50 protein-coding genes (1 of these 50 only partly in view) are annotated in these 55,914 nt (G+C 73.3%); 24 read left to right on the forward strand and 26 right to left on the reverse strand.

Annotated elements, in window-relative coordinates; translation table 11 throughout:
* Positions 1-114 precede the first annotated feature (114 nt).
* On the reverse strand, positions 115-315 hold the full coding sequence (locus MNZ29_RS00005) for a hypothetical protein (protein ID WP_242333179.1): 201 nt from the start codon (positions 313-315) through the stop codon (positions 115-117).
* Positions 316-536: 221 nt separating this feature from the next.
* On the opposite strand from MNZ29_RS00005, the gene MNZ29_RS00010 reads away from it, so the two are divergent.
* Both MNZ29_RS00010 and ettA read left to right on the forward strand, forming a co-directional pair.
* Positions 537-1,391, forward strand: a complete 855-nt coding sequence (locus MNZ29_RS00010) for an NmrA/HSCARG family protein (protein WP_242352038.1) — start codon at positions 537-539, stop codon at positions 1,389-1,391.
* Between the two features lie 105 nt (positions 1,392-1,496).
* On the forward strand, positions 1,497-3,161 hold the full coding sequence (gene ettA / locus MNZ29_RS00015; protein WP_242333184.1) for an energy-dependent translational throttle protein EttA: 1,665 nt from the start codon (positions 1,497-1,499) through the stop codon (positions 3,159-3,161).
* A gap of 69 nt (positions 3,162-3,230) precedes the next feature.
* Here the strand turns inward: ettA and MNZ29_RS00020 are convergent, their stop codons facing one another.
* Both MNZ29_RS00020 and MNZ29_RS00025 read right to left on the reverse strand, forming a co-directional pair.
* Positions 3,231-3,647, reverse strand: a complete 417-nt coding sequence (locus MNZ29_RS00020; RefSeq protein WP_242352039.1) for a hypothetical protein — start codon at positions 3,645-3,647, stop codon at positions 3,231-3,233.
* Positions 3,648-3,786: 139 nt separating this feature from the next.
* Positions 3,787-6,126, reverse strand: coding sequence for a malate synthase (locus MNZ29_RS00025; protein ID WP_242352040.1), 2,340 nt, complete (start codon positions 6,124-6,126; stop codon positions 3,787-3,789).
* Between the two features lie 266 nt (positions 6,127-6,392).
* Between MNZ29_RS00025 and MNZ29_RS00030 the strand changes: the two genes are divergently transcribed.
* Entirely contained in the window at positions 6,393-7,355 is a 963-nt protein-coding gene (locus MNZ29_RS00030) for a sigma-70 family RNA polymerase sigma factor (RefSeq protein WP_242352041.1), read from the forward strand.
* Here MNZ29_RS00030 and MNZ29_RS00035 read toward each other — a convergent pair.
* The gene (locus MNZ29_RS00035; protein WP_242352042.1) at positions 7,309-8,259 is read right to left on the reverse strand and encodes an NAD(P)-dependent oxidoreductase; all 951 of its coding nucleotides are present in this window, start codon (positions 8,257-8,259) and stop codon (positions 7,309-7,311) included. The genes MNZ29_RS00030 and MNZ29_RS00035 overlap by 47 nt on opposite strands.
* 258 nt (positions 8,260-8,517) lie before the next feature.
* Here MNZ29_RS00035 and MNZ29_RS00040 point away from each other — a divergent pair, with 258 nt between their 5' ends.
* On the forward strand, positions 8,518-9,234 hold the full coding sequence (locus MNZ29_RS00040) for a succinate dehydrogenase (protein WP_242352043.1): 717 nt from the start codon (positions 8,518-8,520) through the stop codon (positions 9,232-9,234).
* Positions 9,235-9,253: 19 nt separating this feature from the next.
* On the opposite strand, the gene MNZ29_RS24750 is transcribed toward MNZ29_RS00040, so the two are convergent.
* Positions 9,254-10,066 (reverse strand): SWIM zinc finger family protein, encoded by an 813-nt coding sequence (locus MNZ29_RS24750; RefSeq protein ID WP_242352044.1) that lies wholly within the window; start codon positions 10,064-10,066, stop codon positions 9,254-9,256.
* Positions 10,067-10,147: 81 nt separating this feature from the next.
* Positions 10,148-12,895 carry a DEAD/DEAH box helicase gene (locus MNZ29_RS00050; RefSeq protein ID WP_242352045.1) on the reverse strand — a complete coding sequence of 916 codons (2,748 nt, stop codon included), beginning with the start codon at positions 12,893-12,895 and terminating at the stop codon, positions 10,148-10,150.
* A gap of 93 nt (positions 12,896-12,988) precedes the next feature.
* Here MNZ29_RS00050 and MNZ29_RS00055 point away from each other — a divergent pair, with 93 nt between their 5' ends.
* The 3 genes from MNZ29_RS00055 (at position 12,989) to MNZ29_RS00065 (ending at position 16,675) form a co-directional block, all read left to right on the forward strand.
* The gene (locus tag MNZ29_RS00055) at positions 12,989-14,203 is read left to right on the forward strand and encodes a pectin acetylesterase-family hydrolase (RefSeq protein WP_242352046.1); all 1,215 of its coding nucleotides are present in this window, start codon (positions 12,989-12,991) and stop codon (positions 14,201-14,203) included.
* A gap of 142 nt (positions 14,204-14,345) precedes the next feature.
* Positions 14,346-16,196 carry a glycoside hydrolase family 15 protein gene (locus MNZ29_RS00060; RefSeq protein ID WP_242352047.1) on the forward strand — a complete coding sequence of 617 codons (1,851 nt, stop codon included), beginning with the start codon at positions 14,346-14,348 and terminating at the stop codon, positions 16,194-16,196.
* Positions 16,193-16,675: a hypothetical protein gene (locus MNZ29_RS00065; protein ID WP_242333204.1), complete on the forward strand. Its 483-nt coding sequence runs from the start codon at positions 16,193-16,195 to the stop codon at positions 16,673-16,675. The genes MNZ29_RS00060 and MNZ29_RS00065 overlap by 4 nt, the downstream gene beginning before the upstream one ends.
* Positions 16,676-16,700: 25 nt before the next feature.
* Here the strand turns inward: MNZ29_RS00065 and MNZ29_RS00070 are convergent, their stop codons facing one another.
* A complete protein-coding gene (locus MNZ29_RS00070) occupies positions 16,701-18,434 on the reverse strand; it encodes a cache domain-containing protein (protein ID WP_242352048.1) in 1,734 nt (577 codons plus the stop codon).
* Positions 18,435-18,637: 203 nt separating this feature from the next.
* Between MNZ29_RS00070 and MNZ29_RS00075 the strand changes: the two genes are divergently transcribed.
* A complete protein-coding gene (locus tag MNZ29_RS00075; RefSeq protein WP_242352049.1) occupies positions 18,638-20,563 on the forward strand; it encodes a DUF294 nucleotidyltransferase-like domain-containing protein in 1,926 nt (641 codons plus the stop codon).
* A gap of 11 nt (positions 20,564-20,574) precedes the next feature.
* Positions 20,575-21,291, forward strand: coding sequence for a PolC-type DNA polymerase III (locus tag MNZ29_RS00080; protein ID WP_242352050.1), 717 nt, complete (start codon positions 20,575-20,577; stop codon positions 21,289-21,291).
* Positions 21,292-21,361: 70 nt separating this feature from the next.
* Here the strand turns inward: MNZ29_RS00080 and ureG are convergent, their stop codons facing one another.
* The 6 genes from ureG to MNZ29_RS00110 all read right to left on the reverse strand — a co-directional run bounded on the left by ureG (position 21,362) and on the right by MNZ29_RS00110 (position 27,787).
* Entirely contained in the window at positions 21,362-22,066 is a 705-nt protein-coding gene (ureG, locus tag MNZ29_RS00085) for an urease accessory protein UreG (RefSeq protein ID WP_242352051.1), read from the reverse strand.
* A 2-nt stretch (positions 22,067-22,068) separates the two neighbouring features.
* Positions 22,069-22,725, reverse strand: a complete 657-nt coding sequence (locus tag MNZ29_RS00090) for an urease accessory protein UreF (RefSeq protein WP_242333214.1) — start codon at positions 22,723-22,725, stop codon at positions 22,069-22,071.
* Positions 22,725-24,440, reverse strand: coding sequence for an urease subunit alpha (gene ureC / locus MNZ29_RS00095; RefSeq protein ID WP_242352052.1), 1,716 nt, complete (start codon positions 24,438-24,440; stop codon positions 22,725-22,727). Before ureC ends, MNZ29_RS00090 begins: the two co-directional genes overlap by 1 nt.
* A 1-nt stretch (position 24,441) precedes the next feature.
* Complete coding sequence (locus tag MNZ29_RS00100; RefSeq protein ID WP_242333218.1) at positions 24,442-25,215, reverse strand: urease subunit gamma; 774 nt, start codon at positions 25,213-25,215, stop codon at positions 24,442-24,444.
* Positions 25,216-25,228: 13 nt separating this feature from the next.
* Positions 25,229-26,083 (reverse strand): urease accessory protein UreD, encoded by an 855-nt coding sequence (locus MNZ29_RS00105; RefSeq protein WP_242352053.1) that lies wholly within the window; start codon positions 26,081-26,083, stop codon positions 25,229-25,231.
* A 96-nt stretch (positions 26,084-26,179) separates the two neighbouring features.
* Positions 26,180-27,787, reverse strand: a complete 1,608-nt coding sequence (locus tag MNZ29_RS00110; RefSeq protein WP_242352054.1) for a PocR ligand-binding domain-containing protein — start codon at positions 27,785-27,787, stop codon at positions 26,180-26,182.
* Positions 27,788-28,084: 297 nt separating this feature from the next.
* Here MNZ29_RS00110 and MNZ29_RS00115 point away from each other — a divergent pair, with 297 nt between their 5' ends.
* Positions 28,085-29,386: a phosphatidylserine/phosphatidylglycerophosphate/cardiolipin synthase family protein gene (locus MNZ29_RS00115; RefSeq protein ID WP_242352055.1), complete on the forward strand. Its 1,302-nt coding sequence runs from the start codon at positions 28,085-28,087 to the stop codon at positions 29,384-29,386.
* Positions 29,374-29,856: a VOC family protein gene (locus tag MNZ29_RS00120; RefSeq protein WP_242333226.1), complete on the forward strand. Its 483-nt coding sequence runs from the start codon at positions 29,374-29,376 to the stop codon at positions 29,854-29,856. Before MNZ29_RS00115 ends, MNZ29_RS00120 begins: the two co-directional genes overlap by 13 nt.
* 54 nt (positions 29,857-29,910) lie before the next feature.
* On the opposite strand, the gene MNZ29_RS00125 is transcribed toward MNZ29_RS00120, so the two are convergent.
* Entirely contained in the window at positions 29,911-30,549 is a 639-nt protein-coding gene (locus MNZ29_RS00125) for a DNA-3-methyladenine glycosylase I (RefSeq protein ID WP_242333228.1), read from the reverse strand.
* Between the two features lie 102 nt (positions 30,550-30,651).
* Between MNZ29_RS00125 and MNZ29_RS00130 the strand changes: the two genes are divergently transcribed.
* The 3 genes from MNZ29_RS00130 (at position 30,652) to MNZ29_RS00140 (ending at position 31,735) form a co-directional block, all read left to right on the forward strand.
* The gene (locus tag MNZ29_RS00130; protein ID WP_242333229.1) at positions 30,652-30,909 is read left to right on the forward strand and encodes a hypothetical protein; all 258 of its coding nucleotides are present in this window, start codon (positions 30,652-30,654) and stop codon (positions 30,907-30,909) included.
* 104 nt (positions 30,910-31,013) lie between these two features.
* On the forward strand, positions 31,014-31,451 hold the full coding sequence (locus MNZ29_RS00135) for a co-chaperone YbbN (protein WP_242352056.1): 438 nt from the start codon (positions 31,014-31,016) through the stop codon (positions 31,449-31,451).
* A 68-nt stretch (positions 31,452-31,519) separates the two neighbouring features.
* On the forward strand, positions 31,520-31,735 hold the full coding sequence (locus tag MNZ29_RS00140; RefSeq protein ID WP_242352057.1) for a hypothetical protein: 216 nt from the start codon (positions 31,520-31,522) through the stop codon (positions 31,733-31,735).
* A 136-nt stretch (positions 31,736-31,871) separates the two neighbouring features.
* On the opposite strand, the gene MNZ29_RS00145 is transcribed toward MNZ29_RS00140, so the two are convergent.
* The 5 genes from MNZ29_RS00145 to MNZ29_RS00165 all read right to left on the reverse strand — a co-directional run bounded on the left by MNZ29_RS00145 (position 31,872) and on the right by MNZ29_RS00165 (position 36,478).
* Positions 31,872-33,425 (reverse strand): methyl-accepting chemotaxis protein, encoded by a 1,554-nt coding sequence (locus MNZ29_RS00145; protein WP_242352058.1) that lies wholly within the window; start codon positions 33,423-33,425, stop codon positions 31,872-31,874.
* A 13-nt stretch (positions 33,426-33,438) separates the two neighbouring features.
* On the reverse strand, positions 33,439-34,164 hold the full coding sequence (locus MNZ29_RS00150; RefSeq protein WP_242352059.1) for a rhodanese-like domain-containing protein: 726 nt from the start codon (positions 34,162-34,164) through the stop codon (positions 33,439-33,441).
* A 91-nt stretch (positions 34,165-34,255) separates the two neighbouring features.
* Entirely contained in the window at positions 34,256-34,804 is a 549-nt protein-coding gene (locus MNZ29_RS00155; RefSeq protein ID WP_242333239.1) for a rhodanese-like domain-containing protein, read from the reverse strand.
* A 267-nt stretch (positions 34,805-35,071) separates the two neighbouring features.
* A complete protein-coding gene (locus MNZ29_RS00160; RefSeq protein WP_242352060.1) occupies positions 35,072-35,278 on the reverse strand; it encodes a hypothetical protein in 207 nt (68 codons plus the stop codon).
* A 99-nt stretch (positions 35,279-35,377) separates the two neighbouring features.
* Complete coding sequence (locus MNZ29_RS00165) at positions 35,378-36,478, reverse strand: ATP-dependent DNA ligase (protein WP_242333243.1); 1,101 nt, start codon at positions 36,476-36,478, stop codon at positions 35,378-35,380.
* A 91-nt stretch (positions 36,479-36,569) separates the two neighbouring features.
* On the opposite strand from MNZ29_RS00165, the gene MNZ29_RS00170 reads away from it, so the two are divergent.
* Together MNZ29_RS00170 and ppk1 are read left to right on the forward strand one after the other, a co-directional pair.
* Entirely contained in the window at positions 36,570-37,820 is a 1,251-nt protein-coding gene (locus MNZ29_RS00170) for a DNA polymerase domain-containing protein (protein ID WP_242352061.1), read from the forward strand.
* Between the two features lie 286 nt (positions 37,821-38,106).
* Complete coding sequence (gene ppk1 / locus MNZ29_RS00175) at positions 38,107-40,341, forward strand: polyphosphate kinase 1 (RefSeq protein WP_242333246.1); 2,235 nt, start codon at positions 38,107-38,109, stop codon at positions 40,339-40,341.
* A 25-nt stretch (positions 40,342-40,366) separates the two neighbouring features.
* Here the strand turns inward: ppk1 and MNZ29_RS00180 are convergent, their stop codons facing one another.
* On the reverse strand, positions 40,367-40,555 hold the full coding sequence (locus tag MNZ29_RS00180) for a hypothetical protein (protein ID WP_242333248.1): 189 nt from the start codon (positions 40,553-40,555) through the stop codon (positions 40,367-40,369).
* 421 nt (positions 40,556-40,976) lie between these two features.
* Between MNZ29_RS00180 and MNZ29_RS00185 the strand changes: the two genes are divergently transcribed.
* From MNZ29_RS00185 to MNZ29_RS00215, 7 genes are all read left to right on the forward strand, one after another.
* Positions 40,977-41,177 carry a hypothetical protein gene (locus tag MNZ29_RS00185; RefSeq protein WP_242333250.1) on the forward strand — a complete coding sequence of 67 codons (201 nt, stop codon included), beginning with the start codon at positions 40,977-40,979 and terminating at the stop codon, positions 41,175-41,177.
* 63 nt (positions 41,178-41,240) lie between these two features.
* A complete protein-coding gene (locus MNZ29_RS00190) occupies positions 41,241-42,191 on the forward strand; it encodes a sigma-70 family RNA polymerase sigma factor (RefSeq protein ID WP_242333252.1) in 951 nt (316 codons plus the stop codon).
* Between the two features lie 217 nt (positions 42,192-42,408).
* Positions 42,409-42,825: a VOC family protein gene (locus MNZ29_RS00195; RefSeq protein ID WP_242333254.1), complete on the forward strand. Its 417-nt coding sequence runs from the start codon at positions 42,409-42,411 to the stop codon at positions 42,823-42,825.
* A 16-nt stretch (positions 42,826-42,841) separates the two neighbouring features.
* Positions 42,842-43,315 (forward strand): VOC family protein, encoded by a 474-nt coding sequence (locus tag MNZ29_RS00200; protein ID WP_242333256.1) that lies wholly within the window; start codon positions 42,842-42,844, stop codon positions 43,313-43,315.
* Positions 43,316-44,255: 940 nt separating this feature from the next.
* A complete protein-coding gene (locus MNZ29_RS00205) occupies positions 44,256-44,924 on the forward strand; it encodes an NADPH-dependent F420 reductase (RefSeq protein ID WP_242352062.1) in 669 nt (222 codons plus the stop codon).
* Positions 44,925-44,993: 69 nt separating this feature from the next.
* Complete coding sequence (locus tag MNZ29_RS00210) at positions 44,994-45,398, forward strand: VOC family protein (protein WP_242352063.1); 405 nt, start codon at positions 44,994-44,996, stop codon at positions 45,396-45,398.
* Positions 45,398-46,108, forward strand: coding sequence for an SDR family oxidoreductase (locus MNZ29_RS00215; protein ID WP_242352064.1), 711 nt, complete (start codon positions 45,398-45,400; stop codon positions 46,106-46,108). Before MNZ29_RS00210 ends, MNZ29_RS00215 begins: the two co-directional genes overlap by 1 nt.
* A 43-nt stretch (positions 46,109-46,151) precedes the next feature.
* Here MNZ29_RS00215 and MNZ29_RS00220 read toward each other — a convergent pair whose 3' ends face one another.
* On the reverse strand, positions 46,152-47,315 hold the full coding sequence (locus MNZ29_RS00220) for a triacylglycerol lipase (protein WP_242352065.1): 1,164 nt from the start codon (positions 47,313-47,315) through the stop codon (positions 46,152-46,154).
* Positions 47,316-47,463: 148 nt separating this feature from the next.
* Entirely contained in the window at positions 47,464-48,486 is a 1,023-nt protein-coding gene (locus MNZ29_RS00225; RefSeq protein WP_242352066.1) for an AraC family transcriptional regulator, read from the reverse strand.
* Positions 48,487-48,619: 133 nt separating this feature from the next.
* On the opposite strand from MNZ29_RS00225, the gene MNZ29_RS00230 reads away from it, so the two are divergent.
* Positions 48,620-50,128, forward strand: coding sequence for a nitrilase-related carbon-nitrogen hydrolase (locus MNZ29_RS00230; RefSeq protein ID WP_242352067.1), 1,509 nt, complete (start codon positions 48,620-48,622; stop codon positions 50,126-50,128).
* Positions 50,129-50,178: 50 nt separating this feature from the next.
* Here the strand turns inward: MNZ29_RS00230 and MNZ29_RS00235 are convergent, their stop codons facing one another.
* From MNZ29_RS00235 to MNZ29_RS00250, 4 genes are all read right to left on the reverse strand, one after another.
* Complete coding sequence (locus MNZ29_RS00235; RefSeq protein ID WP_242352068.1) at positions 50,179-50,583, reverse strand: DoxX family protein; 405 nt, start codon at positions 50,581-50,583, stop codon at positions 50,179-50,181.
* Positions 50,584-50,812: 229 nt separating this feature from the next.
* Positions 50,813-52,177 (reverse strand): TAXI family TRAP transporter solute-binding subunit, encoded by a 1,365-nt coding sequence (locus MNZ29_RS00240; RefSeq protein WP_242352069.1) that lies wholly within the window; start codon positions 52,175-52,177, stop codon positions 50,813-50,815.
* Between the two features lie 185 nt (positions 52,178-52,362).
* Positions 52,363-53,598: an anaerobic sulfatase maturase gene (locus tag MNZ29_RS00245; RefSeq protein WP_242352070.1), complete on the reverse strand. Its 1,236-nt coding sequence runs from the start codon at positions 53,596-53,598 to the stop codon at positions 52,363-52,365.
* Positions 53,598-55,914: the 3' portion of an arylsulfatase gene (locus tag MNZ29_RS00250; protein ID WP_242352071.1), read on the reverse strand. Its footprint extends 47 nt past the window's final position; 2,317 of the gene's 2,364 nt are visible here — the last part of the coding sequence; its start codon lies off the right edge, out of view — the gene reads right to left on this strand; it ends in the stop codon at positions 53,598-53,600. The genes MNZ29_RS00245 and MNZ29_RS00250 overlap by 1 nt, the downstream gene beginning before the upstream one ends.

The following is a 55,914-nucleotide window of genomic DNA, read 5'->3' on the forward strand; positions in this document are numbered from 1 at the left end:
CGACGCCGCGGAAGCGGCGAAGCCGCTCGCGGCGTCGCACGGGACCCGGCGAGCAGGGGTGGGCCCCCGACGAGCTTTGCTCGGCGGGGCGGGGGTGCAGCCCCCGTTCGACGTTCAGTGCAGCTTGTCGGCCTCGCTCTTCAGCTCGTTCCAGGCGGCGTCGAACTCCTTCTTCAGCGTCGGCTGGCGGTCGGCGCCCGCGTCGACGATCTCGTCGATGCGGTGATCGAGCTCGTCTCGGAGCGCCGCGAGGCGCGCGGCCCGGGGTTGCGACGAGGCGGACGGCGTTTGCTGCGGCTCTGCTGGGTTCGCCATGGGAGCTCCTCTTCGTTTCCTGGTCACTGCTCAATTGCGCCGTGCGGGCAGGCGACGCTCGAACAAGGTGGGCGTCGCGGGGGGAAGGATGGGATCGCCTGCACGGGCATGCCGCCGTCCGGGCGAGCGCCCGGTGGGTCCCGCGCGGTGCGTGGCGGCGCCGGCCTCGACAGGAAATGGAGTGGGCCTCGCCGCCGAGGCTCGTCGAGGAGGGACAGCGCATGGCCGAGGAGAGGATCGTGCTCGTCACGGGCGCCACCGGCAGGCAGGGCGGCGCCACGCTCCGTCACCTCGCGGAGCGCGGCGGCTTCGCGCTCCGGGCGATGACGCGCAAGCCGGAGGGGGACGCTGCGAAGGCGGTCGCGGCGCTCGGGGCGGAGGTGGTCCGGGGCGACCTCGACGACGCCGCGTCGCTCTCGCGCGCGCTCACAGGCGCGTGGGGCGTGTTCGCGGTGCAGAACACCTGGGAGGCGGGCGTCGAGCGGGAGGAGCAGCAGGGGAAGCGCCTCGCGGAGCTGGCGCGGCGCCAGGGCGTGCAGCACTTCGTCTACAGCTCGGTGGGCTCGGCGCACCTCGCGACCCGGATCCCGCACTTCGACAGCAAGGCGCGGGTGGAGGAGTCCGTGCGGTCGCTCAGGTTCCCGTCGCACGTGATCCTGCGGCCGGTCTTCTTCATGGATAACCTCGTCTCGCCCGGGTTCCTGCAGGGAGACGCGCTCGTGAGCGCGCTCAGCCCGGCGACGAAGCTGCAGATGATCGCCTCCGACGACATCGGGCGGTTCGCGGCGCAGGCGTTCGCCGAGGCGGAGAAGTGGAGCGGCTCCGAGACGGACCTCGCGGGCGACGCCGTGACCCTGCCGGAGGCGGCGGAGGCGGTGAGCGGGTTCGTCGGGCGGAAGGTCGCCTACCGGCAGATCCCGATGGAGGCCGTGCGGGCGAACAGCGAGGACTTCGCGCTCATGCTGGAGTGGTTCGAGCGGGTCGGCTACTCGGCCGACATCCCGGCCCTCGAGGCGCGCTGGGGCATCCGGCCCCTGACGCTGCGGGAGTGGGCAAGCCGGCAGCGCCGCCGCTGAGGCGAGAGGCCGCTCCCCGGAGCGTGGGGCCATCGCGCCCGGGCAACGGGGCGGGTTTTCGATTAGGCTCTCGCGCCTTCCACTCCACCTTCACCCCCGAGCGCCATGGCCCAGTACGTGATGTCGATGCTCCGCGTGAGCAAGGTCGTCCCGCCCAAGCGGCAGATCATCAAGGACATCTCCCTCTCCTTCTTCCACGGCGCCAAGATCGGCCTCCTCGGCCTCAACGGCGCCGGCAAGTCCACCGTGCTGCGGATCATGGCCGGCGTGGACGAGGAGTTCGACGGCGAGCTGCAGCGCCAGAACGGCATCAAGATCGGCTACCTGCCCCAGGAGCCGAGGCTCGACGGCGACCGGAGCGTGCGCGAGGAGGTCGAGTCCGCCCAGGGCGAGGTGGCGGAGGCGCAGAAGAGGCTCGAGGCGGTCTACGCCGCCTACAGCGAGCCCGACGCCGACATGGAGAAGCTCGCCGAGGAGCAGGCGCGGCTCGAGGCGATCATCGAGAGCGCGGGCGCCGACACCGGCAACGCGCTCGAGATCGCCGCCGACGCGCTGCGCCTGCCGCCCTGGGACGCGACCATCAAGCACCTCTCCGGCGGCGAGAAGCGGCGCGTGGCGCTCTGCAAGCTCCTGCTCTCGAAGCCGGACATGCTGCTCCTCGACGAGCCGACGAACCACCTCGACGCGGAGTCGGTCGAGTGGCTCGAGCAGTTCCTCACCCGCTTCCCGGGGACGGTCGTGGCGGTCACGCACGACCGCTACTTCCTCGACAACGCCGCCGAGTGGATCCTCGAGCTCGACCGCGGCCGCGGCATCCCGTGGAAGGGCAACTACTCCTCCTGGCTCGACCAGAAGGAGCAGCGGCTCGAGGTCGAGGCCAAGCAGGAGAGCGCGCGCATCAAGGCGATGAAGCTCGAGCTCGAGTGGGTGCGGCAGAACCCGAAGGCGCGGCAGGCGAAGAGCAAGGCGCGCCTCGCCCGCTTCGAGGAGCTCTCCAGCGTCGAGTACCAGAAGCGCAACGAGACGCAGGAGATCTTCATCCCGGTGGCCGAGCGGCTCGGCGACAAGGTCATCGAGTTCAAGGGCGTCACGAAGGGCTTCGGCGACCGGCTGCTCATGGACGACCTGTCGTTCATCGTCCCGCCGGGCGCGATCGTCGGGATCATCGGACCGAACGGCGCGGGCAAGTCCACGCTGTTCAAGATGATCACCGGCGCCGAGAAGCCCGACGCGGGCGAGGTCGCCCTCGGCCAGTCCGTGAAGCTCGCGTTCGTCGACCAGAGCCGCGAGAACCTCGCAAGCGACAAGACCGTCTTCGACGAGCTCTCCGGCGGGCGCGACGTCATCCAGGTCGGCCGCTTCGAGATGCCGAGCCGCGCCTACATCGGGCGCTTCAACTTCAAGGGCGCCGACCAGCAGAAGATCGTCGGCGCGCTCTCCGGCGGGGAGCGCGGCCGGCTCCACCTCGCGAAGACGCTCATGACCGGCGGCAACGTGCTGCTCCTCGACGAGCCGTCGAACGACCTCGACGTCGAGACCCTGCGCGCGCTCGAGGACGCCCTGCTCGAGTACGCGGGCAGCGTCATGGTCATCTCCCACGACCGCTGGTTCCTGGACCGGATCGCGACGCACATCCTCGCCGCCGAGGGCGAGTCGAGGTGGACGTTCTTCACCGGCAACTACCAGGAGTACGAGGCCGACAAGCGGCGGCGGCTCGGCGAGGAGGGGGCGAAGCCGCGGCGCATCCGGTACAAGCCGATCAGCCGGTAGGCGCGCGGCGCGGCGCGCCTCACCGCGCGGGCGGCCGCGCAGCGCCGGGCCGGCGGCCGGGGCGAGCCGCTACTGCTTCTGCGCCCGGAAGTTGATCGTCCCGGTGGTGTGCGTGAAGTCCACGACGATGGTCCAGTCGCCCGCGGCGCCGGCCACGGTCGACACCGAGCCGGTCGCGCCGTCGAGCGCGCCCTGGTAGACCTGCGCGCCGGCGGCGTCACGCAGCGTGAGCGTCACGCTGCCGGCGCTGATGGCGCTCGAGCGGTCGACGGAGGCAATCGTGCCGGTGTTGTGCCACGTGTACGAGAGCGTCCCGTCGCCGTTCGCCACGCCCGTGAGCTGGAAGCCGAAGCTGTCGGCGACGTTCGTGATCTGCGGCTGGTACTGAGGCTGGACCGGCGCCGAGCCGGAGTCCGACCCGCCGCAGGCCGCGAGCGAGACCGCGAGGATCGTGGCGAGGGCGACGGACGGCAGGCGCAGGCGCATGAGTGACCTCCAGTGGAGGTCCCACGCTAGCGGCTCGATTGACGGGCATCAAGGGAGCGGAGGTGCGCGGAGAGCGCACCTCGCCGGCGCCACCCGCGCCCCGTGACGTCGCGTCCCGCGGGGCGCCCCGCGCGGCCGCTCAGCTCCGCGCCGGACCGACCGGCTGCGACGCGGAGTCCCCTCCGAAGACGTCGTGCACGTAGTCGTGCGACGAGAGCGCGGCCGGAGCGAGCGCGCCCGTGCGGACGCCCTCGACGATCTCCGGGCGCTCGAGGTCGAAGATCGCGTCCAGGATCTGCCCGCGCTCCCGCGCGTTCGCCTGCCCGACCACGAACAGCACGCGCGCGCTGTGCTGGACGTAGCGGGGCGAGAGGAGCTGGCGCTTCAGGAGCTCCATGATCACGTCGGCCTTGGAGCGGTCGAAGCGCGGCGGGTCGCCCCGACGGTCCTGCTCCGCGAAGAACTCCCGCGTCCACTCGAAGTGGTAGTCCCAGACCTTCTGGAACAGGTCGCGGGTGAAGCGCGTCCCGGCCTTGATCGGCTCCGCGTTCGCGCCGATGACGACGCCGTCCTCGGTGAGGGTCTGCCGCTGCAGGTGGCCGTCCTTCGTGATCGGCGCCTGGTGCTGGACCAGCGTCCACAGCCACGACACGTAGATCCGGTACGTGGCGAGGTCGTTCATGAACCGCTGCCGGAGCTCGTAGTCGTCGATGGCCGCGGCGAAGTTGCCGTTCAGGATCTGGAAGCCGTAGTTCGCGGCCATGTAGAACGAGTGCTGCACGTGCTCGATCGTCACGTCGCCCCTGGGCGGCGCGTAGATCGCCTCCCAGCGCTCGGCCGAGAAGATCTTCTCCGGCGCGTCGAGCTGCTCCTTGCGGACGATCGACGGCGTGATCCTGCCCTGCGCGTCGAGGAGCCCGCGCGACTGGAAGAGCTGCCGCTCGGCCGCGTCGAGGCCGCTCGCCACCGTCGGCACCGCCTTCCCCTTCACGTCGATGGTCTCGAGCTTCGCCTCGACGAGCGCCTGGAGGCCGGACAGCTCGGCGCGGAGCGGGCCGTTGCCCGCGGCGACGTACTCCGCCTCCGGGCTCGCCACCCAGCTCTGCCGGAAGGCGTCGTGGAGCGTGCCCTTCACCTTGCCGGCGAGGATGTCGGCGAGCGTCGGCTGCGCGTCCGCCGCGAGCGGCGCCTCAGGCATGAACATGAGGCCCAGGATGCGCTCGCGGAGCTTGTCGATCGTGATGGCGCGCAGCGCCACCGGGTTGTAGCGGGAGCGCCCGTACGGATCGCCGCCCTGGTAGATCATGACGGCGGCCATCCCGCCGATGGGCGCCGCGTTCGTGAGCGCGCCGCCCTTCATCCCGGCCATGAGCATCATGAGCGCGGCGTAGCGCTGGTAGGCGATCATGATCGGCGTCGCCATCCCGATGCTCTGCGGGTCCGGGAAGATCCCGGCGGGATCGTCCTTCCAGAGCTCGATCATGCTGCCGAGGTAGTCCCAGCGGCCGACGTTCATGCCGAGCAGCCGGCGGCGCAGCACCCACGCGATGCCGGGGAGGTAGCGGCCCGCGTTCCCTTCCTCGTACAGCATCTTCACCTTGAGGGTGCCCGCGGGGACGCCGATGAGCCCCTCCAGGCGCGAGAGCAGCCGCTCGACGATGAGCGCCTCGCGCGGCGTCTGGAGCTTCGGGATGTAGTAGTAGACGCCGCTGCCGGCGCGGGTGAGGGCGTCGTAGTTGTTCACGGCCCACAGCGTCGTGATGACCACGAGCCCGGGCGCCGGCTCGCCGTCCACGAGGACGTGGTCGTAGCGCAGGTGCAGGCTCGGCGGCCGGGCGAGCCGCGTCGGCCACTGCGCCGGCGGCTTCGTGATCTGGTACGCGCGCTTCTTGCCCTTCTTCACCACCTCGTACGGGCGGCCGGTCCAGCGGCCCTCGTGGATCTCCTTCGCGTTCGCCATCGCGGCGAAGATGCCCACCGGCTGGTTCGTGGGGGTGCCGTCGGGCTGGAAGTGCGGCGGCGACGCGTCCTCGAAGTCCGGCATGTTCATCGGCGCCGGCGAGTTGAGCGCGTTGAACGCCATGTCGAGCGGGTGCCACGGCCCGGTGAGCTCGAGCCCCGGGTTCTTCGTCGGGTGGACGTGGTCGGGGATGGGCACCTCGTCGTTGAGGCGCCAGCGCCGCTCGCTCTCGCGGCCGAGGAAGTTGTCCACGAGGCCCTGGACGATCTCGCGGTACGTCCAGGCCTTGCCGCTCACCGGATCCTCGAACGTCTCGTCCCAGCGCGGCCACGCGTACTTCGTGCGGGCCGGCGCCGGGTCCTGCAGGAGGGTCCGGCGCGCGGTGAGCGCGGCGGCGATCGCGGGGCGCAGCTCGCGGGTCAGCGTCGCGATCGTCTGCTCGACGTCGATCTCGCGGCCGTTCACGCGCTGGGTCCCGAAGAGCTGCGGGAACTGCTGGAGGATGTCCGGACGGATCATGGGCTCTGGTCCTCTCTCCGCAGGCGCGCCTGCGCGATCAGGTGTAGTGGCACACACGCGCGCCATGGGCATGGACCAGGAAGGTTGGGTCCCTCGCGCCAGGCCGCGGCGGAGTCCGGCGAGACCCTTCCGGGCTCACCGGCCGGAGGCGCCGGGGCTCCCAACGAGCTGGACTCCGCCCGCCCGCCGCCCCATTGCGCGCTGCGCGCGGCGATGGCCTCGTTACCTTCTGCCACCGTCGGGCGTGATCGCCCCCCATGACCACCATGGCTGCGAAGGCCCCAGCTCTCGAACCGAAGAACCGCGCGCTCGGACAGGCGCTCGACGGGCACCGGCGTGCGGTGTGGGGCATCTGCTACCGCATGACCGGGGTCGCGGCGGACGCGGACGACCTCGTCCAGGAGACGTTCACGCGCGCGCTCACGGCGCGCCCCGATCGGTCGGGCGAGCCGCTGCGGCCCTGGCTCGCGCGGGTCGCCGTCCGGCTCGCGATCGATCACCTGCGCCGCCGCCGCGTCCGCGGGTACACGGGCCAGTGGCTGCCCGCCCCGGTCCCGACGGACACGCCGGACCTGGAGCCGACGCCGGACGCGCGCTACGACGCCGCGGAGTCGGCCTCCTACGCGTTCCTCGTCGCGCTCGAGCGGCTGACGCCGCTGCAGCGCGCGGTGCTCCTCCTCCGCGACGTGCTCGGCCACTCGGTGCGCGAGGCGGCGGCGGTGCTCTCCACCACGGAGGGGGCGGTGAAGGTCGCGCACCTCCGCGCGCGGCGCGCGATGGAGGGCTACGACGCGGCGCGCCTGCCCGCGTCTCCGGCGCTGGAGGCGCGCACGCGGGCGGCGCTGGAGGCGTTCGTCGGGGCGATCCTTGCGGGCGACGTGGCCCGCGCCGAGGCGCTCCTCGCCTCGGACGCGCGCGCGGTCTCGGACGGTGGCGGCGAGTACCTGGCGGCGCCGCGGGTGCTCGAGGGCGCGCGCAACGTCGCGCGGTTCTTCGTCGGGGTCACGCCGCGAGGCGGCGGCGAGCGGAGAGCGACCTGGGTCCGGCTCAACGGCCTCCCCGCGCTCGTCGTGGACCTGCCGGCGGGCGGGCCGCGGGTCGCGCCCCGCATCGTGCTGCGCGTCGATCTCGACGCCGAGGGCCGCATCGCGCGCATCCACGCCATCGCCGCGCCGCGCAAGCTCACGGCGCTGCCTCCAGCTCCGCCGGCGCAGCCGGCTGCTCGCTGAGCGCGCCGATCGTCGCCGCCCAGCCCTCGCGCACGCTCGGATACCGGGGCGCCCACCCCGCGGCCTCGCGCAGCTTCCAGTTGGAGATCCTGAGCGAGCGCGCCAGGAGCTCGCCGAGCGAGCCGGAGACGAGCTTCACCCAGGGCGGAAGCAGGCGCGGCGGCGGGACGCCCAGGGCGGCCGCGAGCAGGTCGAAGTACTCGCGGCGGCGGACGGGCTCGTCGTCGGCGACGTCGTAGACGCCGAGGGGGACCCTCAGCGCCGCCACGACCGCCGACGCCGCGTCGTCGTGGGAGATCGACGAGATGAAGGCGTCGCCGGCGCCCGGCAGGGCGGCGAAGCCCCGCCGCGCCGCGGCCAGGAGCGGCCGCAGGTGGGAGGCGTCCGGGCCGTAGAACGCGGCGAAGCGGAGCACCACGCCCGCTCCCCCATGGCTCGCGAAGCGGGCCGCGGCGCGCTCGGCGTCCAGGACCGAGCGGTTGTAGCGGACCGGCCGGATGCGGGAGCGTTCGGCCACCCACGCGTCCCCGGCGTCCTCGTAGACGAGCGCGAAGGACTCCTGGACGAAGCGAGACGCCCCGCCGGCGAGCGCCGCCTCGCAGAGGTTCGCGGAGGCCTCGCGGCGGAGGCGGTCGTTCTCGCGCCACGCGAAGGGCAGGAGCATCCGCCCCGGCGACGGGATGTGCGTCGCGAGGTTCACGACGATCTCGTGGCCCGCGACGGCGCGCCGGACGGCGGCTGGGTCGAGCAGATCGAGCGCGATGGCGTTGGCCCCGGCGCGGACGAGCCGCTCGCGCGCCTCCGGCGCGCGCGCCACCGCGGTGACCTCGTGGCCGGCCGCGAGCAGCGCGGGGACCACCCGCCGGCCGATGACTCCCGTGGAACCCGTGATGAAGATCCTCATCCTGCCTCCTTGCGCCACCTCACGAGCGAGGAGGCGCGAAGGTTACGCGGGGCCCCGGCCGAGCCCCCGATCCGACCGGCCTCGAGGCCGTGCGGGAAGAGAGCCCGGGTCGCGGGACCGACGCGTCCGCGTGCTCGACCTCCGGCGAGCGCGCCGCGAGGGCCGCGGGCGCGTACACGGAGGAAGGTGACGCGGGCGGGGCCGCGCGAGAGCCGCGGGCGGCCGTAACCTCCGGGGCCGCTCGCGCGTGGACACGGAATGGCGAGCACGATCGAGGCGGAGCGGCCGGCCGGAGCCGGCGAGCGGCACGGGCAGCGGTCCGCTGCCGCCGCGCGTCCGGCTCGCGCCGGCGCCGTGGCGGCCCCGTTCCTGGGCTCGAAGCTCGCGTCGCTCCTCGGGCTCCTGCCGGTGGGCGTCTGGACCGTGAACCACCTGTGGGACAACCTCGCCGCGCTGCGCGGGGGGGCGGCGTGGGAGCGCGCGGTCACCGAGCACTCGAGCCCGGCAACGCAGGCGGTGACGCTCGCGGTCGTGCTCGTGCCGCTCCTGCTCCACTCGGGCTGGGGCCTCGCGCGCCTCCCGCGGACGCGCGTGCCGCGCCACATGGGCCGGTTCGCGAGCCTGCGGCACGGCCTGCACCGCCTCTCCGCCCTGGGCCTCCTCCTGTTCCTGGGAGCTCACCTGTGGCTCGCGCTCATCCGGCCGCGCCTCCTCCAGGGCGGACCCGAGCCGTTCGAGCATCTGGCTCACCAGATGCGGTTCCACCTGCCGACACTCGTCGTGTACGTGCTCGGGGTGCTCGGGACGGCGTACCACCTCGCGAACGGCCTGCAGGCGGTCGGGGTCGGGTGGGGACTCCGCTTCGGGCGCGGGACGATGTCGCGCCTGAGCCTCACGTCGGGGGCGGCCTTCGTCGTGCTCCTCGCGATGGGGTGGACCGCAGTCTGGGCCCTGTGGCGGGCGGGGGGAGGGTGACGCTCCCGCCGTGCCCGCCTCACCGGCCTCGCCGCGAGCCCCTCGCACGCCGGCGCCGCGGGGCCGGCGCCGCGGGCCTCGCGCCTCGCCCGCGGGGGCGCGCGGGCCGGGAGAGCTCGAGCTCGATGCCGAAGATCTCCGCCAGCCGATCGTCCGCGACGAGCGCGGCGCCGGGCGGCGCCTCGGACGCGACCGTCCCGGCGGCGCCGGCTTCCTCGACGAGCTCGGCCATCTCCACGCCGCGCAGCGTGAAGAGCAGCTCCGGGGCCTGGTCGAGGCGCGCGCCGACGCCGTAGAGCACGGCCGCGAGGTGCTTGCAGAGCCGGGCCTCGTCGGGACACGAGCAGCGCAGGTCGAGCTCTGCGCTCGTCGGGAACAGCCCGCGCTCGCGGTCGCACAGCACCTCCATCACGGCGGAGGAGAGCCGCCCGGAGAGGAGCTCCACGACCGTGGCGATGCGGCCCGCGCAGGCCCGCCTCACGGCGCGCCAGCGCGCCGGCGACAGCGGGCGGATCCGCACCTCGGCCTCGTAGAGCTCGGTGCCGCTCACGAACGCGCTGACGAGCCCGCGCGAGATCGCGAGGTGCACGACCGAGCCGTTCCGCGCGTAGGCGCGGCCGCGCGGCAGGCGCGTCGCGAGATCGGCGAGAGACTCGAGCTGGTCGCACCAGGCCCTGCCCCAGAACGTGGTGGCGAGGTCGCGCCCCTCGATGGCGACGGGCTGCGGCACGATGCCCTTGCGCACGAGGCGCTTGCGCGCGAGCTCGGCGCGCAGCCGGCGCTCGGCCGCCGTCACGTACTCGGGGAACCGATCGCCGTCCTCGAACGCCACCGTGCGATCTTAAGCGGCGACCGGCGCGCGAGGCGAGTCCGCCGGGGCGGGGGGCGCAGCCCGGGGCGGCTCCCCTCACGATCAGAACTCCGCGCTGCGCAGATCGAGCGACACGAGGCGGAGGAGCTCCCGGTCGTCGAGCTCCGTCAGGCGGATCTCGTCCGTCCCCTCGAGGAGCTCCTGCGAGAGCCTCCGCTTGTCCTCGAGCATCGCGTCGATGCGCTCCTCGATCGTGCCCCGGCAGACGAGCTTGTGCACGAGCACGGCCTTCCTCTGGCCGATGCGGAACGCGCGGTCGGTCGCCTGGGTCTCGACGGCGGGGTTCCACCACCTGTCGAAGTGGACGACGTGCGAGGCCGCCGTGAGGTTCAGGCCCGTGCCGCCGGCCTTGAGCGAGAGGACGAAGAACGAGACGGTCTCGTCCTCCTGGAACCGCCGCACGAGCGCCGCGCGGTCCTTCACGGGCGTCTGCCCGTGCAGCACGAGCCCGGGGCGCCCGAAGGCGCTCGCGAGGAAGCGCGCGAGCGGAGCGGTCATCTCGCGGAACTGCGTGAAGACGAGCGCCTTCTCCTGGCGAGAAGCGACGGTCTCCGCGATCTCGGCGAGCCGCGCGAACTTCCCGCTCGCTCCGGGGGCGTACTCGCCGTCCCCGAGCCACTGCGAGGGGTGATTGCAGATCTGCTTCAGCCTGAGGAGGTACGCGAGGACGACGCCGCGCCGGCGCGCCCTGTCGCCGGAGGACACGGCCGCGAGCTCGCGCGCGAGCGCCTCGACCGACTCGGCGTAGAGCGCGGCCTGCGCCCGCGAGAGGGCGCAGAAGGCCTTCACCTCCGTCTTGGCGGGCAGGTCGGCGATGACCGCGCGGTCCGTCTTGAGGCGGCGCAGGAGGTACGGGCGGACGAGGGCCCTGACCGCGGCGTACGGCGAGGGCTGCGCGGCGCCGTCCAGGGCCGGCGCCGGAGGCGGGGGCGGGGGCGCGGCGGCGGCCGACGCGGTGCGCTTCAGGAACGTCGCGAACTCCTTCGCCGAGCCGAGGAGCCCCGGGTTCACGAAGTCGAAGATGGACCACAGGTCGCCCGGGCGGTTCTCGACGGGCGTGCCGGTCAGGGCGAAGCGGACGCGCGCGCGGATCGCCTTCACGGCGCGCGACTGCCGCGCCGCCGGGTTCTTCACCGCCTGCGCCTCGTCGAGCACCGCGAGGCCGAAGTCGGCCTGCGTCGCCCACGGCAGACGGGCGACCGCGCCGTACGTCACGACCACGAGGTCGTGCGCGGCGAGGGCGTCGGCGTCGAGGGCGGCGAGCGTCTCGCGCGGCGTGGCGGAGGGATGCGCGACGAGCACCCGGAGCGACGGGGCGAACCGCTCGGCCTCCGCCTTCCAGTTCGCGAGCAGCGACGCGGGCACGACGAGGAGGTGGGGCCCTTCGAGGAGGCGGCGCCGCTTCAGGAGCAGGAGCAGCGCCAGGATCTGGACGGTCTTGCCGAGCCCCATGTCGTCGGCGAGGCAACCGCCGAGGCCGAGCCGCGCGAGCGTCCAGAGCCAGCGGACGCCCTCGCGCTGGTAGGGGCGGAGCGTGGCGTGGAGCGCGGCGCCGGGGTCGGCCTCCTCGGTGCCGCGGGCGCCCCGGAGCGACGCGAGCGTCTCCTCGAGCCACGTGCCCGCGCGGACCCCCGTCCACTGCCGGTTCGGGTCGAGGAGGACCACCTCCGCGCCGAGCTCGGCGCCGGCCACGAGGCGCATCGCCTCCACGAAGGAGACGCCCTCGGCCGCGGTCCGCTGCGCGTCCTGGAAGCGCTGGAGGACCAGGTCGAGCTGCTCGCGATCGATCTCGACCCAGCGCCCCTTGAACAGGACGAGCCCGCTGCCGGCGGCCCGCAGCGCGCGCAGCTCCGCCTCCGTGAGCTCGGCCTCTCCGAGCGTCAGGCGGACGTCGAAGTCGAGGAGGGCGTCGAGCCCCAGCGCGGCGGGCTTCGTCTCGCCGACGCGCATCGTCACGCGAGGCCGCGGCGCGTGCCGTCCGCTCCACCACGCAGGGACGCGCACGAGGACGCCGCTCTCCTCCAGGGCGGGCACCTCGCGCAGGAAGAGGTGCGCCTCGGCGGGGGTCCAGGCGAGGGGCTGGAAGAGCGCGCCGGAGTCGGCGAGGGCCTTCACGAGCGGGCTCCGCTCGGACGCGCGGTGGACGGGCTGGAGCAGCGCGAGGAGACGGCGCCGGTCGGCGGCGGAGGACGCCTCGCGGACGGCGTCGCCGAGGCGGCGGTGACGGGGCCTGCCGCTCGGGGCGAGGCCGGTCGTGTACGTCGCGAGGAACGCGAAGGGACGCTCGGGGTCCTGGCGGTTCTCGGCGAGGTGCAGGTGCACGCGGCCGACGACGCTCCAGGCCGGGTCACGCTCCGCGAGCCAGGCCTGCACCGTCCCCGCCGCGCGGGCGATCTCCTCGCGCCAGGCGGCGAGCGTGTCCGCCCAGAGCGAGCGCAGCACGGCGGGGGAGAGGTACTCGCCCCCCAGCAGCGGGGGCGCGGACGCGGCGAGCTGCTCGAGCTCGCCCGGGCTCGGCTCCGGATCGGCGTCCTCCCGCCGCTCCTCGAGGTCCGGGACGGCGCAGAGCGCGGCGACGAACGCGCGCGCGAAGTCGCGCCAGAACGCGAGCGCCGGCGGCAGCGCGGTGCGCGCCTCGCGGGCGCCGAGGTGGAGGAGGCCGGGGCCGTGGCCCCGCTCGAGCGCGGCCCGGATGCGGCGGGCGACGGCCTCGCCCAGGGCGTCCACCGGCTCGCCCGGGCGCAGGACGAGATGACCTGACGGGGTCAGCGCGATGGTGAAGGGCTCCACGGCCGCGGAAGATAGCGCGCTCGGGGGCCGCTCGCGCCTTCGCCGCGCACGCGAGCGCTGCTCGCTCCCGAGCGCGGAGGTACGATGCAGCGCATGCGGATCCCGGACGCCGTGCGCCGCCTCCTCGCCGTCGCGCTCCTCACCGCGGCTGCCTGCGGAGGCGGAAACGACCCGGCTCCGGGCGGCGACGCCACGCCGCCGCCGCTGGGCGCGCCGATCTCGCGCACCGAGGGCGCTGCGATCGCGGGGGCCGCGGGGTGGACCTGGATCCCGTTCGAGGACGCGTTCTGCACCGACGCGGTGCTGCAGCCGTCGGGGGAGTACCAGTTCGGGACGAGCACGACCGGACTCGCGCTGAGCTGGGGCTCGCCGGCGAGCACCGACCTCGTCGTGTTCCTCCAGGGCGGCGGCGCGTGCTGGGACTTCTTCACCTGCGGGGGTGCGCCGGAGCTCGTGCCCAAGACCGCGAGCAGCGGTCCGTTCGGGCCGGACGAGTTCGCGCGCGACATCTACGCGAAGTACCCGCGCTCGTGGGTGAGACGGGAGAACCTCCCGGCCGCCCTGCGCGACGCGACGATCGTGTTCGTGCCGTACTGCACGGGCGACGTTCACAGCGGCGACGCGGTCGCGACGTACGCCTCACCCATCCAAGGCCGGCCCTCGGTCACGTGGCACCACGTCGGGCACGCGAACGTGCTCGCGTTCCTGAAGCGGCTCGGGGCCACGTTCCCGAGCCCCGCGAAGCTCGTCGTGTCCGGCTCCTCGGCGGGCGGCTTCGGCTCGCTGTCGAGCTACTCCGCCGCTCGACGCTACTGGCCGCACGCCAAGGGTTATCTCGTGGACGACTCCGGCCCGCCCCTCGCCGGCGACGCGATCCCCGCGAGCACGCGCGACACCTGGTACGCGCGCTGGGGCATGGGCGCGTCGCTCGACGGCTTCTGCCCGGGGTGCCGGACGGACCTGTCGCAGGGCCTGCGCGAGCTCGCCGAGCGCTACCCGGGGGACCGCATCGCGCTCCTCTCGCACCTCCAGGACCTCACCATCCGGGGCTTCTTCGGGACGTTCACGCTCCTGCCGAGCCCGGCGTTCACGCCGATGCCCGCGGACCGCTTCGAGGCGGAGCTCCGCCTGCTCGGCACGAGCGTCATGGATCCGGCGACCTCGAACGCGAAGTACTTCTTCACCACGGGAGACGCGCACCCCACGCTCGAGGATCCGACCGTCGTCACGACGCCGGCCCCGGGGCTCGAGGCCTGGCTCGAGCTCATGCTCGCGGACTCGGCGGCCTGGGAGAGCGAGACGGACTAGGGCTCAAAGGGGGGCGCGACGCCGTGCTGCGCAGCCGACGGCGTGCCGGTCCGGGGCCGCGTGCTCAAGCTCGCCTGGACCGGGCTCGCTCGCGCGTCACCCGACCCCGGCGCCGTGCGTCTCTCCGGAGGAGGGCGAGGCGGTGGAGCGGATCGGCGATCACGCGGTCGTGGGGAACGGCCGGGCGGCCGCGCTCGTGTCGCGCGGCGGCACGGTCGACTGGCTGTGCTGGCCGCGATTCGACAGCCCTTCGATCTTCGCCGCGCTCGTCGACGACGGCGCCGGGCGCTGGACGCTCGCCCCGGCCACGCCGTTCCGCTCGGAGCGCCACTACCTCCCGGAGACGAACGTCCTCGTGACGCGGTTCATCACGGCGACGGGCGCGCTGGCGGTGACGGACTTCATGCCGGTCGCCTCGCAGGAGGAGCAGCGGCGGCTGCTCCTCCCGGACCACGAGCTCGTGCGGATGGCCACGTGCGAGCGCGGCTCGGTGGAGCTCGAGACCGTGTTCGAGCCACGGCCCGACTACGGCCGCGTGCGGCCCCGGCTGCGCGACGCCGGCGGGCTCGGCCTCCGGGCCGAGACACGGGCGGGCCTCCTCACGCTCCGCGCGGATCTCCCGCTCGCGATCGAGCCCGCCGGGCGTGCGACCGGGAGAGCGGTCCTGCAGGCCGGCGAGACGCGGCACCTGTCGCTCTGCTACGCCGACGAGTGGCCCGCGATCCTGCCGCCGCTCGGAGCGCCCACGCGCGAGGCGCTCGCGCGCACCGTTCGCTGGTGGCGCGCCTGGGTCGGGCAGCTCCGCTACGACGGGCCCGGCCGCGACGCGGTGGTGCGCAGCGCGCTCGCGCTGAAGCTCCTCGTGTACGCGCCGTCGGGCGCGGTCGTCGCGGCGGCGACGACGTCGCTCCCCGAGCGCGTGGGCGGCGATCTCAACTGGGACTACCGCTTCTGCTGGCTGCGCGACGCGGCGCTCACCGTGCGCGCGCTCTTCGGGCTCGGCTTCCGCGACGAGGCCGACGCCTTCGTGAGCTGGCTCCTCCACTCGACGCGGCTCACCCAGCCCGAGCTGCGGGTCCTCTACGACGTGCACGGCAACGCGCCCCCGCGCGAGCGCACGCTCGAGCACCTCGCGGGCCACCGCGGGTCGCGACCGGTGCGGGTCGGGAACGGCGCCGCGGATCAGCTCCAGCTCGACGTCTACGGCGAGGTGATCGACGCGGTGACCCACTTCGTCCGGAGCGGCGGGACGCTCGACCGGGAGACGCAGCGGATGCTCTGCGCGCTCGGGGACGAGGTGTGCCGGAGCTGGCAGGGCGCCGACGAGGGGATCTGGGAGCCGCGCTCCGGGAAGGGGCACAACACCCACTCGCGCGTGCTGTGCTGGACCGCGCTCGACCGGCTCCTCGAGCTGCACGCGAAGGGGCACCTCTGCAGCGCGCCGGTCGAGCTGTTCGAGCGGAACCGCGCCGCCATCAGGCGCGACGTGGAGGAGCACGCCTGGAACGCGCGGCTCGGGAGCTACACCGCGCGGCTCGGCGGGGAGGAGCTCGACGCGGCGCTGCTGCTCCTCGCCTGGTACGGGTTCGAGGACGCGCGCTCGGCGCGCATGCGCGCGACGTTCGCGCGGATCCGCGAGCGGCTCGGCGCGCGCGACGGCCTCCTCTACCGCTACCGGAGCGGCGACTCTCCCGGCGAGGGCGCGTTCGGGATCTGCAGCTTCTGGGGCGCCGAGGTGCTGGCGCTCGGCGCGGGCAGCGCAGCGGAGGCGCGCGAGACCTTCGAGCGGCTCTGCCGGCTCTCGAACGACGTGGGGCTCTTCGCGGAGGAGCTCGACCCCGGGACGGGCGAGGCGCTCGGCAACTTCCCCCAGGCGTTCACGCACGTGGGGCTCATCAACGCGGCGCTCTCGCTCGAGCAGCGGCTCCGGGGCGAGGCGCCGCTCACGCACGCGGTCCCGCCGCGCGCGGCGCTCGAGGAGGCGGACGCATGAGCGTCGGGAGCTGGCTGTTGTGGGGCTTCGTCGCGACGATCGTGCTCACGACGATCCTGGCGGGCACCCAGGGGCTGCGCCTCACGCGCATGAACCTCCCCTACATGCTCGGCACCATGTTCACCCCGAGCCGCGATCGCGCGAAGCTCCTCGGGTTCGCCGTCCACCTCGTGAACGGCTGGCTCTTCTCGCTCCTGTACGTGGCCGCCTTCGAGGCCTGGGGCCGGGCCACCTGGTGGCTCGGCGCGGCCATCGGCGTCGTGCACGCCGCCTTCGTCCTCACCGCCGGCATGCGGATCCTGCCCGGCTTGCACCCCAGGATGGCGAGCGAGACGCACGGCCCCACGGTGACGCGGCAGCTCGAGCCGCCCGGCTTCCTCGCGCTCAACTACGGGGTCCGGACGCCGCTCGGCGCGCTCGCGGCGCACGCGGTGTTCGGCGCGATCCTCGGGGCGTTCTACCGGCTCGCCGGCGGGTGAGCGCCCGCTGAGCGCGCGGGGGCGCTCAGCGCGCGGGCGCCTCCGGCGGGAGCGCGACGAACACGCCGAGCACGCCGATGAGGTTCCCGGCCTGGTCGCGCAGCGGCACCCGGCTCGCCAGGCAGTCGATGTCCCCGCCCGACGCGTCGCGCAGGGTCTCGCGCGCGTCGAGCAGCGGCGCTCCGGCGTCCATGACGCCCCGGTCCCGCTCCAGGAGGCGCGCGCGCTGCTCGTCGCTCCAGCCGAGCTGCGCGTCGGTCTTCCCGACGATCGCCTCGGCGGAGGGGAGGCCGAACCGCTGCGCGAAGCGGTCGTTGCACCCGAGGTAAACGGAGCGCCGGTCCTTCCAGTAGATGGAGTGCGGGACGTTCGACAGGACGCTCTGGAGCAGCTCGCGCTGCTCGCGGACGTTGCGGAAGCTCGCCTCGACCCGCTCGGCCATGTGATCGAACTCGGTGGCGAGCTGACCGATCTCGTCCTTCGAGCGCAGGCCGATGCGGCGCGACAGGTGCTTCTCGTCGTCCGCGATGTCCCGGGACAGGCCGACCAGCGTGGCGAGGGGCCGCGTGAGGGTGGCGGCGAGGAAGCTCACCCCGGCCACCGCCAGGATCACCACCACGAGCGACGCCAGCATGATGCGCCGGACGAGGGCGCCGACCTGCGCCTCGGCGGCCGCGGTCTTCTCGGCGATGGCGACCTCGATGTCGTCCACGTACCGGCCCGTGCCGATGATCCAGTCGAGCGGCCGGTAGCGCTTCACGAACGAGAGCTTCGGCGCCGCGGCGCCCGGGGTCCCCTCCGCCGTCGGCTTCGGCCAGGAGTACTCCACGAAGCCCTCGCCGGTCTTCCAGGAGATGTCCCGGAACGCCGAGAACAGGTTCTGGGCGCGGCCGTTCACCGCGAGCTCGAACTCCTTCGCGTCCATCGTCCGGCCGTCGAGCTCGGGCCGGATCGGATGCATCACCATGCGCGGGACCGGCGTCTCGGCGGTGCTGATCCAGAAGTACTCCGAGCCGTAGCGGATCTTGCGGATGCCCGAGGTGATCTCGGCGAGCTTCTCCCGCACCGCCTCGTCCACGTAGATGCCGGTCCCCACCACCCAGCCCCACTCCTTGAACAGGCGGACATAGGAGAACTTGGGCATGCGCGGCAGGAGCGCGTTCCCGTCCGGCTCGGGCCAGCTGTAGCGGATGAAGCCCGCCCCGCGCGCGGCGGTGAGCTCGACGGCGAGCTGGAACAGGTTACGGTCGTCGTCGCCCGCGCAGTCGAACTCGGGCGCGTCGAGGACCGTCCCCTCGAGCCTCGGGACGAGCGGGTGCATGAGCATCGTCGGGTAGGGCCGGCCGACGGTGTTGATCCACAGGTACCCCTTGCCGCCGTCGAACCGCATCGCGCGGAGCGTCTCGAGCGCGTCCGCCTGCGCGCGCGCGACCGACACCTCGCCCCGGCGCGCCCGCGCGAGGTGCTCGCGGAGGGTCGCGCCCGCGACGTCGAGGATCGCCTCGAGCCGCTGCCCGTACTTCTGCTCGAGGTAGCGCTCGTCCGCGGCCTCCCGGTACTGCGCGTCGATGAGCGCGTAGACGGTGTTCACCTTGTCGGTGAGGTCCTGCTTCACCTGCGCGGTCTTCTCGGCCCGGATGCGCGCGATGTCCTCAGCGGCCCGCGAGCGGATGCTCCCGACGGCGTAGCCCGCGAGGACACCCGCGGTGACCAGCACCGCGACGGAGATGGCCAGCTGCAGCTTGAGCTTCAGGGTCAAGAGTGCTCCGGGACCGGCGGTGGCGGGATTCTGGCCGACCCGCGAAGGCGGATCAACGAGGGGTTGTGGAGGCGCGTCGTGGGCTGGGATAATCGCGGGCGCTCGACAGATCGTCGCAGGCCACGCACGCCACGAAGGACGGGGGCAGGCAGAGCTCGAAGGAATCGGGGAGCCGATTCGTTCACGGGCGCCGGGGACCGCCGATGCTCGATCGCCTCCTCCACTTCGTGACGGGAAGCCCGGCGTTCCAGTTCTTGCGCTCGGTCACGCCGTTCGACTTCCTCCCGGACGCCGACCTCGAGCGCATCAGCGACGCGCTCTCCATCGAGTACCACCCGAGGGGGAGCACGCTGTTCGCCCAGGGGCAGTCGGCGGTGACCGACGTCTACGTCGTCATGAAGGGCTCGCTCGAGCTCCTCGACGACGCGGCCGCGCCCGGCTCCCAGGGGCGCGCCGCCGGCCTCGGCCAGACCTACGGCGGCGCGTGCGTCCTGACGAACGGCGGGATCGCCCTGTTCACGGTGCGTGCGGTGGAGGACACGTTCCTCTACGCGGTGCCGGGGGCGCTGTTCCTCGAGGCGTGCGCGAGGCACCGCGAGTTCCACGACTTCTTCGCCGAGAGCCTCGGGCCCCGCATGCTCGAGCGCGTGGGGGCGCGGCTGCGCCAGAAGTGGCTCCTCACCTCGCCCGATCCGGACTCCGTCGGCTTCAGCCGCACGGTCGGGGAGATCTGCGATCGGGAGGTGGCCTGGTGCTCGCGAGAGGAGTCGGTGCGGGAGGTCGCGCAGCGGATGGCCGTGCGGCGCTGCCACACGCTGCTCGTGCGCGACGCGGGCGGCGCGCTCGTGGGGCTCGTGAGCGAGCGGGACCTCGTCACGCGGGCGCTGGCGAGCGGCCTCGACGCGGCGCGGCCCGTCTCGGAGGTCATGACCCCCGCCGGCGAGGCGATGGCGGCCGGGTTGCCGCTCGCCGCGGCGATGGAGGTGATGGTGCGCTCCGGCGTTCGCTCGCTGCCGGTCGCCGGAGAGGGTGGGGAGATCGTCGGGCTGCTCGCGGACGACGATCTGCTCGTCGCGCACGGGAGCTCTCCGCTCGAGTACCTGCGGGACATCGCGCAGACCCGGCTCCGCAAGGACCTCGCCGAGAAGCGGGCGCGCCTGCCCCGGCTGGTCCGCGCGCTCATGCTCGAGGGGGCGCGGGTGGACAGCCTCACCTGGCTCATCAGCGCCGTGTCCGACGCCACGGTGAGGCGCGTGCTCGACCTGGCGCTCGCCGAGATGGGCCCGCCCCCCGCGCCGTTCGTGTTCCTCGCCCTCGGCAGCGAGGGGCGGCGAGAGCAGACCCTCGTGACCGACCAGGACAACGCCCTGGTGTTCGCCGACGTCCCCGGGCGCGAGGCGGAGGCGGCGGAGTACTTCCCGCGGCTCGGCGAGCGCGTCTGCACCTGGCTGAAGGAGGTCGGGGTCGAGTACTGCGACGGGGAGGTGATGGCGAGCAACCGGGAGTGGTGCCAGCCGCTGTCCGTCTGGAAGGAGTACTTCCGCAAGTGGGTGAGGGTCCCGGAGCCGGAGGCGGTGCTCAACTCCAGCATCTTCTTCGACTTCCGGGAGGTGCACGGAGACCTCGCGCTCGCCGAGGAGCTCCGCGGCCACGTGACCCAGCTGCTCGCGCCAAGGCCCGGGATGTTCTTCAACCTCCTCGCGCAGGCGGTGGTGGACAAGGAGCTGCCCGTCGGCCTCTTCGGGCGGATCTCGGTGGAGACGCGCGGGAGCCGGGAGGACGTGTTCGACATCAAGCAGCCCATCGCGCGCATCTGCGAGCTGACGCGGCTGCAGGGCCTCTGGAACGGCATCGGCGCGACGAGCACGCTCGAGCGGCTGCGGAAGCTCTCGCAGCAGGGCGAGGTGGACGCGCGGGTCTGCCTCGACATGAAGCACGCGTACTCCTTCCTCATGCAGCTGCGGCTCGCCCGGCAGGTGGCGGCGCTCGGGAGCGGGGGCGTGCCGGCCGACAACCTCATCAGCACGCACGAGATCTCCACCCTCGAGCAGCGGTTCCTCGAGGAGACCTTCGGGCTCATCGGACGTGCCCAGGCGAGCGCGCGCAGGAAGTTCCTGCGCCAGGCGTGAAAGGGAGCGCAATGAGCCGAACCACCGGGATCGCGGCGCTCCTCCGGCTCGTCCGGCGCAAGGCCACCGGCGCGGCCGCGGAGGTCCGCTACGCGCGGCGCAAGACGCTCGGCGCGGAGGAGTGGACGCAGCCGATCCGGACGATGACGTTCACGGTGCTCGACTGCGAGATGACCGGGCTCGACCCCGCCAAGGACGAGATCCTCTCCATCGGCGCGGTGCGGATCCGCAACGGCCGGATCGTGATGAGCGAGCGCTTCTACCAGGTGTTCAAGCCGACCGAGGCGGTCTCGCCGAAGGAGGTCATCCTCATCCACGGCCTCGGCCCCGACGAGGTCAGCCGCGGCATGCCGCTCCTCGACGCGCTCGACCGCCTGCTCGCCTTCATCGGCGACAGCGTCGTGATCGGCCACTTCACGGCGGTCGATCTCGGCTTCCTGAACGCGGCGCTCGCGTCGCGGAAGGAGCGATCGATCAAGAACCCCGCGCTCGACACGCGCCTCCTGTACGGCTGGTGGCGCCGGCGGACGTCGCCTGCGAGCCAGGCCTCGACCGACGCCGCCCTCGAGGACATCGTCATCGAGATGGGGCTGCCGCGCTACCCGGCGCACCACGCCTTCTACGACGCGCTCACCACCGGCATGGTGTTCCTGAAGCTGCTGGGCGACTTCGAGGCCTCGGGCGCCGTTCAGTTCCGGACGCTGTACCGGGAGGCGGGGGTGTACTGACGCGCGAGCGGGGAACGATCACGTGCTGGCGAGCAGGGGCGGGGCGCAGCCAGCGCGGTCCCCGGCGAGATCATCCGCCGATCGCGTGCCGGTATGCGTGGAGGACGTGCTCGGCGATCTCCGCGACGCCCACGCCCCGGGTGACCTGCGCGAAGACCACCGGGCCGTCGCCGCGCATCCGCGCGGCGTCGCGGGCCATGAGGCCGAGGTCGGCGCCGACCGCCTCGGCGAGATCCGTCTTGTTCACCACGAGGAGATCGGCCTGCGTGATGCCGGGGCCGCCCTTGCGCGGCACCTTGTCCCCGCCCGCGACGTCGATGACGTAGATGGTGTAGTCGGCGAGCTCGCGGCTGAAGTGCGCGGCGAGGTTGTCGCCCCCCGACTCGCAGAACAGGATCTCGGGGTCGTGCGCCAGGGTGAGCTCCTCGAGCGCGAGCAGGTTCGCGGTCACGTCCTCGCGGATGGCCGCGTGCGGGCACCCTCCGGTCTCGACGGCGCGGATGCGCTCGGCGGGCAGCGCCTGGTTCCGGACCAGGAACTCGGCGTCCTCGCGGGTGAAGATGTCGTTCGTCACGACCGCGAGGGAGCGTGAGTGGCGCAGCGCGCGGCAGAGCGCGAGGACGAGCGCGGTCTTCCCGCTCCCGACCGGACCTCCCACTCCGACCGTGAAGGCGCGCCGCCGGAGGTCGCCGCGCGCGTGAGGGGCGCCGCGGTCCCGGAACGAGCCGGGCCCGGGGGCGTGATCGTGACCGGAGTGGAGCGAGAGCGCGTTCATGGTCAGCTCTGGAAGAGCCTCGAGTAGAGGCGGTCCTGGTGGGACTGCAGGAGCTCGAGGAGCGGCGAGGCCGCCGCGGCCTCCTCGGGTGGCCGACCGGCCGTCGCGGCGAGGACCGCGTCCGCGACCGCGCCGGCGCGGACGAGGGCGGCCTGGGCCTCGAGCGGACCGCAGAGGCCGAGCCGCACGCCGGCGGAGACGATCCCCCGCGCCGCGAGGAACAGGTGCAGCCGCGCGGCCTCCTCCTCGGACGCGCCGAGGCGGCCGAGGACCACCCCCGACACCGGGGCGAGGTGCCCCGCGAGGCCGGCGTGCCGCACCTCCTCCTCGAGCTCCCGCGCGGCGGGCCCGAGGGAGACCGCGGCCCGGAGCAGCGCACGCCCCTGCGCGCGGCTCGCGCGGTTGGCGACGTGCCCGGGGATGGCGGCGTCGCAGCGGGCGTCGAGCTCGGCGAGCCGCTCCGGCGCGCGCAGCGCCGCGACGACGAAGGGGACCGCGAGCGAGCCCGCCTGCCAGAGCGACTCGACCACGAAGGCGTCGAGCCCCGCGACGCCGGCGCAGCGCCCGAGCTGCACGGCCGCCTCGAGCCCGCCGGAGTGGGCGAAGCCGCCGGTGGGGAACGCCGAGTCGGCGAGCTGCCAGGAGAGCCAGGGGGTCATCAGAAGAGGAAGTAGCGCTGGGCGAGCGGGAGGCGGGCGGCAGGCTCGCAGCGGAGGAGCACGCCGTCCGCGCGCACCTCGTACGTCTCCGGATCCACCTCCATCCGCGGCAGCGCGTCGTTGAGCTTCATGTCCTTCTTGCCGAGGGCGCGGCAGCCGTGCACGGCGACGAGCCGCTTCGCGAGCCCGAGGCCTTGCACCTCGCCCGCCTGAAGCGCCGCCCGCGACACGAACGCCACGCTCGTCGCCCCGAGCGCGCGCCCCAGCGCGCCGAACATCGGGCGCGCGAGGACCGGCTGCGGCGTCGGGATCGAGGCGTTCGGGTCGCCCATCTGGGCCCAGGCGATGAGCCCTCCCTTGAGCACCAGCTCGGGCTTCGCGCCGAAGAACGCGGGCCGCCACAGGACAAGGTCCGCGAGCTTCCCTGGCTCGACCGAGCCGACCTCTTCCGCGAGGCCGTGCGCGATGGCGGGGTTGATGGTGTACTTCGCGACGTAGCGGCGGATGCGGAGGTTGTCGTTGTCGCCGCGCTCCTCCGCCAGCCGGCCGCGCTGCCGGCGCAGCTTGTCGGCGGTCTGCCAGGTGCGGGTGACGACCTCGCCCACCCGGCCCATCGCCTGCGAGTCCGAGCTCATCATCGAGATCGCCCCGAGGTCGTGCAGGACGTCCTCGGCCGCGATCGTCTCGCCCCGGATCCGGCTCTCCGCGAACGCGAGATCCTCGGGGAGCGTGGGGTCGAGGTGGTGGCAGACCATGAGCATGTCGAGGTGCTCGTCGACGGTGTTCACCGTGTACGGCCGGGTCGGGTTCGTGGAGGAGGGGAGGACGTTCGGCTCGCCGCAGACGCGGATGATGTCGGGCGCGTGGCCGCCGCCCGCGCCCTCGGTGTGGAAGGTGTGGATCGTGCGGCCCGCGAACGCCGCGATCGAGTGCTCGGCGCAGCCGGACTCGTTGAGGGTGTCGGTGTGGATGGCGACCTGCACGTCGAGCGCGTCGGCGACGCGCAGACAGGTGTCGATGGCGGCCGGGGTGGTCCCCCAGTCCTCGTGCAGCTTCAGGCCCACGGCCCCGGCGCGGATCTGCTCCGCCAGCCCCTCGGGCGACGCGGCGTTGCCCTTGCCGAGGAGCCCGATGTTGACGGGGAGCGCGTCCGTGGCCTGGAGCATGAGGCCGACGTGGCGGGCGCCCGGCGTGCACGTCGTGGCGTTCGTTCCCGTCGCCGGACCGGTGCCGCCGCCGAGCAGGGTCGTGACGCCGCTCGCGATCGCCTCGTACGCCTGCTGCGGCGAGACGAAGTGGATGTGCGTGTCGATGCCGCCGGCGGTGAGGATGAGCCCCTCGCCGGCGATGCACTCGGTGCCCGGGCCGATGGTCATCCCCGGCGTCACCCCCGCCATCGCGTCGGGGTTGCCCGCCTTGCCGATGGCGCAGATCCGGCCGCCCCGGACGCCAACGTCGGCCTTGAAGACGCCGCCGTGGTCGAGCACGAGCGCGTTCGTCACCACGAGGTCGAGCACCTCGTCCGGCGGCGCGCCGGCCGCCTGGCCCATGCCGTCGCGCAGGACCTTGCCGCCGCCGAACACGCACTCGTCGCCGTACACCGTGAGGTCCCGCTCGACCTCCAGCACGAGCGACGTGTCGCCCAGGCGGACGCGATCGCCGGTCGTCGGGCCGTACACCTGGGCGTACTGTCGCCGATCCATTCGCCGCGTCATCTCAGCGCTCCTCCGCGTGGGCGAAGCCGCGCCGGCGGGCCTCCGCCACGACGCGCTCCCGGCCCTCCTCCGTGACCGGCCCCGGCGCGAGGGCGTTGCCGCCGCGGACCACGCGGCGCCCGCCGATCTCCACGAGCGCGACCGTGCGCGTCTCGCCGGGCTCGAAGCGGACCGCCATCCCGGCGGGCACGTCGAGCCGGCGGCCGTACGCGCGCGCCCGGTCGAAGCGCAGGAGCGGGTTCACCTCGGCGAAGTGGTAGTGGCTCCCCACCTGCACCGGGCGGTCGGCGAGGTTCGTCACGGCGAGCTGGATCGCCTCGCGTCCCTCGTTCAGCACCACCTCGCCGGGCGCCGGCAGCACCTCGCCCGGGCTCGCCTCCTCCGGTCCGCCGGGAGCTTCCTCCGCGAAGGCCGACAGGGGCGGGACCGGGAGGAAGGATCCGTAGAGCGCCAGCGCGAGGTCGCCGTCCTCCGCCGCGATGGGGTGGTGGACCGTGACGAGCTTCGTGCCGTCGGGGAACGTCCCCTCCACCTGCACCTCCGCGACGAGCTCGGGCACGCCCGGCAGCACCTGCCGCCGCCCGAGCATCCGCCGGCCGAGCGCCATCAGCTCGGCGACGCGCCGCCCGTCGCGCGCGAGCTCGAGGAGCTGGGTGGCGACGAGCGCGACCGCCTCGGGGTGGTTGAGGCGCAGGCCTCGCGCGAGCCGTTTCTGCGCGAGGACGCCGGCCTGGTGGAGCGTGAGCTTGTCGATCTCTCGTGGGGTCAGGTGCATCGTGCCTCCGGGTTCACGGAATGTGCGTAAACGGATCCACGCCGGCGACGGCCGCGACGAATGCGAGGCGCTCGCGCACGAACGCGAGCCCGTCCTCGACGCTCCGGCTCGCGATGCGCACGAGGACGCCGTCGCCGAGCGGGCTCGCCGCCGCGAAAACGGGCGAGTCCGGGGTGGCCGGCGACGACGCGAGCCGCTCCTGGAGCGCGCGGGCGTGGCGCGCGCTCGCCGGTCCGAGCGCGACCACGGTCGCGAGGAAGTCGATGCCGGAGAGCCGCTCGCCGAGGGGAGGACCTTCGCCGGGCACGAGGCGGAGCCCGTCCGCCAGGATCGTCCGGCCGCCCATCACGACCTCGACGCGCGAGCGGTACTCGTCGAAGGCCCAGCGCTCGCCGCGAGCGACGCGGCCCGCGACCAGGGCGTCGAGCCAGAGAAGGCTCGCGCCGGGCGCGAGCTCGAGCCGCTGCTCCTGGCGGTAGCGCGCGCTCGCGAAGCAGCTCACCGGCTGCGGCAGGACCGCGAGGACGGCGCCCGGGCCGACGCGCGCCCCGAGCCGCTGCGTCGCGATCGCCCCGCGCGAGCGGTAGATCTTGGTCCCCGCCTGCGTGGAGAGGAGCGCGGTAGAGTCCCCTCCGACCTCGACCTCGAGCGACACCTCGTCTCCCGCGAGGAGCCCGCCGCCATGGCTCGCGGAGATGATCCAGGCGCAGCGCCCCCGCGGAGAGGGCGAGAGGAGCTGGAGAGGGCTCGACGCCATGCACGCGACGATGGCGCTCGCGCCGCCCACGCGCGCCGTCGCGACCCGTCCCGCGCCGGCGCGGAGCCCGTGTTCCGGGCGCGGCTGCCCGATGGACGTGCAGCGTGCCACGGGGAGATCGAGGATCGGCTCGGGATCCAGGCAACGCATCGGACACGGGCGGCATCGTGCAGGGCGCGCGCCAGTCCCCGGCCTCGCCAGGCGGGCTCACGCCAGGAGCCGCTCGATCACCGCCGGGTCGGGCGGCTTCGCCACGTGCCCGTCGAAGCCCGCGTCCGCGGCGCGCCGCAGGTCGTCCGGCTGCGCGTAGCCGCTGACGGCGATGAGCCGCACGCCGTCCGGGCCGGCGGCGCGGAGCGCGCGCGCGACGTCGTAGCCGCTCATCCCGGGGAGCCCGAGGTCGCACAGCACGACGTCCGGGGGGCTCGCGAGCGCCCTCGCGAGGGCGGTCGGGCCGTCGTAGGCCACCTCGGTGGTGTGGCCGAACAGCTGCACGATCTCCGCGAGCGAGTCCGCTGCGTCCGGGTTGTCGTCCACCACGAGGACGCGGAGGCCGTGGGGCACCGGAGTGATCCCGGCGGCCACCGCGACGGGCACGCTGGCCTCCGCGGCGAGCGGGAGGCGGACGACGAGCTCGGCGCCTCGTCCCGGCCCGGCGCTCTCGGCGCGGACCGTCCCACCGTGCAGCTCGGTGATGCCCTTGACGAGCGCGAGGCCGAGCCCGAGCCCGCCGTCGGTCCGCGCGAGCGAGCGCTCCGCCTGCACGAACGGCTCGAAGATCCGCTCGAGCTGGTCCGGCGCGATGCCGATGCCGGTGTCGCGGACGCGGAGCTCCGTCGCGTCCGCGCTCGAGCGAACCGACACGGTGACGGCGCCGCCGCGGGGCGTGAACTTGGCCGCGTTCTGGAGGAGGTTCCCGAGCACCTGCCCGAGCCGCGTCGCGTCGCCGCTCACGAGGACCGGTCCGGCGGGGAGCTCCAGCGCGAGCTCGAGGCCTCGGCCCGCGAGGACGGAGCGAAGATCCTCGGCCGTCCGGCGCGCGATCCCGGCGACGTCCACCCGCTCGCGGCGCAGCTCGATCTTGCCCTTCGCGATGCGGGTCACGTCGAGCAGGTCGTCCACGAGCCTCGTGAGGTGCTCGGTCTGCCGCTCGATGACCGCCCGCGCCCGGCGCGCCTGCTCTCCGGCGGGGTCGGCGTGCTCGAGGATGTAGATGGAGTTGCGGATGGGGGCGAGGGGGTTCCGCAGCTCGTGCGACAGCACGCTCAGGAACGCGTCCTTGCGCCGGTCCACGTCGCGCAGCGCCTCCTCCGCCTTCCGCTGGCGGAGCGCTCCCTCGGCGAGCTCGCCGATGAATCGCACGAGCGCCCGGTCGTAGGCGACGATGTTCTCGACGGCGGCGTGGTCGAAGACCGGCACGCGATCGAGCGCGGCGAGGTACGCCGCCTCGTCGTACCCGAACTGCTTCGCCTGCTGGACGAAGAAGCCGCGGTCCGCCGACTCCTCCACGTAGAAGAACTGGCCCAGGAAGAGCGTCGCGAGGTGCTCGCCCGCGACGACGATGGGGACGCCGATGTCCCGCAGCCCGTTCTTGCACAGGTACTCGCAGGAGGAGCCCTCCGCGAGGTGGCCCTTGATGTAGTCGTCGCTCTCCCGGCAGCGCTCGAGCGAGCGGGGATCCGCCCGGTGGAAGTGGACGCAGATGTCCTGCCAGCCGCAGCCGACGAGGACGGAGCCGTCGAAGGCGTCGATGATGCCGATGGGCATCCCCGTGGCGTTGTAGTTCGCCTCCGCGAGCCGCTGGACGACGGACATGTCCAGGAGCTCGGCCAGCCGGACGGAGGGTATTGAGGTTGGCGCCATCGGAGCATCAATCAAAAAAGGTGCGGTGATATTCCTACATTGCGACATGTAATCTCCGTCCGTGCAAGCAGGCGGGTCACGGGCAAGCGGGGAAGGTCCTGAGGACGCGGGCCACGACGCGCAGCGTCATGGGGGTTGCCGCGCACGTCCGGGGGAGAAGCGCGCGCTCGGAGTGAAGCCCCTTGTAGGCTGGGGCGGAGCCTCGACCCGGGCGCATCGGGAGCTGCGAGCGCGGCCTAGCTTGCAGACATGAAGCGCGCGCTCGCGGCGGGGCTCGTGGTCGGGACGGGGTTGGGCGTGCTGGCGCGTCGCTTCTGGGACCGCCGGACCCGCTACGGCCCCTGGGGCTCGCTCGGGCTCGGCCTGCCCGGAGGGGTGGACGGGGTCGGCCTCGCCCTGACGCAGACGACCGCGACGTCGCTCGTCGACGGGAACCGCGTCGCGTGGAGGGACGACGCCGAGGTGTTCGACGCGCTGGAGGAGGCGATCGGCGACGCGCGCCGCAGCGTCCACGTGGACGTGTACATCTGGAAGCCGGGGGGCGCGGGAGATCGCCTGGCGGACCTCGCGTGCCGCAAGGCGCGCGAGGGCGTGCGGATGCGGATCCTCGTCGACCCCATGGGGAGCACCGGCTTCGACGAGGAGCTTCGCCCCCGGCTGAGCGAGGCCGGCTGCGAGGTGCGCTACTTCAGGCCGCTCAAGAAGCGGCCCTTCTCCCTGACGGGACGGAACCACCGCAAGCTCGTCGTGGTCGACGGGCGGGTGGGCTTCACCGGGGGTTTCGGCATCGCGCCCGAGTGGAGCAGCGGCGCGCCCGGCTCGCCCGTGTGGCGAGACTCGAACGCGGAGATCGAGGGGCCCGTCGTGCAGCAGATGCAGGTGGCGTTCGCGAACCACTGGATCGAGACGGGGGGCTGGATGCTCCCCGCGGTCGAGCTCGAGCGGCCGAGGCCGGCGGGGGAGGCGCGCGCCGCGTACGTGACGAGCACCGACGTCATCGGCCTCTCCCACGCGCGCTGGGTCACGCACATCGCGCTCGCGGCGGCGGAGCGGCGGGTGTGGATCGCGAACGCCTACTTCGTCCCGCCGCCGGCGGTGCTCGGCACGCTCTGCGCACGGCGCGAGATGGGGATCGACGTGCGGCTGCTCCTGCCCGGGCCGTACCAGGATCATCGCAGCGTGACGTTCATCCAGCGCCGCCATTACCCGCGGCTCGAGGCGAGCGGGGTGACGGTCTACGAGTACCTCCCCGCGATGATGCACGCGAAGACCATGCTCGTCGACGACCGGCTCTCCCTGGTCGGCTCCATGAACCTCGACTTCATGTCGATGGAGTGGCTCGAGGAGGGCGCCCTGGTGGTGGACGACCGCGCGTTCGCGCGCGCGTTCGAGGAGCGGTGGCAGGAGGACATGTCGCGCTCGCGGCAGGTGACCGGGCTGGGCGCGGAGGACGCGAACGGCCGCTTGCGACCCGCCGAGACCTCGACCTCGCCGCGCGCGCTGGTTAGCTCGACCACCTCGAACCAAGGAGGAGCGCCATGGCCACGGTGAGACCCATCCCGGAGGGGATGCACACGCTCACGCCGAACCTCGTCATCCGGGGAGCGGCGCAGGCGATCGAGTTCTACAAGCGCGCGCTCGGGGCGCAGGAGGTGGCGCGCATGCCGGCGCCGGACGGGAAGAGCATCTGGCACGCCGAGCTGCGCATCGGCGACTCGATGTTCTTCCTGAACGACGAGATGCCGGGCATGGGCACCGGGGCGCCGAGCGCCGCCGCGCCGGTGCCGGTGACGATGTGGCTCTACGTGCCCGACACGGACGCGGCGTTCAAGCGCGCCGTCGACGCCGGCGGGAAGCCGACGATGCCGCCCGCCGACATGTTCTGGGGCGACCGCTGCGCGGGCGTCGCCGACCCGTTCGGCTACATGTGGTCGTTCGCGACGCACCAGAAGGACCTCACGCCGGAGGAGATGCGGCGGGCGGGCGAGGAGTTCGCGAGGTCGATGGGCGCGAACCGCTGAGGCTCGGCGCGGCGCGGGCGCCGCCGGGAGGGGCGCTCGCGCCGTGACGCGACGTCAGCGCGGCCGCTCGAAGGCGCGACGCGCCCGCTCCGCCCGCGCGCGGAAGGCGCAGCCGTCGAGGTGATCGTTCACGATCCCGACCGCCTGCATGAAGGCGTAGAGGGTGGTCGGCCCGACGAAGGTCCAGCCCCGCTTCCGGAGGTCCTTCGACATCGCCACGGACTCGGGCGTCGTCGTCATCGCGCGGAGGTCCGCCCAGGCGAGCCGCTTCGGCCGCGAGGCGGGAGCGGGCTCGAAGCGCCAGAAGTAGGCGGCGAGGGAGCCGAGCTCGTCCCGGAGCGCGCAGGCGCGGCGGGCGTTGTTCACGGTGGACTCGATCTTGCCGCGGTGGCGCACGATGCCCGCGTCGGCGAGGAGCCGCGCCACGTCGCGCGCCCCGAAGCGCGCCACCGCCTCGAGGTCGAACCCGGCGAAGCCGCGCCGGAAGGCCTCGCGCTTGCGCAGGATGGTGAGCCAGGAGAGGCCGGCCTGGAAGCCCTCGAGGCAGACCTTCTCGAAGAGGCGCACGTCGTCCGCGGTGGGCTGGCCCCACTCCTCGTCGTGGTAGGCCAGGTACTCCGGAGCGGAGGCGCCCCACACGCAGCGGAGCTTTCGATCGGGGCCGGGGGTCAGGCCTTCGGGAGGGGTGGGCATCGCGGGCATGAGTCCTAGCGCGGAGGGAACGGACGGGCACGGCCCGGCGGCATCATGGGTCGGTTCCCGGCGCCGCTCGTCGAAAGGTGTTACGAGAGGTAGATGACCGCGTTCATCGCAGCCCTGCTGATGAACGCGATCCCCGGCTGGCGCGAGCTGTCGCGCCGTTCCTGGTGCACGAAGCAGCGAAGCCGCCTGCGCTCGCCCGATCGGAAGATCGTGTGGGTGCACGACGGCGAGAAGATGCCGTGGGCGCTCTGGGGCGTGGACCACGGCTTCTTCGAGCTCGAGTGGGCGGGCCGGCTGGCGTACCTGCGAGCGGTGGCGGCGGCGGTCGAAGCGCCGCTCGCGACGAGCTGAAAGCGGTCGCGATCCGCGGCCGTTCCTGGATCACCGCAGCACGCGCGACGAGCGTGGGCGCCTCTGCGCCCGGCCTGGACCCGTCCGCGCCGAGAGGACGTCGAATGGGAAGCCGATTCAGCAGCGGAAAGGGAAATCGCTTCAACGTGAAGCTCCCCGTGACCGAGGACCCGAACGGCAAGGAGACCGAGGCGCTGCACGTGAAGGAGATCGCCGAGAAGGACTACGAAACCGAGGTGGTCGCGACGGCGCTGCCGGTGGTGCTCGACTTCCACGGCGGCAAGGAGTCCAAGGCCTGCGAGACGCTCGCCCCCAGGTTCGCGGCGGTGGCGGAGCGTTACGCCGGGAAGGTCCGCTTCCTGAAGGTCAAGCGGGAGGCGAACCCGCGGCTCGCGGCGACGCTCGGCGTCACCGTCAGCCCGACGCTCGTCTTCCTCCAGGGCGGGAAGGAGAAGGGGGAGCGGTTGAGCGGCGAGGACATCCAGCGGACGGCGCTCAAGGCGCGCGTCGAGGCGATGCTGGGGACCTCGGCGGCGAAGTGACGGACGATCCGTCCGCCGTCTGCTTCGAGTCCCTCTGCAACGAAACCCGCGCACCATCGAGGTGAACCATGAGCTTCAAGGATCTGTCGAACAAGAGCGTCTCGCCGCACGTGGACACGCCGGCCCAGGCCGAGGCGAGGGCCCAGGCCGCCGCCGACCAGAAGACCAGGGCCGATGCCAAGGCCGCGAAGAACGCCACCCAGCGTGAGGCCAGGGCGCAGGAGGCCGCCGCGAAGCCGGCCCCCGCCGCGAACGAGGCGAAGGGCGGGCCGACGCGCACGTAGCGCGGCGAGCGCCTCGCCACCGCGAGGCGCGGCGCCTCGGGGCCGGCGGCTCTCGCGCTCGCGAGGGATCGGAGGCCTCGGCGCGCTTCGTCCCGGACGAGCGCGTCCGGAGCCCCGGGGCTCTCGTCGCCGCGAGCTACCCCTCCGCGACCCGCAAAGCTCCCGTCCGCTCCGGCGCGAGCGCGAGACCGGGCTGCACCGGCCCGTCGCGGCCGTCCGTGCGGAAGAACCCGACGAGCTCGCGGAGCGCCTCGGCCTGCGCCGCCATCTGCTCGGCGGTCGTGGCGAGCTCCTCCGCCGCGGAGGCGTTGCGCTGCGTCACCTGGTCCACCGAGGCCATCGCGCGGTTGATCTGTCCGACCGCCGAGGTCTGCTGGGTGGAGGCGGCCGCCACGTCCTGCACCAGCGCGGCCGTCCGCTGGATCGCGGGCACGAGGCGAGCGAGCCGCTCGCCCGAGCGCTCCGCCACCTCCAGGCTGGTCGTGGCCACCCCGCCGATCTCCTTCGCGGCCTTCTGGGCGCGCTCGGCGAGCTTGCGCACCTCGCTCGCGACCACGCTGAACCCCCTGCCGTGATCGCCGGCGCGGGCGGCCTCGATCGCGGCGTTCAGCGCGAGCAGGTTCGTCTGGTAGGCGATCTCCTCGACGACGCCGATCCGCTCGGCGATGGAGCGCATCGCCGCGACGCTGTCGCGCACCGCGTCGCCGCTCTCGCGGGCGTCGCGCGCGGCGTCGAGCGCCACCCGCTCCGTCTCGCGGCTCCCGTCAGCGTTCTGCGCGATGGACGCGCTCATCTCCTCGAGGCTCGCGGTCGTCTCCTCGACGGACGCCGCCTGCTCTCCCGTGCCGTGCGAGAGCGCCTGCGACGTCGCGGCGACCTGCCCGGAGGCCGCGAGCAGCCCGTCGGCGCCGGCGCGCAGCTGCCCGAGGACGCGCCCCAGGTTCTCGGTCATCCCCTGCATGGCGCGCTGGAGGTCCGCGATCTCGTCATCCGACCGCGGCGCGTGGCCCGCGGCGGCGTCGCTCGCGAGGTCGCCGTCCGCGACGCGCCGGGCGAGCCTCGAGAGCTCGACGACCGGCGTCGCGACGCGGCGGTGCAGCAGGAACGCGAGCGCCGCCCCGACGGCGAGCGCCGCCGCGAGCGCGGCGGTGAACAGCGCGCCGCGCCGGTGCGCCGTGTCTCGCGTCGCCGCGAGCGTCTCCTGGACCGCCGCCGCCTCGTCCGTGCGGAGCCGCTCCAGGCCCGCGACGGCCGCGGCGGACGCCGCCTTGAACGCCTTCGTCCGCTGCCCCGCCTCGAGCCACTCCTGGTCGGCGGTGGCGCGCACCATGCGCTCTCCGTCCTCGACGACGCCGCCGAACAGCCGCTTCGCCTCGGCGGAGGCGGCCGTCGCGCCGCCCGCCGCCTCGAACCGGGAGAGCGCCTTCCCGAAGCCGTCGCGCGCGGGGCCGAGGTCCGCGAGGTCCGAGGTGCCGGCCGCGGCCTGGCCGGCGAGGAGCTGGAGCGCGGTCCGCGCGAACAGCTCCAGCTCGCTCGCCGCGACGGCGCGCTCCACGGCGGCGGGGACGGCCGCGCCGAGCTGCGTGGCGGTGGCCTGGTTCGAGGCGAGCCCGAACGTGCCGAGCCCCGCGACGACGAACAGGAGCCCGGCGAAGGTGGCGGCGACGCGTCTGCCGAGGGTGAGTCGCAAGGCGTCCTCCCGTTCAGCGCGCGACCGGCAGGCCGTCCGCCTGCCAGCGCAGCATCCCGCCGTCGAGCCGCTTCACCTCGGTGCGCCCGAGCTGCCGGAGCAGGCGGGCGGCGATCGGCGCCTGGTGCCCGGCGTGATCGACGATGACGATGGCGCGGCCGGGCTCGACCTGCTTCAGGCGCGCCTCGATGTCGTCGAGCGGGATGCTCACGGCGCCGTCGAGGTGGAACGCGCCGAACTCCTGCGCGTCGCGGATGTCCATCGCGAACGGCGGGCGGCTCGACGCGAGCGCCGCCTGGAGCGCGGCGGGCGCGATCGCGGGGGCGTCGAACGCCCGCATGCGCTTCCCCGCCGTCGGTCGGCCGGACTTCCCCCAGCCCGGCAGCCCATCCCTGTACTCGGCGACGTTGGTGTACCCCGCGGCGGCCGCGGCCTTCGCCGCCACCACGGTCTTCGTGCAGTTCGGGCCGTTGCAGTAGAAGACCACGAGCCGCGCGCGGTCCTTCACGAGGCGCGGCAGCTCGGCCTCCACCGCGCGCGCGGGCACGAGCACCGCGCCCGGGATGCGCGACTCCGAGAACTCGACGCGGGTCCGCGCGTCGACGAGCGTGAAGTCCCAGCTCGCGGGGGCGCCCTTCATCCGGGCGGCGAGCGCCTCGGTGGAGATCACGCGGTGCTCCTCCGCGCGCGCACCGGAGGCGAGCGCGGCGAGGACGGCGGCGAGGATTGCGATGCGCATGGTGCGGCTCCGTGGGGAGGGGAGGCGGAACGAGGCGCCGCGGCCGTCCCTCGGGGCGGCCGCGGCGCGGGTGCGGCGAGGACGGCGAGGGCTACCGGACGAGCGGGCCGGCGAGCCCGAAGATCGTCTGGACCTGCGACGGCGAGTAGATCTTCTGGTTGGAGCTCGCGTTCCAGCCCATCATCGAGAAGCGCAGCACGTAGGCGTTGTAGCCGAGCGACACGAGGCCGCCGAGCGCCATGGAGGCGGTGTGGCCGGTGTGGCAGACGAGGATGAGCGGCGTGCCGTCGGTGGGAAGCTGCGCCAGGTTCTCCGAGCGGAAGAGCGCCGCGAGCGGCATGCTGATCGCGCCGGGGATGTGGCCGGCCGCGTAGTCGGTGGCCGGCCGGACGTCGATGACGAGCTGGTTCGCGCCGGCGTCGATCCGCGCCTTGAGGTCGGTGGCGAAGACGGTGCGGGCGCCGCCCGTGGCCGCGAAGAACTCGGCCAGGCGCGCGGCGGTGTTCGCGTAGATGCCGGGCGGGACGTCGAGCGGGCGGCCCGCGGACACGGAGGACGCGTACTCGCCCGCCCCCACCTCCTGGGCGAGCACGGGAGCGGCGAACGCGAGGGCGGCGAGGACGGCGACGAGCTTTCTCATGGGGTCGATCTCCTGGGCGCGGCTCGCCGCGACGGCGGGGATGAGCCGCGGTTCGCGCGGGAGTAGTGCACACGTCGCGTGTGGGTTGGAATGCGCGCCGGAGTGTTCATTTTCGGACGGTGAAAGACCCCGAAATCTGCGCAGCGTTAACGGGTTAACGGTTCGTTAACGTTAACGCGCGCAGCAGGAGCGGCGCCCGCGCGTGCTCGGGCGCGCTCACTCAGCGTGCAATCGGCGTAGAGGGCGCGGGGACGCGCCGGCCGCGCCTCAGCCCTCGTCGGGGAGGGCTCCCTTCTGCGCGGAGGACTCGGGCTGGCTCCAGCCCTCTTCCTCGCGGGGATCGATGTCCTCCCACCCCTCCGCGCGCTCGCTCCCGGGGCGGTCGCTCGCTCCGCGGCGCTGCTCCCGCTCGCGCTCCGGCTCCGGCTCCTGCCGGCTCGGAGTGGCCCTGTCGTTCTCCGGCGCCCCAGCCATCGCTCACCTCCGCGAGCCGGCGCTCCGACCGCCGCCGGCTCCTGCCTCGTCTCGGCGCGCCGCGAGGTTCGCGGGCGCGAGACCCGTCCGCCTCGGGATCTATCGCGGCGCCTGCGGCCGCACCCCGAAGATGCGGGAGAGCTCGAACGCCGGGGTCTCCTCGAGCTGGTCGTAGCGGCACTCGCGCGGCGAGCGGTCCGGACGCCAGCGCAGGAAGTGGGTCGCGTGCCGGAAGCGATCGCCCTGCAGGTGGTCGTAGGCGACCTCGCAGACGCGCTCCACCCGCAGCGGCTCCCAGGAGAGGTCCTTGCCGCGGTTCCAGCGGCTGCTCGCGCCAGGCATGCGCTGCGCGGGCTCGGCGTCCGCGTCGGCCCACTCCGCCCAGTCGCGCCAGGGGTGGCCCTCCATCGCGTTCTCGCGCAGGGGCGAGAGCTCCTCCACGAGCTCCTTGCGGCGCGCGGTGGTGAAGCTGCTGCAGATGCCGACGTGGTGCAGCTTGCCGGCCTCGTCGTAGAGCCCGAGCAGGAGCGAGCCCACCATCGTGCCGGGCCCGTTCTTGTGCCAGCGGAAGCCGGCCACCGCGCAGTCGGCGGTGCGCGCGTGCTTCACCTTCACCATCGCGCGGACGCCGGGCTGGTACGTCGAGTCGAGCCGCTTCGCGACGACGCCGTCGAGCCCGGCCCCCTCGAAGCGCGCGAACCAGTCCTGCGCCACGGCGCGATCCCGCGTGGCGGGCGTCAGGTGCACCTGGGGCGCCGCGCCGGCGAGGCGCTGCTCGAGCAGCGCGCGCCGCTCGGAGAGCGGGGACGCGCGCAGGTCGCGGTCGCCCAGGGCGAGCAGGTCGAACAGCACGATGCCCGCGGGGCTCTCCTGCGAGAGGAGCTTCACCCGGGACGCCGCGGGGTGGATGCGGAGGAGGAGCGCCTCGAAGTCGAGGCCCGCCGGGCCGGCGATGACGATCTCGCCGTCCACCACGCACCGCTCGGGGAGGCTCGCGAGGAGCGGCTCGGCGAGCTCGGGGAAGTACCGGTTCAGCGGCTTCAGCTCGCGGGACTGGAGGTACACCTCGGGACCGTCGCGAAAGACCAGCGCGCGGAAGCCGTCCCACTTCGGCTCGAAGAGCCAGCGGTCCCCCTCGGGCAGGCTCTCCGCGGCCTTCGCCAGCATCGGCTCGACGGGGGGCGCGATCGGATAGGCCATCGCGGGGAGATAACGCCATGGGCGTGGCGAAGCGCGAGCCGCTCGAGCAAGAACACCCGCCAGAGCCATGTCACCGCGCAAGAAAGAACACTTGCAGATCGCCGGACGGGAGGTCGCCATCTCCAATCCGGACAAGCTCTACTTCCGCGAGGCGGGCGTCACCAAGCTCGAGCTCGTGCAGTACTACCTGAGCGTGGCCGAGGGAGCGCTGCGCGGCGTGCGCGGCCGGCCGATGGCGCTGAAGCGCTACGTCGACGGGGCCGAGGGCGAGTTCTTCTTCCAGAAGCGCGCGCCGGAGTCGCGGCCGCCCTGGGTCGAGGTCGTCGAGCTCAGGTTCCCCTCGGGTCGCAGCGCCGAGGAGATCGTGGTCCGGGACGCGGCGCAGCTCGCCTGGGTGGTGAACCTGGGCTGCATCGACCTCAACCCGCATCCGGTGCGCGCCGCCGATCTCGAGCACCCCGACGAGCTGCGCGTGGACCTCGACCCGATGCCGGGCGTGGAGTGGGACCAGCTCCGGCGCGTCGCGCTGCTCGTGGACGAGGTGCTGCGCGAGCACGGCCTCGTGGGCTGGCCGAAGACGAGCGGCTCGCGCGGCATCCACGTGAACGCGCGCCTCGAGCCGCGCTGGACCTTCACCGACGTTCGCCAGGCGGCGCTGGCGCTCGCCCGCGAGGTGGAGCGGCGCGCGCCGGAGCTCGCGACGAGCAAGTGGTGGAAGGAGGAACGGCACGGCGTCTTCATCGACTACAACCAGAACGCGAAGGACCGCACCGTCGCCTCCGCGTACTCGGTGCGGCCCACGGCCGACGCGCGGGTGTCCGCGCCCATCACCTGGGCCGAGCTGCCCGCCTGCGACCCGGCCGACTTCACGCTGCGCACGGTCCCGGCGCGCTTCGCGCGGCTCGGGGACGTGGGGGCCGGCATCGACGACGCGGCAGGCTCGCTCGAGTCGCTGCTCGAGCTCGCGGCGCGCCAGCGTGCGGAGGGCCTCGGCGACGCGCCGTGGCCGCCGCACTACGCGAAGGGGGCCGAGGAGCCCGCGCGCGTCGCGCCCTCCCGGCGCAAGGGGGCGCCGCGCCGCCCGAGCCATCCGCTCGCCGTCGTCGCGCGCGCGGCGAGGAAGGAGGACGCGCTCGAAGGTCTCGAGCGCTGGAAGGCGCGCCACCCGGAGGCCGCCGCGCGCCTCGCGCCCGAGGACGTGCTCGTGGACGCGATGCGCGGCCGGTACACGACCTGGACCCGCGTGCGCGTGAATCTGAGGAACGTGCCGGAGGGCGAGCGGCCTCGCGACGAGCCGCCCGACCCGGACTTCGACCAGGCGATGTGGGATCCGCGCCAGTGAGGCCCGGGCGATCCTCGCGAGCCGTGCCTAAGACGCGTCCTCGAGATCGCCCGCGCCCTGAGGCCGCGGTCGTCTCACCTGCCCGGGGCGAGCTCCCCCTTGCGGAGCGCGCCGGCCTGCGCCGAACCCCCCGCGCGGCGTCCGAGGCGCCGAGCGCACGGGCTCGCCTGGAGGTCCCCGTGCGCTCGTGCACGCCTTCACGCGTTCGTCACCTGCGGTCGCGTGCACTCCCGCCGGCGCGGCGCTACGCTCGCCCGTCGAGGCGCGAGGTCATCGCGGAGGACGGATGGAGAGCCCGGCGCACGCCGTGCCCAAGGAGGTGCTCACCCCGCGCACCGGCGCCGACGTGGCGCCGGCCGGCGGAGCCGCGGGCGTGGCCGCCGACGCCGCCGCGGCGGTCGCGCGCGAGCTCGCGGCCCCCACCGCCAAGCTCGACCCTGCGCTGCTCGTCAACCGCGAGCTCTCGCTCGTCGCGTTCCAGTGGCGCGTCTTCGACGAGGTCCGCGACCCCGCGAACCCGCTGCTCGAGCGGGTGCGCTTCCTCTCCATCGTGTCGTCGAACCTCGACGAGCTCTTCATGATCCGCGTCGCCGGCCTCGAGCAGCAGGTGGCCTCCGGGGTGACGGAGCCTTCGTCCGACGGGCTGACGCCGCTGCAGCAGCTCGCCGAGCTGCGCCGCGAGACCTTGCGGCTCAACCGCGAGCTCGGCGTGGCGTGGCAGGACGAGCTCCTGCCCGCCCTCGACGCGGCCGGCCTCCACGTCCTCGATCACTCCCAGCTCGACCCGAAGCAGGCCGCGTGGGCGCGCGCCTACTTCGACGAGATGGTGATGCCGGTCCTGACGCCGCTCGCCTTCGACCCCGGCCGTCCGTTCCCCCACATCTCGAACCTGAGCCTCAATCTCGCCGTGGTCGTGGAGGACGAGGGCGTCGCCCGGTTCGCCCGCATCAAGGTCCCGGACACGCTCCCGCGGCTCGTGCCGATCGGCCGATCCAGCGCGGGCTTCGACGCGTCGGGGACGGCCCGCCGGCACCACGCGTTCGTCTGGCTCGAGCAGCTCGTCGCCGCGCACGTGGACCGGCTGTTCCCCGGGGTGCGCGTCAAGAGCGTGCACCCGTTCCGCGTCACCCGCGACGCGGAGATGGAGCTGCAGGAGCTGGAGGCAGCGGACCTGCTCGCCTCGGTCGAGCACGGGGTGCGCGAGCGCCGCTTCGGCTCGGTGGTGCGGCTCGTCGTGACGCCCGGCATGCCCGAGCCCGTCCGCGACCTCCTCGTCCAGAACCTCGAGATCCAGCCGCGGAACGTGCACGTCCTCGAGGGGCCGCTGGGGCTGTCCGGTGTGGGCGCGCTCGCCGCCGTGGAGCGCAGCGATCTCAAGTTCCCGCCGCTGTCCCCCGCCGTCCCGCCCGCCTTCGCGCGAGGCGACGAGGACGTGTTCGCCGCGATCCGGCGCCGGGACGTGCTCATCCACCATCCGTTCGAGTCGTTCGGGCCCGTCGTCGAGTTCCTGAGGGCCGCCGCGCGGGATCCCGACGTGCTCGCCATCAAGATGACGCTGTACCGCGTCGGGCGGAACTCGCCGGTCGTGGAGGCGCTCCTCGAGGCGAACCAGAACCGCAAGCAGGTGGCGGTGCTCGTGGAGCTGAAGGCGCGCTTCGACGAGGAGAGCAACATCGGGTGGGCGCGGGCGCTCGAGGCCGACGGCGTCCACGTCATCTACGGGCTCCTCGGGCTGAAGACGCACTCCAAGATCGCGCTCGTCGTCCGGCGCGAGGGCGACCGGCTCGCGCGCTACGTCCACCTGTCCACCGGGAACTACAACGCGGTCACCGCCACCGCGTACACGGACCTCGGGCTCTTCACGGCGGACCCCGAGATCGGCGAGGACGCGACGCAGCTCTTCAACTACCTCACGGGCTACGCGCACCCGAAGGTGTTCCAGCGCCTGCTCGTCGCGCCGGTGAACCTGCGCGAGCGGCTCGTCGAGCTCATCGACCGCGAGATCGCCCACGCGCGCGCCGGCCGCGGCGGGCACCTCGTGTTCAAGGTGAACGCGCTCGCCGACGAGCAGATGGCGGAGCCGCTCGTCCGCGCGGCCCAGGCGGGCGTCAAGGTGGACCTGCTCGTGCGCGGGATCTGCTGCCTGCGCCCGGAGGTCCCGGGCTACACCGAGAACGTGCGCGTCACGAGCATCGTGGGGAGGTTCCTCGAGCACAGCCGGATCTTCTGGTTCCGCAACGCCGGGGCGGAGGAGGTCTACCTCGGCAGCGCAGATCTCATGCGCCGGAACCTGTCGAGGCGGGTCGAGGTGCTGTTCCCGGTCAGGGATCCCGCGCTCGTGCGCCACCTGCGCGACGGCGTGCTGTCCCTCTACCTCGCCGACAACTGCCGGACGCGCCGCATGCGGCCGGACGGTGAGTACGAGCGGCTCCGTCCGGCCGAGGGCGAGCCGCAGGTGGACGCGCAGGCGCGGCTGCTCGCCTCCCCGTCGGCCCCGGTCGCGCCGGACGCTCGCGACTGATGCGCCCGGCGCTGCGCGGCGCGGATCACTCACCCAGCGCGGCGCCGTCCACGGACTCCACGCGGATGTCCGCCACGCGCACTTCCCCCACGTCCGGCTCGAGCTCGCGCGCGAAGAGCTCGGCCGCCTCGCGATCATCCCAGGCCAGGACGTGACCGACGTGCTCTGCGCCTTCGGCGCCATACGAGCAGACGAAGACGGATTCGCGCAGCATGCGAGCTCCTCGGGCGAGAACGAGGCCCGGTTCTAATCCGCGTCGCTCCGGGCGCGCCAGCCCTCGAGGTGTCCGCGCCGACCGTCACGAGTTCGTCACGCGTCCGTCGCATCGTTGCCGTGCCAGCGGGCCGTCGGCCACGGGCGAGCGTGGGCTCCCCCGTTCTCGGAGCAACGATCGGGTCATCGCCCGGCCGGGTTCCCGTGCCGACCGCCGGCCGTGCTCCGCGCCGTCCGGCCATCGAGCGCCCCGCTCCGCCGATCGCAGCGAAGCGGCGCCGTGCCCGGCGTGAGACGGCCGAGGAGGTCGCGGCGCGCGCGGACCGCGTCGCGCGTGCGGGCCACCCGCGATGATCCTCTGCGATCGGCCGGCGCGCGTGATGTGTCGGGCTTATTCGCGAGGATCGCGCTACACTTCATAGATGAATCCCCCGCGCGCCAGCTTCGCCGTTCGAGCGCACGTCGTAGGCATCGAGCAGATCGAGAAGAATCGCTACGTCGTCACGGTCGACGGGCAGCGGTTCGCGAGCTTCTGCTCCGAGAGCCGCGCGCGGGCGGCGGGCCGGCTCGAGGCGCGGCGGCTCGACTTCGTCGCCCACGAGGCGTCGGGCTCGCGGCGGTAGCGCAAGGGCGCGCGAGGCGAGCGGGGGAGAGCGGGGACGCGCTCCCCTCGTTATGTCCGGGCGATGCCAGAGAGCGTCACCGAGCTCGAGGAGCACCGCGCGGCCGTCACCGGGCACTGCTACCGGATGCTGGGCTCGGCCGTGGACGCCGACGACGCGGTCCAGGAGACGATGGTCCGGGCGTGGAGAGGCCTCGAGCGCTTCGACGGGCGCTCCTCGCTGCGCACCTGGCTCTATCGCATCGCGACGAACGTCTGCCTCGACGCGCTCGCCGATCGCTCCCGGCGAGAGCGTCCCGTCGAGGAGGGTCCCGCCGGAACGGTGGACGACCCGCTCGTCGAGCACCCTCGCACGCACTGGCTCGAGCCGGTCCCCGACGCGCACGTCGTGCCGTCGGACGCCGGCCCGGCGGAGCGGGCGGTGCTCCGCCAGAGCATCCGGCTCGCGTTCGTGGCGGCGCTCCAGCACCTTCCCCCGAGGCAGCGCGCCGCGCTCCTGCTCACGGAGGTGCTCGGCTGGTCCGCCGCGGAGGTGGCCGAGAGCCTCGACACCTCGATCCCGGCGGTGAACAGCGCGCTGCAGCGGGCGCGCGCCACGCTCGCCGCGCGCGACCTCGGCGAGTCGAGCGGCTCGCTCTCCGCAGCGCAGTCCGCGCTGCTCGCTCGCTACGTCGAGGCATTCGAGCGCTACGACGTGAACGCGCTCACCGCGCTCCTGCACGAGGACGCGACCCTGTCCATGCCGCCCTACACGCTGTGGCTCCGCGGCCCGGCGGCGATCCGCGACTGGCTCCTCGGCCGGGGCTGTGGCTGCCGCGGGTCGCGACTCGTCCCGACGGCGGCCTCCGGCTCGCCCGCGTTCGCGCAGTACCGTCCCGCCGAGCACGGGGGCCACGAGGCGTGGGGGCTCATCGTGCTCGAGCTCGAGGGCGATCGCGTCTCTGCCTGGACCTCGTTCCTCGACACCGCGACGCTCTTCCCGAGGTTCGGGCTTCCGCTCGTGCTCCCTCCGTAGGAAGCGGCGCGGAAGGGCGGCTCGGTGCGGCGGGCGCTCGCCGGTAGCTTCGCGCACCGGCTCCTGCCCTGGCCGACGGCATGAAGGCCGATGTCTGCCGGAGGTGCCGATCGGGGTGCACCGATGAGTCGGCGGCGCGCACGCGGTCCAGGGATCAGACGACATCGGGGTCGAGCTCGACGCGACGCGCGACTCCGACGAACCCCTGGAGGCAGACATGGCAACGAGGCGTCCCCGCAAGCTCTTCGTGAACCTGGCCGTGCGCGACCTGGACCGCTCGAAGGAGTTCTTCACCAAGCTCGGCTTCGAGTTCGACCCGAGGTTCACGGACGAGAAGGCCACCTGCATGCTCGTCGGCGAGGACGCGTACGTGATGCTCCTCACCGAGCCGTTCTTCAAGACGTTCACGAAGAAGGGCCTCTGCGACACGCTCCTGCAGAACGAGGCGCTCTGCGCGCTCTCGTGCGAGAGCCGCGCCGAGGTGGACGAGCTCGTGAAGAAGGCGGTCGCGGCGGGAGGCAAGCACGCGATGGAGCCGCAGGATCACGGCTTCATGTACGGCTGGAGCTTCTACGACCCCGACGGCCACCACTGGGAAGTGCTGTGGATGGACCCCAAGGCGCTCGAGCGCTGAGGAAAGGACGGATGCGATGAAGGGAATCACCCCGTTCCTGTGGTTCGACGGTAAGGCCGAGGAGGCCGCGAGGTTCTACACGTCCGTCTTCAAGGGCTCGAAGCTCGGAGCGATCACGCGCTACGGAGAGGCAGGCCCCGGGCCCAAGGGGTCGGTGATGACCGCGACGTTCGAGGTCGCCGGGCAGGAGTTCATCGCCTTGAACGGCGAACCGATCTTCAAGTTCACGCCGGCCATCTCGTTCGTCGTGAACTGCGAGACGCAGCAGGAGGTAGACGAGTACTGGGAGAAGCTCTCCGCGGGCGGCTCGACGAACCAGTGCGGCTGGCTCACCGACAGGTACGGGGTGTCCTGGCAGATCGTGCCGACCGCGATGGAGCGGCTCATGTCGGACCCGGATCCGGCGAAGGCGAACCGCGTGATGAAGGCGATGCTCCAGATGACGAAGCTCGACATCGCGGGGTTGGAGCGGGCTTACCGGCAGGGATAGTCGAGCCCGGCTCACGCCGTTGCTCGGAGAGTGGGAGCTCTCCGAGCAACGGCGCACTCGAGCCCGAGCCGCACGAGCGCTGACTAACGGTGACGTGGCGGTGCGGCGTGAGGGCCCGCGGCGACACCGCCCCCGCGGTGCGGCGCGGGCGCGATACCGCGCGAGGGGAAGCTGCCGCCGGACGGGGGCGGGGCGGGGCGCGCACCGAAGTAGGGGCCGGGACGGCCACCGTACGAGGGCCAGACGCCGCGATGTGGCCCAGGCCCGTAGTGCCACTGCCCCGGGTACCGCCACCAGCCATGCCCGTACCAGCCGAAGCGCGCCGCGCCGTAGAACCCGAAGTACGGCCACGGTCCGAAGCCCCAGACCCACGGTGCGACGACCCATGACCAGCCGTATGACGGATAGTAAACGTACATGTACGGCGCGCCGTAACCGGAAGGCGGCACATAGGTGAAGGCGTCCGCGTACGGCATCCAGATCCAGCCGTACTGCGCCGTGTAGACCCATTGGCCTTCCGGAACCGAGGAGGGCGGCGGCGGAAGCTTCGACGGAGCGGGCGGAGGAGCCTCTTCGAGCGGGGCGGTCGGAGGAGAGGGCGATTCCTGCTCCGTCTGCAGGCCGGACTCACCAGCCTGCGCCAGCTCGGGGACCGTGGTGATGAGCGGACCCGCGCGTGCTGCGAGAACCGCGCCGTCGTCGTTCCCACCGGCGAGGCCAGGTAACAGCGCGAGCGCCGCACTGAAGACGACAGCTCGAGGGTGCTTCGTCATGACCTCCACCCGCCTGGAAGCATAGCGGGCAGCTCCCCTCGATGCAGTCTCGTTTGGCCGATGAGAGGGCGTCACCGCGGCGGGCGTGGGCCGCGAGACCCGTGGCCAAGTTGGCTGTTGCGGGCAGGGCGCGCGCTTCGCATCTCTCCGCTCCGGGAGGGCGTGCCATGCGGATCGGGATCATCGGCTCGGGGAACATCGGCGGGACGGCTGCGAGGCTGTTCACGGAGGCGGGCCACGAGGTGGCGCTCAGTCATGCGAGCGGTCCCCACTCGCTGCGCGACCAGGTCGCCGCGCTCGGACCGCGCGCGAGGGCGACGACCGTCGAGGAGGCGGCTGAGCTCGGCGAGGTCGTGCTCATCGCCATCCCATGGCGCAACCGGCGGGAGCTCCCCGCCGAGCGGCTGCGAGGCAAGATCGTCGTCGACGCGATGAACCCGTATCGCCCCGACTTCAAGCTCTACGAGCTGGGGGACTCGACGTCGAGCGAGGAGGTCGCGCGGGTCATCCCCGGCGCGCGGCTCGTCAAGGCGCTCAACCACCTGTACGCGAACGACCTCGCGACGCGTGGCAGGCGCGACCGTCCGCCCGAGGAGCGGGTCGCGCTGCTCATCGCCGGGGACGACCCGGACGCGAAGCGGGTGGTCGCGAACCTCGTCGAGGAGATGGGGTTCGCTCCGGTGGACACAGGCTCCCTCCGCTACGGCGGGCGCCTCCAGGAGCCGGGCAGCCCCCTCTATGGCCGCATCGTGTCCGGAACCGACGCCCAGGCGGCGCTCCGGCGGGGAGACGAGGCGCGCAGCGGGAGCAGATCGGGAGCCGCGCGGCAGCACTAGGTCTGGACTCGTCAGTGTCGCGGGAGCTGAGCACAGTGATCATGGAGACGGACCAGGAAGGAGACGCACGTGGTCCAGGCCGCCACGAAGTCATTCGCCAAGAGCATTCACGGCGTTCGCTATCAGGTGAAAGACGTCGCTCGCTCTGTAGCGTTCTATACGCAACATCTCGGGTTCGAGCTGGAGCACCAGCAGCTCCCCGCGTTTGCGAGCGTCTCTCTGGGTGACGCGCAGCTTCTGCTCAGCGGTCCAGGCGCGTCAGGCTCGCGGCCGATGCCGAATGGGCAGCAGCAGGAGCCGGGCGGCTGGAACCGGGTAGTGCTGAAGGTCGCGGATCTTCCCGGATTCATCACTGAACTGAAGAAAGCAGGGGTTCACTTTCGCAACGAGATGGAAACAGGCCCTGGCGGTCGACAAATCCAAATCGAGGACGCAGATGGGAATCCCATCGAGCTCTTCGAGCCTGCTCGATGATGCCGCGCGCGATCGTGATCAGCGGAGCGGTCGGAGCGCTCGGGACCGCTCTCTGTCGCTACCTCGTGGAGCGCGGGTACCGGGTGGCCGGCGTCGGGCTCGCCCGTCACGCGGAGCGCCTCCGCAAGCTCGAGCAGGAGCTCGGGGCGGGTTTCGCCGGCTTCCCGCTCCAGGAGGACTCGACCGCGGCCTGGGACGCGGCCCTCGGCGCGGTGAGCGCGCGCCTCGGCCCGATCTCCGGCGCGGCGCTGGTCGCGGGCGGCTGGCGCGGTGGCCGGCGCTTCCACGAGGAAGGCGACGAGGACACCTGGCGAAGCATGCTGGACGAGAACCTCGAGTCGGCCCAGCGGGCGCTTCGCGCGCTGCTGCCGCGGCTGGTCGCGCAGCGCGCGGGCAGCGTGGTCGTGATCGGGTCCCGCAACGTCGAGCGGCCGTGGTCGGGCGCCGGCGACGCCGCCTACACCGTCGCGAAGAGCGCCGTCGTCGCGCTCGCACGCGTGATCGCCGCGGAGGTCCTGGACGCCGGCGTTCGGGTGAACGCCGTCCTCCCCAGCACGATCGACACGGCCGCGAACCGCGGCGCGATGCCGGACGCCGACGCGTCGCGCTGGGTGGAGCCGGAGTCGGTCGCCGCGGTCATCGAGTTCTTGCTCTCGGACGCGGCACGGGACGTGAGCGGCGCGGTCGTGCCGGTCTACGGGCGCGCCTGAGAAGTCGACGAGCACGCCGCCGGGAGGCAGCGCGAGAGCGCCGTCAGGAGGACAGCCAGGAGCGGAGCTTCGCGTACACCTCGGGTCGGCTCAGGAGGTCGAGGTGCTTCGTCCCGTGGGCGATCCACCGGTGCGCCTCCGGGAACCCGAGCGTCAGCTCCGGTCTCTCGTGCACGCCGAGCGCGCTGTCGACGGGGACGAGTCCGTCGGTCGGGCGCTTCCTCGCGGCGCCCTGCACGGCCGCGCTCCCGGCGATCGCGTAGCACCGCGCGCCCTGCGGCAGCGGGAGCGGGACGCGGTCGTCGCGACCGTGCGCGAAGCGGTCGCGGCCTTCCCAGTGCGCGTCGAGGACGTTGCCGTGGCGCATGTCGGTGACGCCGGCGCTCCGGAGCTTGCCGAGCCGCGCGAGCGGCGCGCTGTACCGGCTGACGCCGAGCAACAGATCGATCCAGTGGCCGCCGCGCTCGAGCGGTGCGCCGTGATGAGGCGTGCCGAGGCAGACGAGCGCGCGCAGCTTTCGTCGCCACGCGTGGCCCTCCGCCTCGCCGAAGTGGCACGCGCTCCGCGCCACGAGCCCGCCCATGCTGTGCGCCAGGAGGACGAGGTCGTCGACCGGCGTGGGCCAGGCCGCGACGAGCTGCTCGAGCAGCCCGGCGAAGGCGCGCCCATTCACCGACACGTGCAGGCCGGAGTTGTAGTGGAGGTAGATCGGCGTGAACCCGAGATCGCGGGCGAGCGCCGCGCCGTGATCGTGCCCGCGCCGGGTCCACTGGCGATCGTTCACGCACGAGCCGTGCACGAGGACGAGGAGCTTGCCGGTCGCCCGCGGGAACGCGAGCCGCAGCGCGTCGGGGTGGAGCTCCAGCGGGCGGCCGTCGCTGCGGAGCCGCATCTCGATCGCGAGCGGGTTCCCGCTCGCCGCCAGGTAGTCGCCGAGGACACCGTTCAGGGCGGCCACCACCGCTTCACGTCCGAGCCCCGGCGGGCGCTCGCCGAGCAGCGGCGCGGCGAGGGGTTCGAGCCGGGCGAGGGCCGCGTCGATCCCGTCGCCGACGAGCCGTGTCACCCCGCGCACGCTCCCGTAGACCGGGCGGGTGAGGAGCTGGACGGGGCGCTCGAGCGGGCGGCCGAGGACGGCCGGGCCGGCGCCGATTCCGAGGTGCATCGCCTCGACGACGTCCGCGATGCGGTTCGTCGCCTCGATCACGAGACGACTCGCGCCCCGCAGGTCGAGGATCGGGCTGCGCGGTGCCTTCGGGGATCGTTCGCGCGGCGGCATCGCAAAGACGATAACGCCAGACCGAGAGGCTGCGTGGAGCGGCCCTACGAAGGCCCCCCACGAAGCGGCGGATGCCTCAGCGGGCGGGGCGCCGCCGTCCCGCGGCTTCGGCCCGGGTGCCGCGCCAGCGCGTCGGGGTCTCGCCCGTCCAGCGCCTGAACGCGCGGGCGAAGGCGCTCTGCTCGGCGAAGCCGAGGAGCCAGCTCACCTCCGCCATCGAGACGTCGCGCGCCTCGAGGTAGACCCGGGCGCGCTCGCGCCTCACCTCGTCGACCACGGCCGCGAAGCTCGTCCCCTCGGCGCCGAGCCTCCGCTGCAGGGTCCGGGACGAAGTGCCCAGCGAGCGCGCCACGCGGGAGAGCGACGGCTCCTTCCCGGGCAGGTCGGCGGCGATGGCGTCCCGCGCCCGGGCCGCTGCGCTCTCCGGTGGCGACGCGCGGGCGAGGAGGGCGCGCGCGTGCTCGTCCAGGGCGGCGAACAGCGTACGGTCGCCCGTGCGCGTCGGCGCGTCCCAAGCCGCTCGCGGCAGCGAGAGCGCCGGGGCGGCGGCGCCGAAAGCGGGCTCGGCGCCGAAGACGCGCGCGTGCTCGCGCGTGTCCGGCGGGCGCGGGAACGCAAGGCGCACCGCCACGACCGCACCGGGCGCCACGTGGCGAACGCGCGAGGCCAGGATCGCGAGCGTGTATTCCTGCGCCTGCGGCGGCAGCGCCACGCGGGTGCCGCGGAAGACGAGCGCGACCGCGTCCTCCTCCTCGTCGACGGCGAGCGAGGCGCGCGGATCCACGAGCGGGAAGTACGCGGCGACGCGGCGAAGCCCCTCGCCCACCGTCGCGCCGCTCGCCCCAAGGTAGTCGAGGACGCGGAAGGCGCCGAACGGCGTCTGCTCGGCGGCGTGGAGCGACAGGGCCGGGTCCGCGGCTGCGCCGTACGCCTCCCGCCAGACGGCGTCCGCGCGCGCGGCGGGGATCCGCGCGTCCGGGTCGTCGAGGAGCGCGCGGCCCACCCCGGCGCGCGCGAGGAGGGCGTCGGTATCGAGCCCGAGCCGCGCGCATGCCTCCACGAGCGCGCGGGTCGCGACAGGGAGGACGGTGACGCTCACGGCGCCGAGCCTAGCACCGCGCCTGGCGCGCACGGCCGAACGGTTGGCGCCCTCGGTCGAGACGGTCGGCGCCCCTCGCGCGTAGGTTCCGCCCATGAAGCCGCGGCAACCGCCGCGAGAAAGGAGAAACCCCGTGACCAGCCTCGCCGCCTCCGGCCCCATCGCCATCGCGTCGCCTGCCGAGCGCGATGGCGACTCGCTCGCCGACCGCGTCCCCGCCTGGGCGCTGTCCCTCGCGGGCATCGTCCTCGTCTTCCTCGCCGGAAATCGCGGGGGGACGGCGCTCCTCGCCTGGGTCGCTCCGGTCCCGCTCGCTCTCGCCGCAGTGCGCCTCCGCGGCTGGCGCCGCCGACTCGTGCTCCTCGCGGTATGCGCCGCGGCCCTCTCGCTGCAATCGCTGAAGATGGTGACGCCTCCCGTCGCCGCGCCGTTCGCGCTCCTCTTCGGCGTGCCGCTCGGCGCCCTCGTCTGGCTCACCCTCGTCCTCTGGGACGCGATCCGCCGGCATGCCGGGGCGGCGTGGTCGATCCTCGCGTTCGCCGCGCTGACCGCCCTCGGGGACGTCATCGGCTTCGCGCTGTCGCCCGCGGGCCACTGGGCGGCCTTCGCGGCGAGCCAGTCCGACAACCTGCCGCTCCTTCAGCTCGCCTCACTCGGCGGCCTCGGTTTCGTCGGTTTCGTCATGGCCCTGCCCGCCGGCGCCGCCGCGGCGCTCCTCGCCTCTTCCGCGCCGGACCGACCCTGGCGGACCTCCATCGCCGCCGCCACGATCGTCGTCGCGGCGCATGTCTGGGGATCGCTGCGCCTCGATGCCGCGGACGCAGGGCCGACGGTGCGCGTCGCCGCAGTCACGGTCGACTTCCCCGAGCCGCTCACGAGCATGGAGGACCTTCGCGGGAACGTGGACGTGCTCTTCGCCCGCTCCGAGCTCGCCGCCCGCCGCGGCGCCGAGCTCGTCGTCTGGAACGAGGTCGCGACGCTCGTGGAACCGAGCCAGGAGGCGGCGCTCCTCGCGCGCGGCGCCGACTTCGCCCGCAGGGAAGGCGTCGACCTGGTCCTCGCCTACGGCGTCGTCGTGTCGAGCGCGCCGTTCGTCATCGACAACGCCTACGTGTGGCTCGGCACGAAGGGCGAGACCCTCGAGCGGTACCGCAAGCATGTCCTCCCACCCGGCGAGCCGTCGCTGCGCGGCGAGGAGCCGCTGCGCGTCCTGGATCGTTCGTGGGGCCGGGCCGCCGGCGCGATCTGCTACGACTATGACTTCCCGGCGCTCGCGCGCGCCCACGCCCGCGGAGGCGCCGGCGTGATCGCCCTGCCGTCCTCGGATTGGCGCGGCATCGACCCGCAGCACACGCTCATGGCGCGCGTGCGCGCCATCGAGGGCGGGATGTCGGTGGTCCGCGCCGTACGCGCGGCCACGTCGATGGCCTTCGACCCGTACGGCCGCGTGCGCGCGAGTCTGTCGGCCTGGGAGCGGAACGAGCGCGTCATGCTCGCGACGGTTCCCACTGCGCAGGTCAGGACCGTTTACGCGTCGCTCGGGGATGCGCCGGTGGTGTTCGCGGCGCTCGCGCTCCTGGGCGGAGCGGCGGCGGCGGGCGTGCGCCGCCGACTCGACCGTCACGCAACCCGATCGAGCTAGAGGTCAATGGTGACGGCAGCGGGTATCCGACGGCTTCTCGATTGGCGCGCTTAACTCGGCACGAGGTCGCGGCGAGCCGGCGGACGCAGGGCCCAAGACCCGCCGACGAGGCCGAGCTGGATGATCGGGTAGACGAGAGCGACGGCGCCATCGCCGACGGCCAGGTGGGAGACGACTGCTCCCGTGTAGTTGAAGACCGCGCCGGCGTATGCCCACTCCTTGAGCCGGGGAAAGCGCGGGACGAGCAGCGCCACCGCGCCGAGAACCTTCCAGACTCCGAGGATGACCAGGAAATAGGCCGGGTAGCCCAGGTGCTCGATGACGCCGCGGACGTACGGTATTCGCAGGATGTCCCACACTCCTGCCAACGCCAGCTCCGTGGCGACGAGCAGGGTGGTGACCCAATACGCGATGGCGCGCCTTCGCGAGGCGGCACGCCTGTCGAGGTCCGGCATGACTCCTCCGACGTCAGGCGGATGAACGCTTCGCTCGGCGCCCGCGCCGCCCTGGGCGCAATGGGAGCATTGGGCGTGCCGGTCCACCTCCTCGCACCAGGCGTGGATGACGGGCTGGCCTACCGGCGTCGGGGGTCGGGAACGTCGCCTTTCCGACAGGGACGTAAAGAATCCCTACGCGCCGAGAACGTGGATCACACGCTCGCCAACACGGTCGCCGATGGCGTTCTCAGAGCGCTCGGCGCCGCTCGCCCGCGAGCGTGGTGAGCCGCCGCCGGACGAAGCCGATGTGCTCCCGCAGCACGTAGAACTGGTCGGCGAAGGCGACGGGGAGCTTGAGCGCGTCGGCACGGCGCTCGATCGCGTCGAGCCGGTCGAGGAGCCCGGCCTGGTGCTCGGCCGCGTGGTCCAGCACGTCGCGCTCGAGCTCCAGGAGCGATCCGTAGATCCGGTACAGGCGGGCTCGCACGCGCCAGGCGTAGACCTGGGGCACGAGCCGGAACACCGGGACGAGGAGGAGCACGAGCGGCACCAGCACCATCAGGAACCGATCGGCGAGGCTCGCCGCCCAGAACGGCAGCATGCGGTAGAGCCAGCGCTTGCCGGACTCGTAGTAGCGCCGGGCGTCGGCGCTGAGCGGGAGATCGTGCTCGCGGGCCACCGGGAACTCGCCCGCTCTCTGCAGCAGGAACGGACGGCCGTGGACCTCGCGCATCGTCTCGATCAGCAGGTCCGAGATGGCCGGGTGCAGGTCGGCGCGCGCGACCAGCTCCACCGACGACGCGACCAGATCGAGGTCCGTGGCGGGCATGTTGTGGGCGAGATCGTAGGCGCCCATCGGGATGACGACGCGATCGAGGTCCTGGAACTTCCTCAGGTACGCCTCGACCTGCGAGAGCTGCAGCACGTGCACGCCCGGACGCTCGATGATGCTGCGGATCACCCGCGGCGACGCCGAGTCGCCCATGAGGAAGGCGGCGTCGACGTAGCCCTGCTCGAGCGCGTCTCCGACGAGGTCGTCGTCGAGGTCGAGCATCGTGGTGGGCCCTCCGGGCTCGATGCCGTTGGCCTTGAGCAGCGCGAGCGCGAGCACCCGGGTGCCGCTGCCCTCCGGCCCGATGACGAGCCGCTTCCCGGCGAGCGCCGAGAGCCGGTCGGGCGGCGCCGCGCCGTGCACGAGGATGTAGAGCGGCTGGCGCGAGATGGTGCCGAGCGAGGCGAGCTCGCGTCGCCGCTCTCCGGGCTGCGGGTCGGGCAGCTTCACCCCCACCTGGACGAAGCCCACGTCCACGCCGGCGTCCGGATCGGCGAGCCGCCTGAGGTTCTCGAGCGAGCCGTTCGACGGCCTGACCTTCAGGGTGACGCCGTTCGCGGCGAACGCCTTCCCGTAGCGCTCTGCCGCGCGCTGGAAGCTCGAGCCGTCGGGCCCGGTCGAGATGGTGATCGTGGACGGCGCCGCCGGGCGGACGAAGTGCAGCACCGCCCAGATCGCCGCCGAGAGCGCCAGCGCGACCGGCACCACGGTGACGAACAGGTCGCGCGAGGAGACGCGCAGGAAGCGGGTCCAGCGGTGAGGCTTCTCGATCTTGTCCATGGCGGCTCTCGCGCGTTTTCTCATACTTCACCTTCGACCGGCGGTCGGACGCGCTCGCGTCGGGGCTCGCGTGCGTACTCCCGCGTCATCCCGATCTCGGACCCCGCTTCGTCGATGAGACGAGATCTCGAGCGGCAGCGGCTCGGGCATCGCCACCCCCGAGAGCGTAGATCAGATCTCTCGGATCAAGGCAGTGGGACACCGCCATGAGACAGGCCGCAGCGAACGCGCCCAACCCTGTGGGAGCCGTCCGCGAACGCGTTCCGGACGTCCGACGCGGGCCGGCCGGCGCGGAGGAGCGCGGCCATCGCCCGCATCGGCCCGTTCACGTGCCGGAAGAACGTCCGGTAGCCTGCGCAGAGATAGTTGAGGCCGGGCTCCCCGTCCGGAGTCTCGATGAACCGGTCCTTGGGGCAGCCGCCGTGGCAGGCGATCCGGACGTCGCATCGGCGGCAATGTTTCGGCAGCGTGTCGCGCTTGTCCGTCCCGAACCTGCGCTGCCGATCCGATGCCACGAGCTCCGCGAGCCGCGTCTCCAGCACGTTCCCCAGACGGTGCGCGTCGTCGACGAAGTGATCGCACGAGTAGACGTCGCCACGGTGCTCGAGCACGACGGCGTCGCCGCACGTCTCCGCGAACACGCAGAGCGAGGAGCGGCCCAGGTACCAGGACTCGAGCGCCACGTCGAACGCCTGCACGTACACGTCCCCGACGTCCTCGCGGATCCACTCGTCGAAGATCTCGACCAGGAACTGGCCGTAGTCCTCGGCGCGTACGGAGCGCGTGGTCACCGCGCCCGCGCCCCTCGTCTCGTCCCGCTCGACGATGGGGATGAGCTGGATGAACGGTGACGCCTCCTCCTTGAGGAAGCGATAGACGTCGAGCGGGTACGGCGCGTTCGCGGCGTGCACCGCGGCGAGCGCGTTGAGACGGACCCCGTGCGAGCTCAGGAGCCTCACGCCGCGCATCACGCGATCGAAGGTCGGACGACCGCTCTTGTCCACGCGGAAGGCGTCGTGCAGGGCGCGCGGCCCGTCGACGGAGACCCCTACGAGGAAGTCGTGCTCGGCGAGGAACGCGCACCACTCTTCGTCGAGCAGCGTGGCGTTCGTCTGCAGCACGTGCTCGACCGTGGTGCCGGCGCGCCGGTACTGCTGCTCGACCGCGATCGACCGCCGGAAGAAGTCGAGACCCAGCAGCGTCGGCTCGCCGCCCTGCCACGCGATCGTGACGGCGCCGCCCCGCCCCGCCTCGAGCCGCTGCCGCACGAACGCCTCGAGGACCTCGTCGGACATTCGAGACGTCGAGCCCGAATGGAGCCGCTCCTTCTCGAGGTAGAAGCAGTACTTGCAGTCGAGGTTGCAGATCGCGCCCGCCGGCTTGGCGAGGACGTGGAACGCCGCTGTCGGAGGCGCCGCCATCAGTCGAACCGGACCTGCTCCTCGAGCCGCTCGGCCGCGGTCAGCTCCACCGCCTCACCGAGATCGAGCTGGACGCGCTGGATGATCCCCGTGAACCGGAACGGGAGGCGATCGCGGTACCCGCCCCACACCGGCGAGAGCGAATCCTGGCCCACGTCGAAGCACTCCCCGAACCTGCCGGTCACCTGCTTCTCGACCCGCCCCTCGCCGACGACGCGGCCGTCACAGAGGAGCCGCACCGTCGCGCCGCCGCCGCGCTCGCGCGGATCGTCGCACCGGAACTCCAGGCGCAGCTCGACACGGCCGGCGGGGAGCGGTGCGTCGGAGACGACGTCGTACCGATCGTAGTCGAAGCGGTTGTAGTGGTAGCGGAGCCGGCCGCCGTCCACGAACAGCGTCCACCCGGAGCAGTCGCCGCCCATGCAGGCGATGACGCCCTCCGCGCCGCCCTCCGGGACCTCGGCCGTGACCGTGAGGACGTGATCCACGTTCGACGTCCGCGGCGCGCTCCCCTCCGGCAGCCGCACGAGGCCCGGGTCGAGCACGAGCCGGGTCCGCCCGGCGAAGAACCCCGGGCGCAGGGATGGATCGGCCCGCTCCACGAACCGGTCGTCGAGCGGCAGCACCCCGTGCTTCCCGGCCTCGGCGAGGAACAGGTCCCGGAGCTCGCGCAGCTTCTCCGGATGGCGCGCCGCGAGGTCCTCGGCCTGGCTGAAGTCGTCGCGCAGGTCGTAAAGCTCCCAGCGGTCCTCGGCGAAGTCGGCGCTGCCGCTCGTCTCCCACGGAAGCCGCCCGTGGCGGCAGGCCGCGAACCAGCCGTCGCGATAGATGCCGCGATTGCCGAGCATCTCGAAGTACTGCGTGTGCTTGCGGGTGGGCGCGTCCGCGTTCAGCCGGTCGAACGTGTACGCCATGCTGACGCCTTCGATCGGCTTCTGCGTCACGCCGTTGAGCATCGTCGGCTCGGCGATCCCTGCCACCTCGAGGAGGGTCGGCACCACGTCCACGACGTGGTGGAACTGGAACCGCTTCGCGCCGCGGTCCGCGATCCACGCTGGCCAGGTCACGATGAGGCCGTTGCGCGTCCCGCCGAAGTGCGAGGCGACCTGCTTCACCCACTGGAACGGCGTGTCGCCTGCCCAGGCCCAGCCCACGGCGTAGTGCGGCCAGGTCCCCGGGAGCCCGATCTCGTCGATCCGCGCGAGGGTCTGATCGAGCGGCGGCTCGACGCCGCTCATCGACGCCGTCTCGTTGATCGTGCCGTGGAGGCTCCCCTCCGCGCTCGAGCCGTTGTCGCCGAGGATGTAGAGGAAGAGCGTGTTCTCGAGCTCGCCGAGCTCCTCGAGCGTCTCGACGAGGCGACCGACCTCGAAGTCGGTGTGCTCCTGGAAATCGGCGAAGTTTTCCATCTGGCGCGCGAAGAGCCGCTGCTCCTCCGGACCGAAGGAATCCCAGGCCGGCAGCTCCGCGGGGCGCAGCGTCAGCCGCGTGCCGGGGGGAACGACGCCGAGCTCGAGCTGGCGCGCGAGGACGAGCTCGCGGTAGCGGTCCCAGCCCATGTCGAACCGCCCCGCGTTGCGGCCGCGCCACGCGAGCGGCGGCTGGTGCGGGCCGTGGACGGCGCCGGGCGCGAAGTGCACGAACAGCGGCCGGGCCGGCGCGATCGTCTTCTGGCGACGCATCCACGCGATGCAGTCGTCCGCGAGGTCCGTGGTGAGGTGATACCCCTCCTCCGGCGTCCTCGGCGGCGCGACGGGCGTGGTGTCGCGATACAGCGCCGGGTAGAACTGATCCGTCTCCCCGCCGAGGAACCCGTAGAAGTAGTCGAAGCCGCGCCGGCTCGGCCAGTGGTCGAACGGCCCGGCCGCGCTCGTGTGCCCGTCGGGCACGTTGTGGTTCTTGCCCCACCAGCCCGTCGACCAGCCGTTCTGGGACAGGATCTCGGAGATCATCGCGCAGCTCCGCGGGATCATCCCCGAGTAGCCCGGATAGCCGGTCGCCATCTCCGCCACGACGCCCGTCGCGGCAGAGTGGTGGTTGCGGCCGGTCAGCAGGGCCGCGCGCGTCGGTGCGCACAGCGCCGTCGTGTGGAACGCGCAGTACTGCAGCCCTTCGCGGGCGAGCCGCTCCGCCGTCGGCATGCGGCACAGCCCCCCGTACGCGCTCGACACCGCCCAGCCGGCGTCGTCCAGCAGCACGATCACCACGTTCGCCGCGTGCGGCGGCGCCTGCGCGGGCGCCGGATAGTCGGGGCGCGAGTCCTCGTGCGTGAGGCCGATCTCCGCGCCCGCGAAGCGGTGCTCCGGCTTCGGGTAG

This window comes from Anaeromyxobacter sp. SG64, from assembly GCF_022690745.1.
GTDB lineage: Bacteria > Myxococcota > Myxococcia > Myxococcales > Anaeromyxobacteraceae > Anaeromyxobacter > Anaeromyxobacter soli.

Excerpts from the sequence above, each read along its gene's own strand:
- ettA (WP_242333184.1), top strand. The coding sequence starts at position 1,497 with ATGGCCCAGTACGTGATGTCGATGCTCCGCGTGAGCAAGGTCGTCCCG.
- MNZ29_RS00135 (WP_242352056.1), top strand. The coding sequence starts at position 31,014 with ATGGGAAGCCGATTCAGCAGCGGAAAGGGAAATCGCTTCAACGTGAAG.
- MNZ29_RS00100 (WP_242333218.1), bottom strand. The coding sequence starts at position 25,215 with ATGCACCTGACCCCACGAGAGATCGACAAGCTCACGCTCCACCAGGCC.
- MNZ29_RS00130 (WP_242333229.1), top strand. The coding sequence starts at position 30,652 with ATGACCGCGTTCATCGCAGCCCTGCTGATGAACGCGATCCCCGGCTGG.
- ureC (WP_242352052.1), bottom strand. The coding sequence starts at position 24,440 with ATGACGCGGCGAATGGATCGGCGACAGTACGCCCAGGTGTACGGCCCG.
- MNZ29_RS00195 (WP_242333254.1), top strand. The coding sequence starts at position 42,409 with ATGGCAACGAGGCGTCCCCGCAAGCTCTTCGTGAACCTGGCCGTGCGC.
- MNZ29_RS00245 (WP_242352070.1), bottom strand. The coding sequence starts at position 53,598 with ATGGCGGCGCCTCCGACAGCGGCGTTCCACGTCCTCGCCAAGCCGGCG.
- MNZ29_RS00155 (WP_242333239.1), bottom strand. The coding sequence starts at position 34,804 with ATGAGAAAGCTCGTCGCCGTCCTCGCCGCCCTCGCGTTCGCCGCTCCC.
- MNZ29_RS00205 (WP_242352062.1), top strand. The coding sequence starts at position 44,256 with ATGCGGATCGGGATCATCGGCTCGGGGAACATCGGCGGGACGGCTGCG.
- MNZ29_RS00140 (WP_242352057.1), top strand. The coding sequence starts at position 31,520 with ATGAGCTTCAAGGATCTGTCGAACAAGAGCGTCTCGCCGCACGTGGAC.
- ureG (WP_242352051.1), bottom strand. The coding sequence starts at position 22,066 with ATGAACGCGCTCTCGCTCCACTCCGGTCACGATCACGCCCCCGGGCCC.
- MNZ29_RS00080 (WP_242352050.1), top strand. The coding sequence starts at position 20,575 with ATGAGCCGAACCACCGGGATCGCGGCGCTCCTCCGGCTCGTCCGGCGC.
- MNZ29_RS00030 (WP_242352041.1), top strand. The coding sequence starts at position 6,393 with ATGGCTGCGAAGGCCCCAGCTCTCGAACCGAAGAACCGCGCGCTCGGA.
- MNZ29_RS00160 (WP_242352060.1), bottom strand. The coding sequence starts at position 35,278 with ATGGCTGGGGCGCCGGAGAACGACAGGGCCACTCCGAGCCGGCAGGAG.
- MNZ29_RS00005 (WP_242333179.1), bottom strand. The coding sequence starts at position 315 with ATGGCGAACCCAGCAGAGCCGCAGCAAACGCCGTCCGCCTCGTCGCAA.
- MNZ29_RS00235 (WP_242352068.1), bottom strand. The coding sequence starts at position 50,583 with ATGCCGGACCTCGACAGGCGTGCCGCCTCGCGAAGGCGCGCCATCGCG.
- ppk1 (WP_242333246.1), top strand. The coding sequence starts at position 38,107 with ATGGAGAGCCCGGCGCACGCCGTGCCCAAGGAGGTGCTCACCCCGCGC.
- MNZ29_RS00065 (WP_242333204.1), top strand. The coding sequence starts at position 16,193 with ATGAGCGTCGGGAGCTGGCTGTTGTGGGGCTTCGTCGCGACGATCGTG.
- MNZ29_RS00035 (WP_242352042.1), bottom strand. The coding sequence starts at position 8,259 with ATGAGGATCTTCATCACGGGTTCCACGGGAGTCATCGGCCGGCGGGTG.
- MNZ29_RS00075 (WP_242352049.1), top strand. The coding sequence starts at position 18,638 with ATGCTCGATCGCCTCCTCCACTTCGTGACGGGAAGCCCGGCGTTCCAG.
- MNZ29_RS00150 (WP_242352059.1), bottom strand. The coding sequence starts at position 34,164 with ATGCGCATCGCAATCCTCGCCGCCGTCCTCGCCGCGCTCGCCTCCGGT.
- MNZ29_RS00120 (WP_242333226.1), top strand. The coding sequence starts at position 29,374 with ATGGCCACGGTGAGACCCATCCCGGAGGGGATGCACACGCTCACGCCG.
- MNZ29_RS00090 (WP_242333214.1), bottom strand. The coding sequence starts at position 22,725 with ATGACCCCCTGGCTCTCCTGGCAGCTCGCCGACTCGGCGTTCCCCACC.
- MNZ29_RS00020 (WP_242352039.1), bottom strand. The coding sequence starts at position 3,647 with ATGCGCCTGCGCCTGCCGTCCGTCGCCCTCGCCACGATCCTCGCGGTC.
- MNZ29_RS00055 (WP_242352046.1), top strand. The coding sequence starts at position 12,989 with ATGCGGATCCCGGACGCCGTGCGCCGCCTCCTCGCCGTCGCGCTCCTC.
- MNZ29_RS00190 (WP_242333252.1), top strand. The coding sequence starts at position 41,241 with ATGCCAGAGAGCGTCACCGAGCTCGAGGAGCACCGCGCGGCCGTCACC.
- MNZ29_RS00125 (WP_242333228.1), bottom strand. The coding sequence starts at position 30,549 with ATGCCCACCCCTCCCGAAGGCCTGACCCCCGGCCCCGATCGAAAGCTC.
- MNZ29_RS00115 (WP_242352055.1), top strand. The coding sequence starts at position 28,085 with ATGAAGCGCGCGCTCGCGGCGGGGCTCGTGGTCGGGACGGGGTTGGGC.
- MNZ29_RS00200 (WP_242333256.1), top strand. The coding sequence starts at position 42,842 with ATGAAGGGAATCACCCCGTTCCTGTGGTTCGACGGTAAGGCCGAGGAG.
- MNZ29_RS00185 (WP_242333250.1), top strand. The coding sequence starts at position 40,977 with ATGAATCCCCCGCGCGCCAGCTTCGCCGTTCGAGCGCACGTCGTAGGC.
- MNZ29_RS00110 (WP_242352054.1), bottom strand. The coding sequence starts at position 27,787 with ATGTCCGTCGTCCAGCGGCTCGCGGAGGCGAACTACAACGCCACGGGG.
- MNZ29_RS00010 (WP_242352038.1), top strand. The coding sequence starts at position 537 with ATGGCCGAGGAGAGGATCGTGCTCGTCACGGGCGCCACCGGCAGGCAG.
- MNZ29_RS00040 (WP_242352043.1), top strand. The coding sequence starts at position 8,518 with ATGGCGAGCACGATCGAGGCGGAGCGGCCGGCCGGAGCCGGCGAGCGG.
- MNZ29_RS00180 (WP_242333248.1), bottom strand. The coding sequence starts at position 40,555 with ATGCTGCGCGAATCCGTCTTCGTCTGCTCGTATGGCGCCGAAGGCGCA.
- MNZ29_RS00165 (WP_242333243.1), bottom strand. The coding sequence starts at position 36,478 with ATGGCCTATCCGATCGCGCCCCCCGTCGAGCCGATGCTGGCGAAGGCC.
- MNZ29_RS00215 (WP_242352064.1), top strand. The coding sequence starts at position 45,398 with ATGCCGCGCGCGATCGTGATCAGCGGAGCGGTCGGAGCGCTCGGGACC.
- MNZ29_RS00240 (WP_242352069.1), bottom strand. The coding sequence starts at position 52,177 with ATGGACAAGATCGAGAAGCCTCACCGCTGGACCCGCTTCCTGCGCGTC.
- MNZ29_RS00025 (WP_242352040.1), bottom strand. The coding sequence starts at position 6,126 with ATGATCCGTCCGGACATCCTCCAGCAGTTCCCGCAGCTCTTCGGGACC.